Annotated in this window: 47 protein-coding genes (2 of these 47 only partly in view); 30 read left to right on the top strand and 17 right to left on the bottom strand. The window is 54.7% G+C overall.

All coding sequences use genetic code 11. From position 1 onward, the window contains the following. The 7 genes from putA to M9H61_RS06550 all read left to right on the top strand — a co-directional run. On the top strand, positions 1-3,359 hold the 3' portion of the coding sequence (putA, locus tag M9H61_RS06580; RefSeq protein WP_250284049.1) for a bifunctional proline dehydrogenase/L-glutamate gamma-semialdehyde dehydrogenase PutA. The gene continues 445 nt to the left of window position 1, outside the view; the window shows 3,359 of its 3,804 coding nt (coding positions 446-3,804); the start codon falls outside the window, past its left edge; the stop codon is at positions 3,357-3,359. A 431-nt stretch (positions 3,360-3,790) separates the two neighbouring features. After that, the gene (locus M9H61_RS06575; protein WP_068518578.1) at positions 3,791-4,420 is read left to right on the top strand and encodes a BON domain-containing protein; all 630 of its coding nucleotides are present in this window, start codon (positions 3,791-3,793) and stop codon (positions 4,418-4,420) included. 157 nt (positions 4,421-4,577) lie between these two features. Then, positions 4,578-4,811: a bacterioferritin-associated ferredoxin gene (locus M9H61_RS06570; protein ID WP_068518577.1), complete on the top strand. Its 234-nt coding sequence runs from the start codon at positions 4,578-4,580 to the stop codon at positions 4,809-4,811. Between the two features lie 235 nt (positions 4,812-5,046). Continuing rightward, entirely contained in the window at positions 5,047-5,607 is a 561-nt protein-coding gene (locus M9H61_RS06565) for an RNA polymerase sigma factor (RefSeq protein WP_250284047.1), read from the top strand. Further along, positions 5,604-6,566, top strand: coding sequence for a FecR domain-containing protein (locus tag M9H61_RS06560; RefSeq protein WP_250284046.1), 963 nt, complete (start codon positions 5,604-5,606; stop codon positions 6,564-6,566). Before M9H61_RS06565 ends, M9H61_RS06560 begins: the two co-directional genes overlap by 4 nt. A 116-nt stretch (positions 6,567-6,682) precedes the next feature. After that, complete coding sequence (locus M9H61_RS06555) at positions 6,683-9,100, top strand: TonB-dependent siderophore receptor (protein WP_250284043.1); 2,418 nt, start codon at positions 6,683-6,685, stop codon at positions 9,098-9,100. 59 nt (positions 9,101-9,159) lie between these two features. Then, on the top strand, positions 9,160-10,731 hold the full coding sequence (locus tag M9H61_RS06550) for an alpha/beta hydrolase-fold protein (protein ID WP_250284041.1): 1,572 nt from the start codon (positions 9,160-9,162) through the stop codon (positions 10,729-10,731). A 78-nt stretch (positions 10,732-10,809) separates the two neighbouring features. Here M9H61_RS06550 and M9H61_RS06545 read toward each other — a convergent pair whose 3' ends face one another. Beyond that, positions 10,810-11,868 carry a Glu/Leu/Phe/Val dehydrogenase dimerization domain-containing protein gene (locus M9H61_RS06545; protein ID WP_250284039.1) on the bottom strand — a complete coding sequence of 353 codons (1,059 nt, stop codon included), beginning with the start codon at positions 11,866-11,868 and terminating at the stop codon, positions 10,810-10,812. A gap of 586 nt (positions 11,869-12,454) precedes the next feature. On the opposite strand from M9H61_RS06545, the gene M9H61_RS06540 reads away from it, so the two are divergent. After that, entirely contained in the window at positions 12,455-12,688 is a 234-nt protein-coding gene (locus M9H61_RS06540) for a hypothetical protein (RefSeq protein ID WP_068518736.1), read from the top strand. 113 nt (positions 12,689-12,801) lie between these two features. Here M9H61_RS06540 and M9H61_RS06535 read toward each other — a convergent pair whose 3' ends face one another. The 4 genes from M9H61_RS06535 to M9H61_RS06520 all read right to left on the bottom strand — a co-directional run bounded on the left by M9H61_RS06535 (position 12,802) and on the right by M9H61_RS06520 (position 16,956). Continuing rightward, on the bottom strand, positions 12,802-13,392 hold the full coding sequence (locus M9H61_RS06535) for a 2-hydroxychromene-2-carboxylate isomerase (protein ID WP_250284037.1): 591 nt from the start codon (positions 13,390-13,392) through the stop codon (positions 12,802-12,804). A gap of 146 nt (positions 13,393-13,538) precedes the next feature. Next, on the bottom strand, positions 13,539-14,633 hold the full coding sequence (locus M9H61_RS06530; protein ID WP_250284035.1) for a hypothetical protein: 1,095 nt from the start codon (positions 14,631-14,633) through the stop codon (positions 13,539-13,541). 113 nt (positions 14,634-14,746) lie between these two features. Then, positions 14,747-15,883: an NAD(P)/FAD-dependent oxidoreductase gene (locus M9H61_RS06525; RefSeq protein ID WP_250284033.1), complete on the bottom strand. Its 1,137-nt coding sequence runs from the start codon at positions 15,881-15,883 to the stop codon at positions 14,747-14,749. A 47-nt stretch (positions 15,884-15,930) separates the two neighbouring features. Next, the gene (locus M9H61_RS06520) at positions 15,931-16,956 is read right to left on the bottom strand and encodes a hypothetical protein (RefSeq protein WP_250284031.1); all 1,026 of its coding nucleotides are present in this window, start codon (positions 16,954-16,956) and stop codon (positions 15,931-15,933) included. 194 nt (positions 16,957-17,150) lie between these two features. Here M9H61_RS06520 and M9H61_RS06515 point away from each other — a divergent pair, with 194 nt between their 5' ends. The 6 genes from M9H61_RS06515 to pgmG all read left to right on the top strand — a co-directional run bounded on the left by M9H61_RS06515 (position 17,151) and on the right by pgmG (position 23,497). After that, positions 17,151-18,050: a division plane positioning ATPase MipZ gene (locus M9H61_RS06515; protein WP_068518573.1), complete on the top strand. Its 900-nt coding sequence runs from the start codon at positions 17,151-17,153 to the stop codon at positions 18,048-18,050. Positions 18,051-18,117: 67 nt separating this feature from the next. Beyond that, entirely contained in the window at positions 18,118-18,840 is a 723-nt protein-coding gene (locus tag M9H61_RS06510; protein WP_250284030.1) for a VWA domain-containing protein, read from the top strand. Continuing rightward, positions 18,840-19,676, top strand: a complete 837-nt coding sequence (locus tag M9H61_RS06505; protein ID WP_250284027.1) for a molecular chaperone DnaJ — start codon at positions 18,840-18,842, stop codon at positions 19,674-19,676. Before M9H61_RS06510 ends, M9H61_RS06505 begins: the two co-directional genes overlap by 1 nt. A 112-nt stretch (positions 19,677-19,788) precedes the next feature. Then, positions 19,789-20,676, top strand: coding sequence for a UTP--glucose-1-phosphate uridylyltransferase GalU (galU, locus tag M9H61_RS06500; protein ID WP_068518570.1), 888 nt, complete (start codon positions 19,789-19,791; stop codon positions 20,674-20,676). An 80-nt stretch (positions 20,677-20,756) separates the two neighbouring features. Continuing rightward, positions 20,757-22,073 (top strand): UDP-glucose/GDP-mannose dehydrogenase family protein, encoded by a 1,317-nt coding sequence (locus M9H61_RS06495; protein WP_101247680.1) that lies wholly within the window; start codon positions 20,757-20,759, stop codon positions 22,071-22,073. Positions 22,074-22,081: 8 nt separating this feature from the next. Next, positions 22,082-23,497: a phosphoglucomutase/phosphomannomutase PgmG gene (gene pgmG / locus M9H61_RS06490; RefSeq protein ID WP_228196563.1), complete on the top strand. Its 1,416-nt coding sequence runs from the start codon at positions 22,082-22,084 to the stop codon at positions 23,495-23,497. A 123-nt stretch (positions 23,498-23,620) separates the two neighbouring features. On the opposite strand, the gene M9H61_RS06485 is transcribed toward pgmG, so the two are convergent. Beyond that, positions 23,621-24,811 carry a D-alanyl-D-alanine carboxypeptidase family protein gene (locus tag M9H61_RS06485; protein WP_228196562.1) on the bottom strand — a complete coding sequence of 397 codons (1,191 nt, stop codon included), beginning with the start codon at positions 24,809-24,811 and terminating at the stop codon, positions 23,621-23,623. Between the two features lie 331 nt (positions 24,812-25,142). Here M9H61_RS06485 and M9H61_RS06480 point away from each other — a divergent pair, with 331 nt between their 5' ends. After that, the gene (locus tag M9H61_RS06480) at positions 25,143-25,856 is read left to right on the top strand and encodes a hypothetical protein (RefSeq protein WP_250284025.1); all 714 of its coding nucleotides are present in this window, start codon (positions 25,143-25,145) and stop codon (positions 25,854-25,856) included. Between the two features lie 249 nt (positions 25,857-26,105). Here the strand turns inward: M9H61_RS06480 and M9H61_RS06475 are convergent, their stop codons facing one another. After that, entirely contained in the window at positions 26,106-27,038 is a 933-nt protein-coding gene (locus tag M9H61_RS06475) for a hypothetical protein (RefSeq protein ID WP_250284023.1), read from the bottom strand. A 13-nt stretch (positions 27,039-27,051) separates the two neighbouring features. On the opposite strand from M9H61_RS06475, the gene M9H61_RS06470 reads away from it, so the two are divergent. The 6 genes from M9H61_RS06470 (at position 27,052) to M9H61_RS06445 (ending at position 33,977) form a co-directional block, all read left to right on the top strand. Continuing rightward, positions 27,052-27,549, top strand: a complete 498-nt coding sequence (locus M9H61_RS06470; protein ID WP_181848964.1) for a phasin family protein — start codon at positions 27,052-27,054, stop codon at positions 27,547-27,549. A 293-nt stretch (positions 27,550-27,842) separates the two neighbouring features. Then, a complete protein-coding gene (gene clpS / locus M9H61_RS06465; RefSeq protein ID WP_008890601.1) occupies positions 27,843-28,169 on the top strand; it encodes an ATP-dependent Clp protease adapter ClpS in 327 nt (108 codons plus the stop codon). A gap of 3 nt (positions 28,170-28,172) precedes the next feature. Then, the gene (gene clpA, locus M9H61_RS06460; protein ID WP_068518563.1) at positions 28,173-30,494 is read left to right on the top strand and encodes an ATP-dependent Clp protease ATP-binding subunit ClpA; all 2,322 of its coding nucleotides are present in this window, start codon (positions 28,173-28,175) and stop codon (positions 30,492-30,494) included. Positions 30,495-30,595: 101 nt separating this feature from the next. Then, positions 30,596-31,135 carry a hypothetical protein gene (locus tag M9H61_RS06455; protein WP_068518562.1) on the top strand — a complete coding sequence of 180 codons (540 nt, stop codon included), beginning with the start codon at positions 30,596-30,598 and terminating at the stop codon, positions 31,133-31,135. A gap of 530 nt (positions 31,136-31,665) precedes the next feature. Next, positions 31,666-32,283, top strand: a complete 618-nt coding sequence (locus M9H61_RS06450) for a hypothetical protein (protein ID WP_068518560.1) — start codon at positions 31,666-31,668, stop codon at positions 32,281-32,283. An 11-nt stretch (positions 32,284-32,294) separates the two neighbouring features. Beyond that, a complete protein-coding gene (locus tag M9H61_RS06445) occupies positions 32,295-33,977 on the top strand; it encodes a methyl-accepting chemotaxis protein (RefSeq protein WP_068518559.1) in 1,683 nt (560 codons plus the stop codon). Between the two features lie 168 nt (positions 33,978-34,145). On the opposite strand, the gene M9H61_RS06440 is transcribed toward M9H61_RS06445, so the two are convergent. Beyond that, complete coding sequence (locus tag M9H61_RS06440; RefSeq protein ID WP_250284021.1) at positions 34,146-35,306, bottom strand: GNAT family N-acetyltransferase; 1,161 nt, start codon at positions 35,304-35,306, stop codon at positions 34,146-34,148. Positions 35,307-35,478: 172 nt separating this feature from the next. Between M9H61_RS06440 and serA the strand changes: the two genes are divergently transcribed. Beyond that, the gene (gene serA / locus M9H61_RS06435) at positions 35,479-36,789 is read left to right on the top strand and encodes a phosphoglycerate dehydrogenase (RefSeq protein WP_371922214.1); all 1,311 of its coding nucleotides are present in this window, start codon (positions 35,479-35,481) and stop codon (positions 36,787-36,789) included. A gap of 120 nt (positions 36,790-36,909) precedes the next feature. Here the strand turns inward: serA and M9H61_RS06430 are convergent, their stop codons facing one another. From M9H61_RS06430 to M9H61_RS06410, 5 genes are all read right to left on the bottom strand, one after another. Then, positions 36,910-37,392: a GNAT family N-acetyltransferase gene (locus tag M9H61_RS06430; protein WP_250284019.1), complete on the bottom strand. Its 483-nt coding sequence runs from the start codon at positions 37,390-37,392 to the stop codon at positions 36,910-36,912. Positions 37,393-37,451: 59 nt separating this feature from the next. Then, entirely contained in the window at positions 37,452-38,099 is a 648-nt protein-coding gene (gene aat / locus M9H61_RS06425) for a leucyl/phenylalanyl-tRNA--protein transferase (protein ID WP_250284016.1), read from the bottom strand. A 215-nt stretch (positions 38,100-38,314) separates the two neighbouring features. Beyond that, a complete protein-coding gene (gene accC, locus M9H61_RS06420; RefSeq protein ID WP_068518554.1) occupies positions 38,315-39,664 on the bottom strand; it encodes an acetyl-CoA carboxylase biotin carboxylase subunit in 1,350 nt (449 codons plus the stop codon). Positions 39,665-39,681: 17 nt separating this feature from the next. After that, on the bottom strand, positions 39,682-40,131 hold the full coding sequence (gene accB / locus M9H61_RS06415) for an acetyl-CoA carboxylase biotin carboxyl carrier protein (RefSeq protein ID WP_101247672.1): 450 nt from the start codon (positions 40,129-40,131) through the stop codon (positions 39,682-39,684). An 11-nt stretch (positions 40,132-40,142) separates the two neighbouring features. After that, positions 40,143-40,529 carry a type II 3-dehydroquinate dehydratase gene (locus M9H61_RS06410; RefSeq protein WP_101247671.1) on the bottom strand — a complete coding sequence of 129 codons (387 nt, stop codon included), beginning with the start codon at positions 40,527-40,529 and terminating at the stop codon, positions 40,143-40,145. A gap of 312 nt (positions 40,530-40,841) precedes the next feature. On the opposite strand from M9H61_RS06410, the gene thiS reads away from it, so the two are divergent. Further along, positions 40,842-41,837: a sulfur carrier protein ThiS gene (gene thiS / locus M9H61_RS06400; RefSeq protein WP_068518550.1), complete on the top strand. Its 996-nt coding sequence runs from the start codon at positions 40,842-40,844 to the stop codon at positions 41,835-41,837. A 122-nt stretch (positions 41,838-41,959) separates the two neighbouring features. Here thiS and M9H61_RS06395 read toward each other — a convergent pair whose 3' ends face one another. The 3 genes from M9H61_RS06395 to M9H61_RS06385 form a co-directional block, all read right to left on the bottom strand. Continuing rightward, on the bottom strand, positions 41,960-42,721 hold the full coding sequence (locus tag M9H61_RS06395) for a DsbA family protein (RefSeq protein ID WP_068518549.1): 762 nt from the start codon (positions 42,719-42,721) through the stop codon (positions 41,960-41,962). Between the two features lie 75 nt (positions 42,722-42,796). Further along, entirely contained in the window at positions 42,797-43,498 is a 702-nt protein-coding gene (locus M9H61_RS06390; RefSeq protein ID WP_250284014.1) for a hypothetical protein, read from the bottom strand. Between the two features lie 26 nt (positions 43,499-43,524). Further along, positions 43,525-44,880 carry a M48 family metalloprotease gene (locus M9H61_RS06385; RefSeq protein WP_068518548.1) on the bottom strand — a complete coding sequence of 452 codons (1,356 nt, stop codon included), beginning with the start codon at positions 44,878-44,880 and terminating at the stop codon, positions 43,525-43,527. 148 nt (positions 44,881-45,028) lie between these two features. Between M9H61_RS06385 and M9H61_RS06380 the strand changes: the two genes are divergently transcribed. Together M9H61_RS06380 and M9H61_RS06375 are read left to right on the top strand one after the other, a co-directional pair. Continuing rightward, complete coding sequence (locus M9H61_RS06380) at positions 45,029-46,255, top strand: gamma-glutamyltransferase (protein ID WP_250284012.1); 1,227 nt, start codon at positions 45,029-45,031, stop codon at positions 46,253-46,255. A gap of 69 nt (positions 46,256-46,324) precedes the next feature. Beyond that, on the top strand, positions 46,325-47,476 hold the full coding sequence (locus M9H61_RS06375; protein ID WP_206928455.1) for a pyridoxal phosphate-dependent aminotransferase: 1,152 nt from the start codon (positions 46,325-46,327) through the stop codon (positions 47,474-47,476). Positions 47,477-47,546: 70 nt separating this feature from the next. Here the strand turns inward: M9H61_RS06375 and M9H61_RS06370 are convergent, their stop codons facing one another. Then, entirely contained in the window at positions 47,547-50,555 is a 3,009-nt protein-coding gene (locus tag M9H61_RS06370; protein WP_250284010.1) for a ribonuclease E/G, read from the bottom strand. A 742-nt stretch (positions 50,556-51,297) separates the two neighbouring features. Here M9H61_RS06370 and M9H61_RS06365 point away from each other — a divergent pair. From M9H61_RS06365 to M9H61_RS06345, 5 genes are all read left to right on the top strand, one after another. Beyond that, positions 51,298-52,485, top strand: coding sequence for an N-acetylmuramoyl-L-alanine amidase (locus M9H61_RS06365; protein WP_228196551.1), 1,188 nt, complete (start codon positions 51,298-51,300; stop codon positions 52,483-52,485). A 290-nt stretch (positions 52,486-52,775) separates the two neighbouring features. Next, positions 52,776-55,199 (top strand): penicillin-binding protein 1A, encoded by a 2,424-nt coding sequence (locus M9H61_RS06360; RefSeq protein ID WP_101247663.1) that lies wholly within the window; start codon positions 52,776-52,778, stop codon positions 55,197-55,199. Between the two features lie 196 nt (positions 55,200-55,395). Continuing rightward, positions 55,396-56,524 (top strand): peptide chain release factor 2 gene (gene prfB, locus M9H61_RS06355; RefSeq protein ID WP_114113619.1). Its coding sequence is split into 2 segments (ribosomal slippage): positions 55,396-55,464 and positions 55,466-56,524, totalling 1,128 coding nucleotides; the frame shifts between segments, so codons are not numbered across the junction. A 277-nt stretch (positions 56,525-56,801) separates the two neighbouring features. Then, positions 56,802-57,056: a hypothetical protein gene (locus tag M9H61_RS06350; RefSeq protein WP_101247661.1), complete on the top strand. Its 255-nt coding sequence runs from the start codon at positions 56,802-56,804 to the stop codon at positions 57,054-57,056. 117 nt (positions 57,057-57,173) lie between these two features. Further along, a protein-coding gene (locus tag M9H61_RS06345; protein ID WP_250284008.1) for a nucleoside deaminase crosses the window boundary here: on the top strand, positions 57,174-57,671 show its 5' portion. It continues 108 nt past the right edge of the window; the window shows 498 of its 606 coding nt (coding positions 1-498); the start codon lies at positions 57,174-57,176; its stop codon lies beyond the right edge, outside the window.

Raw genomic sequence — 57,671 nt, 5'->3', positions numbered from 1 at the left:
GCCGGTTGCTTAAGCGCATGATCGCACGATCGGGCGAGCCGGTCATACGCAAGGCCTTCAATCAGGCCATGCGCATCATGGGCCGCCAGTTCGTGATGGGCCGCACCATTGATGAGGCCGCCGAACGTGCCAAGGCGAACGAGGAAAAGGGCTATCGCTATTCCTATGACATGCTGGGTGAAGCGGCCCGCACCATGGAAGACGCCGATCGCTATTACAAGGCATATGAAGACGCGATCAATGATATCGGTCGGGTTGCCAATGGGCGCGGCCCGATCGACAGCCCGGGAATTTCGGTAAAGCTTTCGGCGATCCACCCGCGCTATGATTTTGCCAATTATGACCGCGTCATGAATGAATTGACGCCGCGTCTGAAACAACTGGCGTTGCTGGCCAAGAAATATGACATCGGCTTTACCGTCGATGCCGAAGAAGCCAACCGTCTTGACCTGTCACTTGATGTGATCGGGGCGGTGTTTGCCGATCCGGAACTTGATGGCTGGGAAGGATATGGTCTTGCCGTGCAGGCCTATCAGAAACGGGCCTATTACGTTCTGGAATGGCTTGCTGATCTGTCGGTCAAGGTGGGCCGCAAAATGATGGTGCGCCTGGTGAAGGGCGCCTATTGGGATACCGAAGTCAAATTCAGTCAGGAAAACGGGTTTGAAGGCTATCCGTGCTTCACGCGCAAGGCATCAACCGACGTTTCCTATCTGGCCTGTGCAAAGCTGATGCTGTCGCGTCGTGATGCATTCTATTGCCAGTTCGCAAGCCACAATGCCCATACCGTTGCCTCGATCCTGGAAATGGCGGGCAATGACCGCACCTTTGAATTCCAGCGCCTGCATGGCATGGGCGAAGCCCTTTATGAGCAGATCGTCGACAAGGACGGCGAAAACGTCCCGTGCCGCGTTTATGCCCCGGTTGGTACACACGAAGACCTTCTGGCCTATCTGGTGCGTCGTCTGCTTGAAAACGGTGCAAATACAAGCTTCGTCAACCGTATCCAGGACGAGCAGCTTCCGATCGAGGAAATGATCGCCGATCCGATCGAAAAGATGGCGGCACTTCCGCGCAAAACCCATCCGAAGATCCCGGCACCGGTTGATCTTTATGGGGCGGGCCGCGTCAATTCGCGCGGTATTGATCTGACCGATACCAACAAGCTGCTTCCGCTCAATGCCAAGCTTGCAGAATTCCAGCGCAAGACCTGGTCGGCTGCGCCGTTGATTGATGGCAAGCTGGTCGCGGGAACGCCGATTGATGTCGTCAATCCGGCAAAACTTGGCGAAAAGGTCGGTGATCTTGTTCAGGCCACCGAAGCCGATGTTGATGCCGCTGTTGCGGTGGCGGTCAAGGGCTATGAAATCTGGAACAAGACACCGGCATCTGAGCGGGCGAATGCGCTGCGTCGTCTGGGGGATCTGCTTGAAGACAATATGGGCGAGTTCATCGCCCTGTGTCAGCGAGAAGCAGGCAAGCTTTATTCCGATGGCGTTGCCGAAGTGCGCGAAGCGGTTGATTTCTGCCGCTATTACGCAAACCGGGCCGAGGAAACCTTCCGCGAGGGAACGGTTCTTGAAGGACGCGGCGTATTCGTCTGTATCAGCCCGTGGAACTTCCCGCTTGCGATCTTCCTTGGGCAGGTGACTGCGGCCCTTGCCGCGGGGAATGCGGTTATTGCCAAGCCGGCCGAACAGACATCACTGGTTGCGGCCCGTGCCGCCGAGTTGATCCTTGAGGCCGGAATTCCCGGTGCTGCGTTCAATCTGCTTCCCGGGCCGGGACGCGTTATTGGTAACCAGCTGATCAATGATCCGCGGGTCGCCGGTGTGGCCTTTACTGGGTCGACCGAAACCGCACAGGTGATCAACCAGGCGCTTGCCAAACGTCCGGGTGTTCCATTGCCGCTGATTGCAGAAACCGGTGGTCAGAATGCCATGATCGTTGACTCGACCGCCCTGCCCGAACAGGTGGTGCAGGACGCGATCATTTCCGGTTTCCAGTCGGCAGGGCAGCGTTGCTCGGCCCTGCGTGTCCTGTTTGTTCAGGAAGATATCGCAGACAAGCTGTGCCACATGCTGGTTGGCGCGATGAAGGAATTGCGGGTCGGCGATCCGAAATTCCTTGATATCGATGTCGGTCCGGTGATTGACGAAAAATCGCGCAAGACCCTTGATGCGCATGCCGAACGCATGAAAAAGGAAGCCAAGTTGCTTCATGCCTGTGATGTTCTGCCGGAATGCAAGGAGGGCACGTTCTTTGCCCCGCATTGCTTTGAAATTCCGTCGCTTGATGTTCTTGAACGCGAAGTCTTTGGTCCGGTCGTGCATGTGATCCGATACAAGGCGCGTGATCTTGACAAGGTTCTCGATCAGATCAATGCATCGGGTTATGGCCTGACCATGGGTATTCATTCCCGTATTGACGGCACCGTGCGTCAGATTTCGCAGAAATTGCGGGTTGGCAACTGCTATGTGAACCGCAACATGATCGGTGCGGTTGTCGGTGTTCAGCCGTTCGGCGGGCAGGGCAAATCCGGAACCGGGCCCAAGGCCGGTGGTCCGCACTATGTCGAACGCTTTGCCAAGCCGATTGCCGTCACCGGGAATGCCGATCAGGAAGCCGGTTTTGATGACCGTTCACCGATTATCGTCAAAGATGTCATTCCGTCTGACGAATATGCCGCCATGCTGGGTGCGCAGGAAAGCTGGCAGGCTGTTGATGGCAACGAACGGGTACGCATTCTTGAGAAGCTTGCGGCAAAGCTGACGGCTTCGGGCAAGGCCGAACTTGTCGCCGGTGCGCATCACATCGCCAATTTCGCAGCGGTTTCCGAAAACGGTTTCGTCGCTCCCAAACGGATGCCCGGCCCGACCGGTGAAACCAACGACCTTTATTGCCTTGGTCGCGGTGTCTATCTGGTACAGGTCGACAAGGACGCTGAACCCGCCCGTGTGATCCGCCATCTTGGTGCCGCACTCGCCGCTGGTAACGCGGTTATTCTGGCCGGTGATCAGAAGTGGCTTGGCGAAATTCCGGCTCTGGTGATCGATGCCGGATTGCCCGACAAGCTGGTCAAGTCGGTTGGTACCAATACCGGCCTTGGCGCGATGTATGACGGGGCGATTGCCGGTGTGTCCTGTGTCGCGCCGCTGGATCGGGTTACGGCCTTCAAACAGCTTCTGGCAAAGCGCGATGGCGCGATTCTGTCGCTGATTTCCGATAGCGGTGCCGAAGATGACGGTGCGCTTCCTGATGAAGCCTTCCTGCATCGTTTTGCCACGGAAAAGACCATCACCATCAATACCACGGCGGCCGGCGGCAATGCGTCGCTGATGTCGATGGATGAAAACTGATCCACCTGCGATGGTGGCAGCTGCATGGACCGGGATGAAAATTCCGGTCCATTTTTCTTTCATTCATTTTATTTTATGTACTATGCGGCCCTGCGCATTTGCGGCGGGCTTTTTTTTGTCAAAATTCACTGCAATAGATGAAAGAGCCAACAGCATGTTGCGTTAATTCTGATCCACTTTGCACGATATCGGCCCCTGTTCGAAATCAAGCGAAGGCCAACAGGGACAAGGCCGGACCGGTGGTGTGAACCACTGGACAACCGGCCGACTGAAGCCGGACAAGGTGAACCAGATTTGATGCAGCAGGCTTTTAAAACAGGAACAGATCAGGATTTGTCGCGTTTGTTCAGAATGGATGACGGATCGCGACACATTCGGATCGCCCGATATTTTTGAACCCATGCCGGGCAGGCATGAAAAGGAGAACATTGATGATCAAGGTTAACCGAGGCTGGCGCAGTGTGATGAAGACGCTTTCGGTCTGTGCAGTTTTGGCAGCGCCGCTTGCTGCTTGTGGACCGCTTCAAATGCCGCTTGAAGACCGCACGGGTAACGACCAGTGGCTTGATACCCAGATCAAGTCAGGCATCCTTGGCGAGTTTTCCAAAGTGGATCACACCTATCTGATGGATGTGAATATCGACATCTGGAAACAGAATGTCATGGTCACCGGCATGGTTGATTCAAAGGGCAAATATTACGATGTGATGTCGCTGGTCAAACAGGATAACCGCATCAAGACGGTTTATGATCATTTGGTGATTGCCGATCAGGAAACCATCGATGCCTATCACCGCGCCGAAGACCAGTATGGCAAAAATGCCGTGCCGGCGGATTCGGCCACCCAGTCCGTTTCCGACGTCTGGATCGAAGGCCAGATTAAGGCATTGTTATTGGCCGAAAAAGGTGTGAGTTCCGTCAACTATCGTTGGCAGGCCGTGCAGAATGTCGTCTATATCATGGGCGAAGCGCAGACCGATGAGGAGCTCAATAAGGTGCTTTCGATCGTGCGCCGGATCAAAGGTGTATCGCGCGTGGTCAGCCATGTAAGCGTTGCCTGATCTTACTGTAAATAAACAGTTTTTCGAAAATTCCCCGCAGAGATTAAACCCTGCGGGGAATTTTTTTGTCGTTGAAACTTGCGAAAGTGTTTGAAAACTATTCGCAGTTACCTTAGATGTGAGTGCACGTAATTAATAACTGATTGCAATCGCACTTATGTATGTCTGCATCTGCAACGCGCTAAGGGAAAAAGACGTCCGCCGTGCCGCCGAAGAAGGCGGTGCTTCGCGTCCGGCAGAAGTTTTCCGTTTTCATGGCTGTGCCCCACAATGCGGCAAATGCGCCTGTCATATGCGCGCCGAATTGTTGCAGGCAAAAACATGCGGCAATTGTGATTGCGATGATGCAGCAGCCGTAACCGCGAACGTCGCACCGATCGCGGCGGAGTAATCCGGTACGGTTAAGCCGCAACATCAATGATGGCTGACAAGGCGATACCATTGGGCATCGCCTTTTTTCATGCCTGCTTTCCGGGGGTTGAGCGATGCCATGATCAAGCCGCGAGGTGCGGGGACGGGATGATTTCCATTTTGATATTGCAATTCATTATCAATATCGATATTGCTGTGTGAAAGCGCAAGGCTGAAGCCAAACAGCCTTTGGGGTAGTGCGGTTCGGGGCAGCAATGAGGCAGGTTCTTTTTGAAGAGTTGCATCGTCAGGAAGAGGGGCGCTTGAAGCGCTTCTTCACAAGACGTCTGCGCAATCAGGATGACGCGCTGGATGCAACCCAGGAAACCTTTGCCCGCTGGCTTGGTCTTTCACCCAAGACCAGAATTGAAAATCCGCAGGCATATCTTTTCAAAATTGCCAATTCTGTTGCTTGCCGGAATGGTGCGCGTCTTCAGGCAGACCGGCAGATGATGACAACCGAGCACGAACTTGACCAGTTCGCCGAAGATGCGCCTTGTCAGGAACGCATTGTCGCTGCACGGGAATATCTGATGATCATGGCCCGGGCAATCGAAAGCCTGCCGGCAAGATGTCAGGAAGTTTTCATCTTCAGCCGTTTGCATGGCCTTGCCAATGGTGACATTGCGCAACGCCTGGGGATCAGCCGCAATATGGTTGAAAAGCACATCATGCGCGCGCTTATCACCTGTCGTGCGGTGCGTGCGAAACTGGCTGTCGAAGAACCGGATACCGCATTGCTGTCAGGCCTGGTCGATGGGCGGGCCGCACGATGACGTTGGGCGCCCAATCAGGCTTGCAGCAGCTTCCGGAAAGCATGATCAGGGAAGCCGCCCGCTGGGCTGCGCGCATGCAGTCGGCCGATGCCACCATAGATGACCAAAAACGGTTCGAAGGATGGCTTGAACGGGATTCCAGACATCCGGTTGCCTATGCAGAGTTTGATCAATTGTGGTCCGATTTGCGCGATGTGCCGCTGGGCGATGATACGCTTCGGCAGATTGCCCGAAAACGGACGATCCGGCGTGTATCGATTGTGATTGTCGGGTTGCTTGGGCTGGGCCTGACCGGTGCGCAGAAGCTTGGCGCAATCGACCGGATACAGGCAGATTATTATACCCCGACTGGCAAGACTGCGCAGATCACGCTGTCTGACGGATCGGTTGTGGCCCTTAACAGTGATACGGCAATCAGGGTTTCCTATCGGGATGATGCCCGTGAAATCGAACTTTTGCGCGGCGAAGCATTTTTTGAAGTCACACCTGATACCGGTCGCCCATTTATCGTTAAGGATGACGGGTTAAGTGCGCGTGCGCTTGGCACGCGTTATGGCGTGCACGCCGATCCGGATTCCCATCAACCCGATGTCCAGGTCGAAGAAGGCACCGTCGAGGTGCGCAATGGCAATGATATTGCGACACTTCAGGCCGGGGAGGCCGCCAAGGTAACGGCACAGGGCACCCTTGCAATTCACAAGGTTGATGCAGGCCGGGAGACCGCCTGGCGTGACGGCAAACTTGTTTTTTCAAATCAGCCATTGCGGCAGGTTCTTGAAACACTCGACCAATATCAGGTCGGCAGCATTGTTTTGATCAGCCAGCGGGCTGGCGAACAAAAGGTAAGCGGCATCTTTGATCTGAATGATCCGGATAAGGCGCTGCGATCGCTTGAGGCCAGATTGCCGATCAAAATTACCCGCGCAACCGGCCTTCTGACCATTATTGATGAAAATTAATTGAAAAATATTCTCATTCGCACGTCAGGAGGTTGTCGATTTCCCGCTCTTACAGGGCAGGCGCATCCAAAACGAGATGCGCTCTGAACAGAAACAATCCTGAAGTGGGGAATAGAATGCATCGTTCTAAGGTGGGAACTGCCGCGCGGTCGGGGCTGGCGGCATTGATGATTACAGGCGTCTCGATGACAGCCTTGATGGTGGCGGCGCCAATTGGCTATGCAGCTGCGCAAACACAAGACGCGGAAAAAGTGACGTTTGCGGTGCCCGGGGGGGCGCTGGAAAACGCATTGCTGACATTTGGCAGACAGGCCAATCTTGAAATTGTTTACCCCAGTGCGCTGACTGCGGGCAAAACCGTAAGCGGCCTTAACGGGACGTATCTGATTGATGATGCGCTGACCCGGTTGCTGGCGGGTACCGGCCTTGCCCATCAGCGCGGCGCAGATGGTAGTGTCACGATCTATGATCAGGCAACCGGGGCCAGTGACGGTACGCAGACAGCACCGGTGGTTATTGAATCCCGTATCGAAAGCGCGACCGGTCCGGTCGAAGGATATGTCGCCAAACGCTCGATAAGTGGAACCAAAACCAACACGGCGCTTAAGGAAATTCCACAATCGATCAGTGTGGTCACAGCCGACCAGATTGAAGATCAGGCTGCCGGGTCCGTTGCCGAAGCAATGCGCTATACCCCGGGTGTGTTGACCGAATATCGCGGGACGTCGAACCTGCATGACGAAATGTTTGTACGCGGCTTTTCCTATGTGCCGCGCTATGTCGATGGCTTGAATTATGGCCTGACATCATTGGGGCAGATCGATCCATATTTGCTTGAACGTGTTGAACTTCTTCGCGGGCCGTCTTCTGTCCTGTTCGGGCAGGCGAACCCGGGCGGTGTCGTCAATCTGACGACCAAACGTCCCACGGGCGAGACAAAGCGTGAAGTCGAAGTTTCGGTCGGTACGGACAACCTTTATTCGGTTGGTGGCGACATCAGCGGCGTGCTTTTGGCAGATAAGGGAATTGATTACCGCGTGGTCGCCAAGGGCCTGACCAAGGATGAATTCGGCGGTGAAATGGAACAGAACCGCATCGCCATCGCACCGTCGGTCAGCTGGACACCCAACGAAGACACCATGCTTGTGGTCAATGCCAGCTATCAAAACGATCCCGATGGCGGGTTGCGGCCGTTCCTTGCCGGGCAGGGGACACTTTATCCGACGCCTTATGGCTATTTCCCGCGTGATTTCTGGGCCGGTGCATATGATTTCGACAAACACGAACGCACCCAGTTTTCATTTGGCTACAGCCTTGAACATGCGGTTAATGACGTCGTAACCCTGCGTCAGAATGCGCGCTATAACGACATCGAAAGCACGCTTGATCAGGTTATTCTGAACTCGATCAAGGCCGGCGGCACCCAGATCAACCGTCTTGCGACCCATTCCGATGACAACCTTAATCAGTATGTTGTCGATAACCAGGCCGAATTCAATTTCGACACCGGCATCGTTGAACACAAGGTGCTCGGTGGTCTGGATTACAAATATCAGCTCTATGAAGAATATTACGGAAACTACAATCTTGGTGACGAGGACTGGCGTAATCTGACGCGCTATATCGGCAATGTGGCGCTTTCTGACGGCACCAACCAGGAAACAGAATCTTCGCAAACCGGTCTTTACCTGCAAGACCAGATCAAGATTGATCGTTTGAATGTTGTTCTGGGATTACGTCACGACTGGGCTGAAAGTGCGATTTCCAAACGCAAAACCAACACCACCGAAGAACAGCGCGACCATGCCCTGACGGGGCGTGCCGGTGTCATTTACAACTTTGACAATGGCATTTCGCCATTTGTCAGTTACAGCACATCGTTTGAACCGGCGTCGGGTACGGACAGTGACGGCAATGCATTTGATCCGGTCGAGGCCGAACAATATGAAGGCGGCATCAAATATGCTCCTGATGATGGACGGATTTCGGTCACGGCAACGGTTTACCAGCTGACCCAGGAAAACATCGTGACCTATGATGATTCCAGTACCAAACGTCAGATCGGTGAAATTCGGGGTCGCGGCTTCGAATTTGAAGTCCAGGCGGAAGTCACCCCGCAACTAAGTGTGCTGGCAAGCTATTCGCGCAACAACACCAAAATCACTGACGATGCCAAGGCCGCGAATATCGGTCTTAAGGTCGCCAACATGCCCGAAGAACAGGCGACCCTGTGGTCGAAATACAGCTTCGATGGCGGAACGTTTGATGGTCTTGCCGTCGGGGGTGGTGTTCGTTACACCGGTGTCTCGACGGACTCTGTGAATGCGGTAGAAGTTCCTGACTATACCTTGTTTGATGCAATGCTGTCCTATGATCTTGGTGCCTTGTCGCACCGGTTCGACGGGATGGAATTGCAATTGAATGCCAACAACCTGCTTGATGACACCTATGTGGCTTCCTGTACGCGGGCTGCCTGGGCATGTTGGTATGGTCCGGGCCGTACGGTTACTGCAACACTGCGCTATAACTGGTAAGTCCGATGAAGAATGCTGTTCGTGTGCGGATAATTGAATTTTTGATGGGGATGGGATTGATGACCCTTGCATATTCCGGGGCGCTTCATGCCGGTCCTGACGAAAAACAACTGTCTGTGCACGGACAGCTTGCTTCTCGTGGTGAAGCTACTGACATCGCCGTCCGGATTGGTTCGGGCGGTTATGTGGCCGGGCTGGTTGACAGTGATCATGATCCGGTCACGGTCGAACTTTTGGATGCCGATGAAAAGGTTATGCGTGAACTGGCGCGTAATGCTTCTGGTCAGATACGGTTTTTCTTTGTGGCACCAACCGATCATCCCAAAGTGCGGATCACCGCCGAAAGCACCAGCGGTGCCGCATTCACAATGACGTTCGACCATCTGGTTGAACGCAAAGACCAGATCCCGCCCGCCCGTCAGTATCAAAGCCCGATGATTGCCAATGCCGCAAAGGCGGTTGCAGCAGGTGCTGGGACGGACGCCTTTTGGGCGCTGGTTTCGCAACAGGGCGCGCCACTTGTCGAGCCCCGCACGGATAGCAATGTTGTTCTGACATTTCTTGCCCGTGGCCTTGAACGTAATGGTCGTATCCTCGGTGCGCCAAGCAATGATCACGAATTCCTTGAACGTTTGGGGGATAGTGACATCTGGTTCAAAAGCTTTGTGGTGCCAGACAGTACAAGGCTTTCCTACAAGATCGCCCGCGACATTCCGGAATTTGATGCTGATGTGCGCGCACGCCGGGTCGCGATCCTTGCCACGGCACAGGCCGATCCGCTTAATCCGAATGTGTGGCCGGATGATGCGCCCGACATTTACAATCAGAAATCGGTGATCGAACTTGATCATGCGCCAGAGCAGCCCGGCATGGCCGGAAACGCATCAAACAAGGGCACCTTGTGGGATTTCGAATTTGATAGTCCGGTTTTGAGCAACAAGCGGACGATCACGCTTTACCGTCCCTACGGGTTTGATCCGGGCAATGAAAAGAATGTGCTGCTTGTGCTTTTTGATTCCCGTGAATATCGGGAAACCGTTCCGACACCGGCAATTCTTGATAATCTGATCGAACAGGGCGTTTTGCCCCCGGTTTCGGTTGCTTTCATTGCCAATCCCGACGGGGATGCGCGCGGCCGCGAATTGCCGGGAAATCCTGTTTTTGCCGATGTGCTGGCAAATGATCTGATGCCGGTGGTCTTTGAACGGTTCGGGACAAACTTTGCATCAAATCGCATCGTCATTGGCGGTTCAAGTTATGGTGGACTGGCGTCAATGACCATCGCAGTGCGCCATCCTGAATTGTTCGGAAATGTATTATCAATGTCGGGATCATTCTGGTGGTCGCCAGACGGAACACCGGCTGATCAGAACGAATATGTGTCATACCATCTTGCCCGTACCGACAAACGTCCGGTGCGTATTTTCATGATGGCGGGGCTGTTTGAAACCGGACGTGGCGATGTCGCGGGTATTCTCGAAAGCAACAGACATCTGCGCGATGTGTTGCTGGCCAAAGAATATGACGTGACCTATCGGGAATATGCCGGGGGGCATGATTATCTGGTTTGGCGGGGCGCGCTTGCCGATGGTCTGATCGCGTTGTTCGGGCAGGCACACGGGCCTTCATGACGGGCCGACGGCGACAACATATGGTTACAAAAAAGACGGGGGATATTCCCCCGCCTTTTAAATTGCTGATTCTGACGATCAGGCCGCCTTGCGGGTCAGACCAAAACGTTCTTCGGCCAGGCGGTCGGCGACAAAGCCGGTCGACAGGTTTTGCTGTTTGGCGCGTTCAAAGATTTCGCGCACGGTGATCGCGATGCCTTCGATATGTTTGTTGGTTTCGGTCACCGGCTTGCCTTCGCGGCAATAGTGGACTTCTACCACGCCACCGGCATTGATGACGTAATCAGGGGCATAAAGAATGCCGGCTTCACGCAACATGTCGCCATGGCGGTCATGTTCGAGCTGATTGTTCGCGGCACCGGCAATGATACCGACCCGCAATTTTTCGATGGTCTTGTCATTGATCACCCCGCCCAGCGCACAGGGCGCAAGAATATCGGCCTCGGTGGCAAGGATATCGTCGACCGAAACCGCGGTGGCGCCAAAGGCATTAACCGCGGCGGTGACGCTGTTATTGTTCAGGTCTGCGACAATCAGCTTGGCCCCCGCATCATGGAGCATCTGACAAAGGTGATAGCCGACATGGCCAAGACCCTGGACGGCAACCCGCAATCCGGTCAGATCATCGCTGCCGAATTTGAAGCGTGCGGCTTCTTTAAGGCCGATGAACACGCCATAGGCCGTGAACGGTGATGGATCACCGGTGCGCGCCGGGTCGGAACCGTCATTGATGCCGCCGACATGTTTGGTCTGGCTTGCGATCTGTTCCATGTCTTCGGGGCTGGTGCCGACATCTTCGGCGACGATATAACGCCCGCCCACCTGTTCAACAGCGCGGCCCATGGCGCGGAACAGTTCCGGTGTCTTCTGGCTGCGCGGGTCGCCAATGATCACGGATTTGCCGCCGCCAAGCGGAAGGTTGGCAAGGGCTGACTTGTACGTCATGCCGCGCGACAGGCGAAGCACATCATGAATGGCTTCCTGTTCGCTGGCATACGGCCACATGCGGCAACCGCCAAGCGACGGACCAAGATTGGTATTGTGGACGGCAATGATGGTTTTCAGGCCAGTGGTTTCGTCACTGGCAAACACGACCTGTTCATGGTCATCAAATGCGGTATCGGAAAAGACGTTCATCCTATTGCAGCCTCCTGGCAGCATCATTGTTCTGGTGCAGGCTGATGCCTGCTTATTCTTTTATGTTTGATGCATTGCCGATCCGATCAATTTCAAATTCATCGAACAGCAAAAAAAGAACGTTTCGGTTGGGGCGTGATGATGGCGTGGAATTTTATGATCATTGCGCATTTGCTTTGAAATATTATTTCGCGACCTGTGCGCTGCAGCATGTTGTCGGCGCGCGGAAGTGATCCATTTGGGAACGGGATATGATTCTTTTTGATCGGAAATCGCGCATAAAAAACGCGATCCGGTCGGTATTGTGGCTTCATTTGTGACAATCAATTTTCCAGTCGCGATTTTTTGCGTGCTATGCGCGCTGATCACCGCTGACCGGGCGTTTGACGGAGATGCAGCTATGACAAAATCGCACTTGAAACCGGAGTAATTAACCGTGAAATACGAATTAACCGGACAATTTACGGCTCGTTAAGGCACGAAACGTAAGCTGATGGTTGGGTATCTTGTAGTTGAGATTCCCGGTTCAGGACACGACGGCGTCTGGGCGGCGCCGCCGGACAAAAAAGTAAGGAGATCGGCGGAAATGTCTGCATTCACAGACCATCGCCAGACCGTTTTCGAAGTTGAATTGCACAACCAGGCCGTTCGCGAATGCGTCAAGGAAAACCGTTCCCACGATATCTTTGATGACCGTTGGGCGGATGTGCAAACCCGTGAAGTTGCAGCCTGCGACGAGATGAAGGCCCTTGCCATGATCGAAAACACCTATCCGTCGTCAGACGGATTTGTTGTCGATCACGTCAAACGCCTTGTCTGAGGGGACAAGAAATCTGGTTGCTGATCTGATCAAAAACCAAACGAACGGGGCGGGAAAATTTCCCGCCCCGTTCGTTTGTGGATGATGTTTTCGCAGGCGATCAAGCCCGGGACTTAGCCAAGGGCGCGGTCAACGAAATCAAGCCGGTCCTGTCCCCAGAACATTTCATGGCCAACGAAATAGGTCGGAACACCAAAGATGTTGCGATCGCGCGCGGTCTGGCAATTGTCATCGTAAATCCGGGCAATTTCCGGAAGGTCTGCATTTTCAAGATATTCCAGTGACAGCCCGCTTGCCGAAAGCGCATCGCGAATAACAGCCGGATCGGTGATGTCGCGTTCACGAAGCCAGATGTCGCCCATAAGGGTTTCGGTCAGGTCTGTGACATCCTTGCCGTCTTCCTGGACTGCAATGATGGTCCGCGCGGCCAAGGTTTCGTCGACCGGGAAGAATTTGGGGTGCAGATTGATCGGAAGATCAAGAAATTCCGACCAGCGTTTAAGTTCTACCAGGCGGTATTCCTGACGCGGTTTCGGTCGTTTTGCCAGGGGCACGCCGCCACCATGTTCCCAGACATCTGCCGCACGGCAGGGCTTGTGAATGATGTCGACGCCATGTTTTTTGGCAATGTCGACGGCGCGGCGAAAACCGAAAAACGACCAGGGCGACTGGACGAAAAAGTAATGGATGATCGGTTCGGACAAGTTGGCCTCCTGTTTCTGCAAGGCAGATTATATTTTATCAATGCCCTACAGTGCCCAAGCCCGCCAAGGACGTCAAATGCCAGTCGTCGCGAAGGCACGACGATACGATCATTTATGCGTGAATGTCGTTTTTCGGTAGAACGGGATCAGTAATCAAGCCACCAGGCATATTCATCAAGACCCCCAAGCAGGGCGCCGTCAAAGCCCAGCTTCATGATGCCGCCAAGATAACTGTTCTCGCTGCCATAAATCAGGCTTTGCCATTCACGTTTCCAGTAATAGACGTGATGTTCCTGACCCCAGCGGGCCAGAAGGTTGCCTTCGCCGACAAAGTCCGGAGAACCGGCGCGCCAGTTGCTTTGCCAGTAATAGCGATATGTTTCCGCCGTCGCGACATTGATATAGGCCATGATGGTGCGCGGTGTGCCGGTCTTTTTGTAGCGCAGGCGCTTCATGTCATCATAGGTCAGCGGGATGGTGCCCCGGTGGAACGGATCAATGATCAGCGTATCGTAGTTGGTTTGGGCCAGCGCATTGATATAGGCGTCTTTGGTGCCATATGGCGAACTGTCCAGAACCATGGCAAAGTTTTTGGCCTGACGCAGATTGTCGACCACATGCGGGTTGGAATTGATCGGAGTGCTTGGGACCTTCGCAAGACTTGAAAGCTGCATGCCCGGTGGCGGGGCAGCATAATAAAGGGCGTCCAGCCCCGAAAGCCGTTGGCGTGCGGTCTGCATATCACCGAGTTTGTCGGTATAATCAACGACCAGATATTTCAGGCCTTCATATTTCAGCCGTTCAAGGTAGCCGAGGATATATTTGCTTTCCTCGTCCTCGGTCGGTTCGCCGTAATTGTCATAACCGAAAAACGGTGCTTCGGTCATGATACCGTCAAGGGCGCGCAAATAATCGCGTGCGGGTTCTGCGGTGCCGCGGGCGGCAAACAGGGTGGTTTCCAGATATTCGGTCAGCTCAAGCCCGTTCATCGCGACAATCGAAAAGTCGCTGCGATAGCTTTTTGCCCAACGACTGATGGCAATCACATAGTCACGCATCTCGTCGGTGAATTCGACTTTCGGCTTTCCGGTATCAATCCCGGATCCGCGGCCGGAACTCAGACTGTTCGGCGCAATGGTAAATGGTTCAAGTTGCTGGGCATGAAGGGCAAGCGGGCTTGACGCCATCAAGGCGCTGCCAAGTCCCAACATGCTTTTTGCAAGAAAACGGCGTCGCGACATGGTGGATGAAGGATGCCGACCATCTGGCAGCAATGCCCTGTCCTGTGTCCGAACCGAATTTTTCTGGCGTGCTTTTCCCATTCTTTACCCGTCGCTGGTTGCCCAAAATGGCTTCACGATGCCGCTTGGAGGTCGCCTTTTTGTGTCATCAGGTCGGTTACCCGGGCGCCGATCGCAAGTGACGCAGTCAGTCCGGGTGATTCAATACCATAGAGCATTACAAGTCCATTAAGACCATGGACCTTTTCATCGGCGATCATGAAGTCGCGGGCGGCTTCGCCGGGGGCCTGAATTTTGGGGCGAACCCCGGCATAACCGGTCTGAAGGGCATCTTCATTGAGGTCAGGGTAATATTTGCGGATGGCCTCGGCAAAGGCAGACCGGCGTTCCTCGGGAACATCGTAATTTGGCTGATCAACCCATGTGACATCCGGACCAAACCGCGCCTGTCCACCCAGATCAAGTGTCAGATGAATACCAAGACCGGCCTGTTCTGGTGCCGGATAAATCAGGGTGGAAAAGGGGGCCTTGCCCGACAGGGTAAAGTAGCATCCACGCGCATAATGTTGCGGCGGAACGGTGTCGGATGGCAAACCGGCAAAGTTGCGACCAACCGTCTGGCTGTGCAATCCGCCCGCCACCACCAGTTCGGCGCAGGTCAGGCTCATTTCTTCGCCATCGGCATCACGGGTCGTCACCGTGTAAAGCCCGTTTGCGTGATCAACTGATGTGACCTTTGTATTGAGGGCTAGCGTGGCACCGTTATTTTCCGCTTCGCCCAGCAACGTCACCATTAACTGATGCGAATCAACGATGCCGGTGGACGGGCTGTGAAGGGCACCGACGCAATTCAGGGCGGGTTCACGTTCAAGGGCTTCTTCCTGACTAAGCCAGACAAGGTCCATCACGCCATTTTCACGGGCCTTTTTTTCAATTCCGCCAAGCGCATCAAGCTGGTCCTTGGCGGTGGCAACGATCAGTTTTCCAGTGCGTTTGTGATCAATGCCATTTTCCGCGCAGTAGCGATACAGCATTTCCTTGCCGGAAATGCACAGTTTGGCTTTCAGGCTGCCCTTCGGGTAATAGATCCCGGCATGGATGACTTCGCTGTTGCGCGCACTTGTTTCCGTGCCGATTGCATCATGCTGTTCAATGATCAGAACTTCACGGCCGGTATTGGCAAGAGAACGGGCACAAGCCAGTCCGACGACACCTGCGCCAATGACGATTGTTTGGATATCTGCGGTCATATTCTGTCGTTTCGTTGGGGCGGAAATTTAAATGATGGTGTGTCTGGTCAGTTTGCCTGACGGAAATAGACAGCCTGTCCCTGGTTGTCCTGTCCGTCACCGGTAACGGTTGCCGCACTTTCACTGGTGTAATGTCCGCGGGCAAAGCTGCTGTCATTGCAGTAAACATACCAGCTGCCGAACGGCAAAGTTCCGGTCTGATATGCACCGCCTTCGTGGCGCCAGATACCTTCGCAATGGCGCTGGTCGTCATCAAGGATCATGGTGCCTTCGCCGGAAGGCTGATCAAAACGCAGCATGCCTGTGCCGCGAACGCCTTGCCAGTTGGTTGTGATCCGGATGCCATCTGTTGGTGGCGGTGTCGTGGTTCCGGCGGGTTGATCGGTATCGACGGACGGGGCCACTTCGGCAGTGGCGGGCGAATTTTCCGGAAGTTCGATCATCAGCCTGCCAAAGAACGCGGCGGCGAATTGCTGGGCGTCGATCATCGGCAGTGCATTCTGCGGTGAAACCACGCCTGCCTGGGCCTGGACAAGGCCGGGGGTGCAGTAATAGCCAAGAATACGGCTGCCGCGCTGTGTCTGGGTTTGCGGATCCCACTGACCGACAAAGGCCACGCATTGTGACCCCTGACGGACAAACGGCGTCAGGGCAACCGGACCATAGCGCGTATCCTGGACAAAGCCCTTGCCATTGATGGCGGTGCGGTCCTTTAGTGCGTCAAACATGTCAAGCAGACGGTCCGGTGCCATGGCGGTGCTGAACCGGAAACCGGGTGCCGATGTCGTGTAAACGGTTTCGAGATAAAGGTCGCTTGCCGCTGTTTGCGGCTCCTTCGGGGTGCGCGGTGCGAACCATCGACCCACAAAAACCGTGCTGTTGTCGCGATACTGGCGCAGGAAGGCTGTCTGCCCATCCAGCTGTGTTGTGAAGTTAACGGGGCTTTGATCGGCGGGAATCTGTTCAAATGCACCGGCCTGTTGGGCTGATGCCATATGCGGCACAGAAATCGCCAAGCTGGCAAATATGGCGCCAAACACCGCCGCCCGATACCTCACATCGCGTCCTTTCATTTTGTTTTCAGGCGCATTTTTGCGCTGTGCTACCCTTATCTTTACCTTTGTGCATAAGGATTGGCTAGTGGTCAGTCGTTCGACATTGTCGAGATGAGTTTCTTTTACCTTGATTTTTACGGATAAAGTGGCTCATTGGGGTGATTGGTCATTGGGGACACAACCAATAAGCCTGAATAACGGAGCAGACATTCATGACGGTGCAAGAGACCAGCGCCAACGGGGACAGCGCAGGCCAACAGACTGCGACGGACAAACAACCGCAGTCCAACCGCGCCCATGTGATCGTGATCGGGAACGAAAAAGGGGGATCAGGCAAGTCGACCACGGCGATGCATCTGATTGTTTCCCTGATGAAGATGGGGTTCAAGGTCGGATCGCTTGATATCGATGCCCGTCAGGGAACCCTGACGCGTTATGTCGAAAACCGCACGGCATTCAACGAGAAAAAGCGTCTGAAGCTTCCGGTGCCCGATCATCGACCGATATATCGCAGCGAACTTCCTGATGCCAACGAGGCCAAGCTTGACGAACGCGAACGCTTTACAACCGCGTTGGGCGAAATGGTTCTGAGCTGCAATTTCGTGGTCATGGATTGCCCGGGCAGTGACAATTATCTGTCGCGTCTTGCCCATGCCTGTGCCGACACATTGATTACACCGATCAATGACAGCTTCATCGATCTGGACATGCTTGCGCGGATTGATCCCGACAGTCTGGCGATCAAGGGGCCCAGCATCTATGCCGAAATGGTGTGGGATGCGCGCAAACGCCGGGCGGCGATTGATGGCGGGACCATTGACTGGATCGTCATGCGCAACCGTTTGTCCCATCTTGATGCCCGTAACAAGCGCGATATCGCCGAAATTGTCGAAAAGCTTGCCGACCGCATCCGGTTCCGTCAGGCGCCGGGCTTCGGGGAACGTGTCATTTACCGCGAGCTGTTTCTCAAGGGGCTGACATTGCTGGACCTGCGGGAAAAAGGTGTCGGTATCCCGATGAGCATGTCCCATATGGCTGCCCGTCAGGAAGTGCGATCGTTGCTCGAAGTGATCGGCTTCAAACCGGCAGAGGGCGAAGAGTTGCCGATCTGACCGCCTGCGGCCTATATCTTGATGGACCCGACACAGTCCAAACGACATATAAAGCAGGCAGGTCACCGTGAGCCGCAAAGATATTATCCCTGACACGTCAAGCAGCAGGGAAGTCGATGACTTCCTTAAGAATGCGCGTGATCTTGCTGTGCATGCACCGGCATCGGGTCCGTCGCAGGGGCGACTGATCTTTGCCATGGATGCAACTGCCAGCCGCCAGCCAAGCTGGGACCGGGCGGCGGAAATTCAGGCCGAAATGTTTGACGCGGTGGATGGCATCGGCGCACTTGATATTCAGCTTGTGTTCTTTCGCGGTCTGTCTGAATGCAAGGCAAGCGGGTGGTGTCGCAATGCCGGCACGCTGCGCAACTACATTTCAAAGGTCAGCTGCCATGCCGGTCATACCCAGATCGAACGTGTACTTGCCCATGTCGAACGTGAAGCCGACACCCACAATATAAATGCCCTGATTTATGTCGGTGACTGCATCGAAGAAAACCCGGACCATTTGGCGCCGATGGCCGGGCGTCTGGCGTTAAAGGGGGTAAAGGCCTTCATGTTCCAGGAAGGAAATGACCGCGATGCCAGTTTCGCCTTTGGTGAAATTGCCCGTATTACGGGTGGCGCCTTCATGCAGTTTGATGCGCATTCTGCTGCAAAGCTTCGCAAATTGCTTGGCGCGGTGGCGAGCTATGCGGTCGGTGGGCACGACGGTTTGTCTTTGTATCAGAAGAAAACCGGGTCTGATGATGTCCTGATGCTTGGCCATCAATTGCGGAAACGTTCCTGATGCAGTGGGTTTTAATCGGTATTGCGGTCTTTGTTGCTGTCGGGTTTCTGATCCGCTGGCTGGCTGAGGTCGAGCCGAAAGATGTCCGCAAAATTGGTCTGTTCCTGATTGTAGGGCTTCTGGTCTTGCTTGCAATCTGGCTACTTTTGACCGGTAAAATTGCCGCAATGTCAGCAGCTTTGGCCGTAACAATGCCATTTTTGGTGCGGATGATGAAACTCGGTTTTTTATGGCCATTGTTTCGTCGGGTCTTTGCCCATTACCGGCGCCGGGCGCGTCCGGGACAGATGGGCAGAGGATCTGCCAGCACCGGTGGTGTTGGTGGAATATCTGAAATTCGCACGGAAATTTTGCATATGCTGCTTGATCTTGAAACCGGACAAATGAAGGGAACGGTGTTGACCGGATCCTTTGCCGGAAAAGATTTAGACAGCTTGGGGGTTGACGACCTGCAGTTGCTTTTTGTTGACTGTTGTCGTGCAACGGACCAAAGCCGGACGGTTCTGGAAGCCTATTTTGATCGTCGGCCCGATTGTTCGGGTTGGCGGGAATGGCCACAGAGAGATCATGGCGATCACGATGCGCATTTCAGGGGAAACGACCGCAACAATGGCAAAAGAAGCCAGGGCAATAACGAAAGTGCCAGCACGGCGGACATGACTGCAGATGAAGCTCGACGAATCCTTGGTGTGGGGGCCAATGCCACCCGCGCGGAAATTAATCGGGCTTACAAGATCCAGATCAAGGCGGTCCACCCCGATCATGGGGGATCAGACTATCTGGCTGCACAAATCAACACCGCGCGAAGCCTTTTGTTACGGCTATGTAAAGATTAGCGTGAATTATTGGTGCGCTCGCTTGATAGATGTTCTTGAAATGTGGCAGAAGCATATTTGCCTGCACTTTCTGAACGAAGGGGCGTGCAGCGGTTGAAAAGGGAAGTTGTGAATGTCGAGAAAGATCAAGAAGGCTGTTTTCCCGGTTGCAGGTATGGGAACCCGCTTTTTGCCAGCAACCAAGGCCATGCCCAAGGAAATGCTGCCGGTTGTTGATAAGCCCCTTATCCAATACGCTGTTGAAGAGGCCATCGCCGCAGGCATTGAAGAATTCATCTTTGTGACCGGTCGCGGCAAAACGGCAATTGAAGACCATTTTGACCGATCCGCCGAACTTGAAGCCATCCTGACCGAACGCGGCAAAACCGACGCGCTGGAAACAGCACTTGCCATGATCCCGGAAAACGGTCGTGTGACCTATACCCGTCAGGGTAATCCGCTTGGTCTTGGTCATGCGGTTCTGTGTGCCAAGTCTCTGGTCGGGGACGAGCCGTTTGTGGTTCTTCTGGCAGATGACCTTATCCAGGCGAAAACGCCATGCATGAAGCAGATGGTCGAAAGTTATGGCCGGACCGGTGGCAACATGGTTGCCGTAATGGACGTGCCGCGCGAAGAAACCCAGCGCTATGGCGTTCTGGAAGTCGAAGGCACCAATGGCCGTCTGGTCAGTGCATGCGGCATGGTTGAAAAACCGAAACCCGAAGATGCGCCGTCAACCTTGTCGGCAATTGGGCGCTATATCCTTGATCCGGGTATTTTCGAAGTTCTCGAAAACATCCCGCGCGGGGCTGGCAATGAAATCCAGCTTACCGACGCACTGGCAGCCATGATCGGTCACGTTCCGTTCTATGGATACCGTTTTGAAGGCCGTCGCTTTGATTGCGGCAACAAGATCGGCTTTCTTAAGGCGACCATGTCATTTGCGCTTGCGCGCGATGATATGCGCGACGATGTTCGCGAGCTCATTCATGAATTCGCCGAAGGCGAAGCAGCAGAATAATTATTGAATTTCAACAAGAACTGACCGGAACGGGCAACAACTGTTTCGGTCAGTTCGTTCTAAATTGGGAATAAACATCCATGCGCGTAGCAATGATCGGGACCGGATATGTTGGACTTGTTTCCGGTGCCTGTTTCTCCGAGTTCGGTACAGACGTGGTTTGTGTCGACAAGGATGTGGAAAAAATCGCCCGTCTTGAAGACGGTATCATGCCAATCTACGAGCCCGGTCTGGATGTTCTGGTCGAAAATAACGTAAAAGCAGGGCGCCTGACTTTTACCACCGATCTTAAAGAAGGTGTGAAGGATGCTGATGCGGTGTTCATCGCCGTCGGGACTCCGACCCGTCGTGGTGATGGCCATGCCGATCTGAGCTATGTTTATGCTGCGGCCGAAGAAATCGCCGAGGCAATGGACGGCTTTACCGTGATCGTTACCAAATCGACGGTTCCGGTCGGGACCGGACGTGAAGTGGAACGTATTATCCGTGAAAAGCGCCCGGATGCCGATTTTGCCGTGGTTTCCAATCCGGAATTCCTGCGAGAAGGCTCGGCGATTGGCGATTTCATGCGCCCGGACCGCGTGGTCATCGGTACAAGTGACGAGCGGGCCCGCGAAGTCATGTCCGATCTTTATCGTCCACTGTATCTGATTGAAACGCCGATTGTTTTCACCACGCGTGAAACATCGGAAATGATCAAATACGCAGCCAACACCTTCCTGGCAGCCAAGATCACCTTCATTAACGAGATCGCCGATCTGTGTGAAAAAGTTGGTGCAGATGTGCATGACGTTGCGCGCGGCATCGGTCTGGATGGCCGTATCGGCAAGAAGTTCCTGCATCCTGGTCCAGGCTATGGCGGGTCCTGCTTCCCGAAAGATACGCTGGCGCTGGTGCGTACCGCCCAGGAACATGGCAGCCCGCTGCGCATTATTGAAACTGTGGTCGATGTGAATGCGAAACGCAAGAAATCGATGGCAGATCGTGTGATTGCAGCATGTGGCGGTTCGGTTGAGGGCAAAACGATTGGCATCCTTGGTCTGGCGTTCAAGCCCAATACCGATGACATGCGTGACGCGCCGAGCCTTGATATCATCCCGGCGCTGACGGCTGCTGGTGCCAGGATCAAGGCATTCGATCCCGAAGCAATGGAAGAAGCGCAGAAGCTTCTGGACGGGATCGAATATTGCGATGGTGCGTATGACGCGATCGACGGCGCAGACGCGATGGTTGTCCTGACCGAGTGGAACGAATTCCGCGGTATGGACCTTGATCGTATCAAGGATGCGCTTGCGCACCCGATCGTTGTCGATCTTCGAAATGTTTATGATCCGACCGAAATGGCAGAAAACGGTTTCAGCTATTCCTGTGTCGGACGTGCAACTGTTGGAGGCTAATCCAAGCTATGACGAATTCCGCCGGATACAAGTTTGACAGTTCCGTTTTGCGTGAATACGACGTGCGTGGTGTGGTCGGACAGACCCTTCATGCTGCCGATGCACATGCATTGGGCAAGGCCTTTGGAACCATGGTGTGCCGTTCCGGTGGCAAGCGCGTCGCCCTGGGACGGGATGGACGGTTGAGTTCCCCCGAACTTGCCGAGGCTCTGACAGAAGGGCTGCTTTCGACCGGATGCGATGTTGTGCGTATCGGTCGCGGTCCGACCCCGATGCTGTATTTTACGGTTTATGATGAAAAAACCGATGCAGGCATCATGGTGACCGGGTCTCACAACCCGTCAAACTATAACGGGTTCAAGATGCTCAATGCCGGGAAGTCGGTTTTTGGTGACGCGATCCAGGAGCTGGGCAAAATTGCCGCGGCCGGTGATTTCGAAGCCGGGCAGGGCACGGTAAGTGACATCGACGTCGAAGACCGTTTTGTTACGCGTCTTTTGGCGGAACTTGATTGTGATGTGCCCAACCCGATGACGATCGTCTGGGATTGCGGCAATGGTGCTGCTGGTGATGTTGTGCGCAAATTGACCGCACAATTGCCGGGAACTCATCATCTGCTGTTTGACGAGGTCGATGGTACTTTCCCCAATCATCATCCGGACCCGACAGTCGAAGCCAATCTGGTTGATCTGAAGGCCGCCGTTGCCAAGCATAACGCGGACTGGGGTGTCGCCTTTGATGGTGACGGTGACCGGATCGGCGTGATTGATGGCAAGGGCAATGTTCTATGGGGTGATCAGCTGTTGCAGATCTATGCGGCTGATGTGCTGGAACGTAAACCCGGTGCGGCGATCATTGCCGATGTCAAAGCCAGCCAGACCCTGTTTGACGAGGTCAACCGCCTTGGTGGTAATGCCATCATGTGGAAAACCGGTCATTCATTGATCAAGACAAAGATGATCGAGGCAAAAGCACCGATCGCCGGTGAAATGAGCGGGCATATCTTCTTTGCCGAACGCTATTACGGCTATGATGATGCAACTTATGCCGCCGTGCGTCTGTATCGCATTCTGGTCCAAAGCGGTAAAAGCCTGGCGGAATGGCGTGAAGCAATGCCGGTTGCGGTCAATACGCCCGAAACACGTATTGAATGCCCCGATGATCGCAAATTTGCCCTGATCGAAGAAGTACGTGCACGCCTGGCCGAAACCGGTGCCGAAGTCAGTGGTATCGACGGTGTTCGTGTCAGCACCGACGACGGCTGGTGGTTGCTGCGGGCGTCCAACACCCAGCCGGCAATTGTTGCGCGCTGTGAAGCGGGTGATGATGCCGGTCTTGCGCGGCTTAAGGCCCAGGTCACCGACCAGCTGGTAAAAAGCGGACTGAAATCGGATGATTTCTTTGCGCCGGGTGCCGGGCACTAGGTTTCTGATTCAACCAAATATGCGATCAAGCCCTGATCTGAATGTTCGGGACTGTGATCCAAAAGAAAAAGGCTGTCAGGTAAATCTGACAGCCTTTTTTCGTATCTGGGATTTGGTCGGAGCTTAGCCCGCGTCACCGGAATTGACCGGGATACAGGCAAGGTTTTCACGACGCAGGGCCGCACAGGCTGCCCGTGCTTCATTCTCGCCATCAAAACCGAGAAGACGCGCACGATAGACAACGCCGGTGCCACTGGCCTGTTGCTCAACCGCAGCGCGGGTCAGGCGCAGGACATCTGGCGCGGTACGGGCGGCTGCAAGAACGGCTTCCTGGGCACGGCGCTGATCACTGAAGGCACCAACCTGGATTGCCCAGCCGCTATTGGTTTCCGGTTTCAGACGGGTCACAACGGTTTGGGTATCAATCCGGCCCGGTTCTTCGACTTCGCGCAATGTTTCACGCTTTGCCATCAGCAACTGTGCATCGGCAGGCAGAATTTTGTCTTCCGGGCTGATGCGGGGCCGGGGAACGCGAATTTCGCCTTCCTTGGTCAGTTCGACATAGGCGCGATCCAGAAGTTTTTTCATCTGGTCATCGCGGGTGCGGGCCGTGCGGCCGCCAAACACCACGCCAATCAACCGTTTTCCGTTCCGGTTGACCGAAGCCACAAGGTTAAAGCCCGATGCGTTGATGTAGCCGGTCTTGATCCCGTCTGTCCCGTAATAGGACGCCAGAAGGTTGTTGTGGTTTCCATAGGTACGGTTGCCAAAACGGAACTTCTGGGTCGAGAAATAATGATAATAGCTGCCGAAATTCTTACGAAGCGCAACGGCAAGCGTGATCATGTCGCGTGCTGTTGTCATCTGCCCGCGATTGGGAAGGCCCGATGCATTGCGAAATGTCGTGCGCTTCATGCCAAGGCGGCGGGCCTCGGCGGTCATCATCTGGGCAAATTTGATTTCGGTACCGCCAAGATGTTCTGCCACAACCACGGCAACGTCATTGGCCGATTTTGTTACCAGTGCGAGGATCGCGTCCTTGACCGTAATGGTCTCGCCAGGTTGAAGGCCAAGTTTCGACGGGGCCTGGCCCCAGGCGCGTTTAGACACTTTCATCGGGGTTGAAAGCGATACCTTGCCATTATCAAGTGCGTCAAAAAGCATATAAAGCGTCATGATCTTGGTCAGTGACGCAGGGTACACTTTATGGTCTGCACGATATTCATGAAGCACATCACCAGTGTCACCATCGATGACCATGGCGGTATAGGTTCGTGCGATGGCCTTGTTCGGGACAAGGGTCGCGGAAAGCATGATTGCTGTCAGACACAAAAACGCAGCCAAACAGGCACGCAAGAAACTGTTGCGTGTCACAAGCGGTGTCTTGGCCAACGCATTTGGCCCGGAAGGGGTCGTTAAACGCATTATTCGGGCTCGGCTTTCGGTAGTCCCCAAGAACTAAATAAGACCAGTTTCGCATCCCAGCCTTAAACAAATGTTTAAGAGCGTCAATTTTTCGGCTTTTCTAAACGCGGCCATTCTGTGACCATCTTTCTGCGCGAACGTCACTTTTATATCTCCTGATCGGCAAAAAATCGAGGATCGAATGGTTAAATTAATCGCCCCATTTCTCAATAAGATAGGTATGCGTCGCGCCGGTTTGAACAGTTTGGCTGTTTTGTCGGTTGCTGCAATCGGGCTTGCGGGTTGCTCCTATACGCAAAACAGCGACATCAGCAATCCGCTGGTCAGAAAGTCAGCCTGGTTTTCCTATCTGAACGCCGATGACCTGCGCACAGCATGTTCTGCTGGCGATGCAGAAGGACGGATTCGCATCATCTATAATGCGGATTATTACGACGAAGTACGCGTCTTCGAGCTTGATCCGCATGCCGGCAATCAGCAATTTGACCTGACAACCCGCGTTTTCGGCCCGGCACAGGTCAAGGAAATCAATGTCGAAATCAACGCGCCCCTTGGTGCGTTCGGCGGGGAACACGCAACCGATGTGATCGGGCGTGATGATTACATCGCGATCACCGATGCCTTGCAACAGGACGGATTCGGCACCCAGACAGATCGCGACGGTATCCGGCTTTATTCTGATGACTATTACTGGGTCGCGCTTGGATGTTCATCGGGATATGTGACGCTTGCGACCTGGATGTCGGGTGTTGACGATCTGCGTGCACTCCAGTTCCCGGAAGTTTTGACCGAGCTTTCAAGCATCGACCGCAAATTGCCGGAACCGCCGGCAAATGAAAATGCGCGGTCTCAATCCGCTGCACAGGTTCAAACCATTCAAAATAACGAGTCCGGGACATTTTATCGGACGGTGCGCGGAAACATGCTGCGCTAAACCATAAAATTCAGAATGCGATCACGATGACGGGGATGTTTGGGAAAACGTCCCCGTTATTTTTTAGTGCGCCCGGTGTGGCCAAACGCGCGCAGTACAAGCTGTTAGATGCTTGTTTGGTTTGTGCTTTTGATCGACTGCAATTCGACGGGCGGGTGTGATGTGCTGATTTTATCAGGGTGGCTGTGTTTTGCGTCGCGGTTTTGTCACCAAACTGTTCTTGACCTTTGTGGGTAATTCCATCTAGGGTTATGTTGCAATGCAACATGAATTTGGGGCATCTGCCCCGGCAAGAACGAGGTTAGAAGCAATGGCTGTTTCAAAACAAAAGACCTCTGCGAGATCTGGCAAAAAGGTCTCGGCTGCTGCCAAGGTGGCACCTGCTGCGTCGGGCAGCGCCAAAAAATCCACATCTGTTTCAAAGCCAGCGGTGGCGTCTGAGGGCGCAGTAAAGCGTGTCGTGATGACGTCATCTGAAATCGAAGCGGCCGCAAAGCAGGCTGACGCAAAGCCTGCTGTTTCAAAATCAGACGTGATTGCAAGCACAGCATCGGCTTCCTCGTCTGCGTCCCCCGTAGCGATCCCGGAAAAGCCGGCGGCAGAGGCATCAAAAACGCCATCCGAAGCCGAAATATCCGGTTCGGAAAAAGCCGCAGAACCTGCAAAAGCGCCGGTGGCGAAAAATACGGCGGCACAACCGGCGACTCCATCCTCAAAACAGAGTGAGGCCCCCAAACCGACCAAGCCGGTGGCATCCCCGGCGTCGAAAAAGTCGGCGTCGGCTGCTGTGAAGAAGCCGAAAAAGTCTGCTTCATCCGCTGCGCCATCCCCATCCGCGTCAACAAAACCCGGGGCAGAGGCAAAACCGCGATCGGTTGCCAAGACCCCCGAACAGTCAAGCGCGCCAGTTACCTCTTCTGATACTGAAAGGGCGAGTACCGTGAGTACGACAAGCAAGTCTGCGCCAGCAGCCAAAAAAGCCACTTCCTCAGCAGCCCCGAAAAAAGCAGTAGCCCCGAAAAAGGCCGCTGCCGCAGTCGCGGCAAAGCCTGCCAGCAAGCCTGTTGCAAAACCATCAGCCCCCAAAATCGTGGCAGCATCGACCGATACTGCCAAAGCCGCAGCAACGCCTGCGCCATCAGCGAAAAATGATGATGTGTTCGGTTTTGGTGCGATGTTCATGGATCAGGATGCCATGGAAAGTTATCTCGCACTGTGGAAGGCGCCTGAAATGGATGCGATCATGACCGCGGGAAGCGATGCGATCGAGGAAAGCATTTCTGTCGCCAACGAAGCATTCAGCAAGCTTTTCGATACCATGACCGGTCAGTCGGACGTGTTTTCCGGTGCGGGCTCGCGCATGGCGGCCCAGTGCGAAGAAATCATCGAAGCACAGCAGAAAAACATTGGCGAGGCATTGCAGGCTTCCATGACCCTGTTTGAAAAGACCGGGGGGATCGGAACGGAACTTGCCGGATGGATGCAACGTGAAATCGAAGCATCGCAAGCCGATATCGACGCCCTGGCCAAGGCCGAAAGCCTGTCTGATATTCAGGATTTGCAGGCCAAAATCCTCAAGCGTTATGTCGATAGCAGTGTTGCCGAAACCGAAAAGGTTCAGGAAATCATGTTTGCGGCCATGACCGACAGCATCACCGCAATGTCAAAAGCAGCAAATGCCGTGATGAAATGATCTCAAAACGTTCGGGTTTCCGTATTCTGCAATGAAGATCAAGGCGGGCATGACATCGCGTCATGCCCGTTTTCTTTTGGGCTTGCGTGATTTGTCGCCGTTTTCGGGCCGTGCCGACAGCCGGGTTTGCATGAAGTTTATCGGGTGATCTTGCAGCGTGTCATTCTCAGCCTAAATGAATTGAAGATAGACGATAATTTAGTGACACGATTTTAAGCTGCGGCCTTTGAAAGAGCCTGGCAATGACCTATCATGAAGTTCATGCAGGAAATAAGGGTTCCGGTAAGTAGACGATGACTGAACAGGATAATGACGGCACTGATCTGCCAAACACGGGGATCGTAACAAAGACACGGCCCAAGACGAAAAAGCCGTCCATGTACAAGGTGCTGTTGCTGAACGACGATTACACTCCGATGGAGTTCGTTGTGCACGTATTGGAACGGTTTTTCGAGAAAGGCCGGGAAGAGGCCACCGAAATCATGCTTCAGGTTCACCGCAAGGGCGTTGGAGTATGTGGTGTGTTTACGTACGAAATTGCGGAGACCAAGGTTAACCAGGTCATGGATCTGGCCCGCCAGAATCAGCATCCGCTGCAGTGTACCTTAGAGAAGGAGTGACATATGCTATCGCGCAATCTTGAAGAAAGCCTGCATCGTGCGCTCGCATATGCGTCGGAGCGCCGCCACGAATATGCCACTCTAGAACATCTTCTTCTGTCTCTGACCGAAGATCAGGATGCGCTCGCCGTGCTCAAGGCATGCCGGGTCGATATTGATCGCTTGCGCTCAGACCTTCTGGAATTCGCAGACAGCGAACTTTCCGGCCTGATCAGCGCCCGGTTGATCGACCCGAAACCGACTGCCGGGTTCCAGCGCGTTATCCAGCGGGCAGCCATCCATGTCCAGTCATCCGGGCGCGAGGAAGTAACCGGTGCAAACGTGCTGGTCGCCTTGTTCTCGGAACGGGAATCGCACGCGGTTTATTACCTGCAGCTTCAGGATATGACCCGTCTTGATGCGGTGAATTACATTTCCCACGGCATTGCCAAGGCGTCCGAGCTTAATGAACGTCGCATCCCGCGCGGTGCGGATGAAGAGCCGGTTGCCGGTATGCCGCCAGAAGGTGACGACAGCAGCCCGGCCGAGGGTGAGGCTCTTAAGGCGTATTGCGTCAACCTGAATGTCAAAGCCCAGAAGGGCAAGATTGACCCGTTGATCGGTCGCCAAAGCGAGATCGAGCGCACTATCCAGGTACTGTGTCGTCGTACCAAAAACAACCCGCTTTATGTGGGCGACCCGGGTGTTGGCAAAACCGCCATCGCCGAAGGGCTGGCGCGTCGTATCAATGATGGTGACGTGCCCGAAGTTCTGGCGGATGCCACGATCTTTGCCCTTGATATGGGCGCGTTGCTGGCCGGGACCCGCTATCGCGGGGACTTTGAGGAACGCCTGAAAGCGGTCGTCAAGGAACTCGAAGAATACGAAGGTGCGGTCCTGTTCATCGACGAAATCCACACCGTGATCGGTGCCGGGGCAACATCGGGCGGGGCAATGGATGCGTCCAACTTGCTCAAGCCTGCCTTGGCCAGCGGTTCGCTGCGCTGCATCGGGTCGACGACCTACAAGGAATTCCGTGGTCATTTTGAAAAGGACCGCGCCCTTGTTCGTCGTTTCCAGAAAATCGATGTCGAAGAACCGTCCGAAGAAGATACCGTCAAGATCCTCAAGGGGCTGAAGCCCTATTACGAGGATCATCACAAGGTCAAATACACTAACGAAGCCCTGCGTTCGGCGGTGGAACTGGCGTCGCGCTATATCAATGACCGCAAGCGTCCTGATAGTGCGATTGACGTGATTGACGAAGTCGGTGCATCGCGGATGTTGATGGCACCAAGCAAGCGCAAGCGCACGGTGGGCAAGCGCGACGTCGAAGAAATCGTCGCGAAAATTGCCCGCATCCCGCCAAAATCGGTTTCGACCGATGACCGCAAGGCATTGGCAAATCTTGAACGTGATCTGAAAACCGTTGTCTTTGGCCAGGATAAGGCGATCGAGGCGGTGGCAAGTGCGATCAAGCTTGCGCGTGCGGGCTTGCGCGAACCTGAAAAACCGATTGGCAGCTATCTGTTCTCGGGGCCGACCGGGGTTGGCAAGACCGAGGTCACCAAACAGCTGGCAACCGTCATGGGGATTGAATTCATCCGCTTTGACATGTCGGAATATATGGAACGACACAGCGTGTCGCGCCTGATCGGTGCGCCGCCGGGCTATGTCGGGTTTGATCAGGGCGGTCTTCTGACCGATGCTGTTGATCAGCACCCGCATGCGGTGGTTCTGCTTGATGAAATTGAAAAGGCCCATCCGGACCTGTTCAACATCCTGCTTCAGGTCATGGATCACGGCAAGCTGACGGACAATAACGGCAAAACCGTTGATTTCCGCAACGTCGTTCTGGTCATGACCACTAATGCCGGTGCATCGGACATGGCCAAGCCGCCCATCGGCTTCAAGCGCGAAATGCGGATCGGCGAAGATGAAGAGGCGATCAAGCGCACCTTCTCGCCGGAATTCCGTAACCGTCTGGATGCGGTTATTCCGTTCGCCAATCTGCAGCCCGAAGTGGTCAAGATGGTTGTCGACAAGTTCATCTTGCAGCTTGAAGTTCAGCTTGCTGATCGGAATGTGTCGATCGAACTAACCGAAGCCGCAAGAAGCTGGCTGGCGGAACGTGGGTATGACGTTGCCTTTGGTGCGCGTCCGTTGGGCCGTGTGATTCAGGAGCATGTCAAAAAGCCGCTGGCCGAGGAACTTCTGTTTGGTAAGCTGTCCAAAGGCGGGGCAGTGCTTGTCGACATTGAAGACGATGCGGTCATCTTCCGCTATCCGGAAGATGGCGATGACAAGAAACACGTCAAAAAGAACCCGGAAATGGTTGAAGGGTAAAACGACACCCGGACTTGGTGTGTTGTTAATCATTGGCGGTTAAATTGTGCCCGGGATGTTGTTTCCCGGGCACAATTTTAAAATAAGAACGCCAGAACACGATGAGCCAGGCTGCACAAAGAAAATATCGAACAGAGGTCGAGGAATTCCTTTCCCGGCTGGAATTGCGTGCGCGCAAGCTGATTGCGTTGGCCGACAATCTGGAAAAAACCACCGACAAGATGGATGTTACCGGGTATCGACCCTTCCGCGAGGAGGTCGATAACTTCAAGGCTTTGTCGCTGGTGATCAAAGAGCGGATGAACAAGCTTGAGTCGCATCCGAAAAAAGAAGAACTGGAAGGCCAGTTTCATAAGCTTCAGGTCCTGATGCTGCGTTTGGTGATCAAGACCAGTTTGAAGTTCTTCTTTGTCATGAGTGCCAAGGAAAACCTGCCGCTTGGTGCGCGCGAAATGTTTCAGAGCGAGCTGCGCACTTTATACGAGGCAGAGCGCATGATCTCTGATCCGCGCTATATCAGTCAGCTTGATGAATCCGCGCGCGATGATCTGGAAACGGCCAAATCCATTCTTGAAGAAATCATCGAAAAAGCACCAGCCTTGCTGAATTTCGGGGCGCAGAAGAAAAAGCGCCGCCGCTGATTGCCCGGTGAAAGTCAGACCTGTTGCATGTTTCGGAATTGCAATTTGCAAAATGCAAAGATTGATTGTTGCATTTTGCAATCTTTGCATTTTGAAATGCAAAGATCATTTGAACCTGTTCAGATGGTCAGGTTCGGTTTCGATGAAAAATCCCTAAAAATTGCGATTTTTCACGGATTTAAAAAGTTGGCACGCTTCCTGCTTATGTCATGTCGGACAGTTGTTCTTTGCAGGGGCGCGTTTCGCGCCTGGAACAACGTAATCTTCTGCAGTTTGCTCGTGTCCCAACCAAACTCAGCGGCGGTTTTTCCGCCGCTTTTTTCTTTCCCGGATTTCAAAAGCTTGTAACTGGTACTCTTGTCGATGTGCCCGCAATCCACATATTGAATCGTGTGGAAGTCTACCCGTGCGCTTCCGCTAATGCCTTGTTTCTAACAAAAAGTTGTATGGATGCTTTTCCTTTGGTATAAATACCTATACTTTTAGTTAGTGCTTTCTTGGCTGCAAACAAAGCTGTGGGAGGGAAACCGATGAAGTCTACGAGAAGTATGGTCCTGACAGGGATACTTGCGGCAGCGATATTTGCTGTGCCGCAGGCTGCCATGGCCAAGGCAGAGCTGCCAGGCAATCCGAATGATCTGATTACAGATGCGCTTATCAAGGATATCCGGGGATGGTTGGCCAACCCGGTCGTGGCTTTGTCGATCAATTCCCAGAACCGTCTGCGAAAAGACATGACGCAGGATCAGATTGACGCCGCGGACAAACAATGGCGCGCCGAACGCGAAGCCGATGATCAGCCCCTTGTGGCGGCCATTCTTACCAATCCGCTTTCCAGTTATCTGACCCAGGTGCAGGCCCGTTCCGGCGGTCTTTATGCCGAAATTTTCGTCATGGATGCGGTGGGCTTGAATGTCGGACAGAGTTCGATCACGTCGGACTTCTGGCAGGGCGACGAGGGCAAGTTCCAGAATACTTTCCCCAAGGGGCCCAACGCCGTCTTTATCGACGAAGCAGAATATAACGAAGAGTCTGATTCCTGGCGTTCCCAGCTCAACATGACCATGAGCGACGAAAACCAGCAGGCGATTGGCGCTGTGACCATTGAGGTCAATTTGAATGAACTCGTGCGGCGCGGCAGTCAGTAGGGAGAAACGCCATGAATTTCTTTAAGGATCTCTCCATCCCCGCCAAACTGACAACCTGTTTTGCGATCATGATTGCCGTGATCCTGATGGTTGCCGCCGCGGGCATGTTTGCGACCATGCAGGTCAAAAACGCCAATGAACAGCGCGATTATCTTTCAACCTTTGAACGCGATTATCGCAACCTTGACCGCGCCTATCTGATGGCCCGCCAGGAACTGATCTATTTCCTGACCACTGGCGACCGCGAAGGGTTGCTCAGCTATCAGAAGTCGCTTGAGGAAATCGACACCCGCACCGACGTGCTTAAGGGTTATAGCTCGATCAACGCCGATATCGCGACCTTGATCGAGGAAATGGATGGCGCAATTGATCGCTGGGAAGAGATTGCCGGCGAACAGGCGAAGCTGATGCGTCACTATCTGACGGTGAACCATGCTCGCGCGATCGAAGCATCGGGTGAACCGCGTGAACTGTCCGATCGCGTCAGCATGATTGCCGGTGATCTGGCCAAGGCGATTGACCAGCTTGTGCTTGATGTCGAAAGCAAGGTCGATCAGGCCATGCAGATTTTCCAGGTTACACTGGGTGTCGGTGTGGTGCTGCTGATTGCGATGGCCGCCTTGTTCGGTGGGACGCTGTCGCGGATGATTGCAACGCCGATCCGCAAAATGACCGAAGCCATGGGCAGTCTGGCATCGGGCAACCTCGATATCGAAACGCTTGATATGAAGCGCAATGACGAGGTCGGTGCAATGGCCAAGTCGCTTGAAGTCTTCAAGGAAAATGCCCGCGAACGTGCCCGCATGGCCGAGCAGGAAAAAGTCGAAGCCGAACGCCAGGTTGCCCGCACCAAGAAAATGGGTGTCCTGACCAAAGGATTTGACGAAAAAATCCAGGATGTCCTGAGTTCGGTGAATGCGGCCCTTGATGAAGTCCGTTCTGCATCCGAAATCCTGACGTCACATGCGGTTCGGGCCAATCAGGATGCCCAGAACGTGGCCGAACAGGCCGAGGAATCATCCACCAATATCGAAACGGTGGCATCGGCAACCGCACAGCTTTCGGCGTCTATTTCGGAAATCTCGTCGCAGATTGCCCGGGTTACCGAAATCACCCAGATTGCGGTCGGTGAAACCGAACGGACCAATGAACGGGTGGAAAAACTCAACGAAGCCGCCCAAAGTGTTGGCGAAGTCGTCAATCTGATCAGTGACATCGCCGATCAGACCAACCTTCTGGCCCTGAACGCAACGATTGAATCGGCGCGCGCGGGCGAGGCGGGCAAAGGCTTTGCCGTTGTGGCAGGCGAAGTCAAAAACCTGGCATCCCAGACCGTCAAGGCGACCGAGCAAATCACGGCAAAGATCGTTGAAATGCAAAGTGAATCCGGTGCCGCGGCCGAAGCTGTGCGCGGATTTGCCGACACGATCCAGAAGATCGACGAACTGATGTCGGTTGTCGCCAGTGCCGTCGAAGAGCAGGGGGCCGCGACCGAGGAAATCTCGCGCAGTGTCGAAGGTGCTGCAAACGGCAATATCGCCATTTCCAACGCGGTTAAAAGCGTTGCAGTGGCGACCACGGAAAGCGGTGATTTGTCGAACGGACAGCTCGACAGTGTTGGCAAACTTGCCGCTGCCAACGATGAGTTGCGCACACATGTCAACGGCTTCCTGGACGATGTCCGGACTGTCTAGGCCTGCTTGAAAATGATCTTTCAAAAGGCGCAAGGGCAACCTTGCGCCTTTTTGTTTTGGCGATGCTGTTTTGGACGGCATGCTTCTGCCCGCGGGGATTGGGCCGCGTGATTTGGGAAGTACGATTTAATCCGCGCGAATTAGTCGGCGTAAATTAGCCGGCGTAAATTAGTCGGGGGCCTGAACCTTGCGATAGGGGCTGTGTTCGGCAAGGATATAGTCCCGGTCCTGCGCGATATGGGTTTGTTCCTGTCTCAGGAATTGCTCGACAGCGCGCCGAAGCCCCGGATCGGCAATCAGATGTGCCGAGTGGGTAATGACCGGCTCGTAGCCGCGCTGGATTTTATGTTCACCCTGTGCGCCGGCCTCCACCGTTTTAAGGCTATGGGCAATGGCGATATCGATTGCCTGATAATAGCAGGTTTCGAAATGCAGAAGCGGCGTGCGGTCGATCGTACCCCAGTTGCGGCCATAAAGCGTATCGTTGCCAATCAGGTTAAGCGCACCGGCAACCATTTCATCATCGCGAAAAGCCGCCACCAGAACCGTGCGGTCGCGCAATCTTTCATGCAGAAGATCAAAAAACGTTCGGGTCAGATAGGCCTGTCCCCATTTGCGATCGGATGTATCGCGATAGAAATGGTAAAACCGGTCCCAGTGATGGGGTTTAAGGTCATCACCGCGAAGTGATTCAAACCGGTATCCGGCTTCAAGAACCTGTTTGCGTTCCTTGCGCAGGTTCTTGCGTTTGCGCGAATTCAGTGCGGCAAGAAAGTCATCAAAATTCTGATAGTCGCGATTATGCCAGTGATACTGGATGCCGCTGCGTCGCAGGAACCCTGCATCTTCCATCAGACGGCTTTCATCATCGTGACAAAACGTTACATGCAGGGTCGCCATGCCAAGCTTTTCGGGCAGCATTGCCAACCCGTCAATCAGGATGCGCCGTACGGAATCCGGATCGGGATGGTCATTGGCTACCAGCAATCTGGGCCCCGGAACCGGGGAAAACGGCACGGCTGATTGCAGTTTGGGATAATATTTCCCGCCCGCCCGCTCATAGGCCTCGGCCCAACTCCAGTCGAAAACATATTCGCCGTAAGAATGGGCTTTGACATAAAGCGGCACAATGCCGATTGCCTGGCCTGCTTCATCATTCAATACCAGATGAAACGGCTGCCAGCCGGTTTGCGCATTTGTGGATGCGCTGTCTTCCATCGCCGACAAGAAGGCAAAGCTGACAAACGGATTGTCCGTGCCGGCACATTTATCCCACTGGGCTTGGCCGATGGTGTGGATATCGGTGACGGTTTTGATTTCGGCAGGCAATTCTTTATCCCCTGATCAGGCTGTCATGCGGTTGGTGACCCGTGCGGGTCTTTGTTTTTGTACGCATTAGCCGGTATATGCGTTCAGAAGATAGGGGCAATGCACATTTACGCAAGGGAAAGCCTTTGACGGACGCGCTTCAAGGCCCTATTTCATTGGTCCACGGGCCGTTATGGAATGGCCTGATAAACGGCTCGGGGATTATCCCGTGTCGCCCTCGCGAAGAAAAGGATGGTGCGCCGTGAACAGCAAACTTTCGTTGGAGAAGGACAAGATCAAGATCGTCCTGCTCGAAGGTATCCATGAAAACGCTGTAAAGATGTTCAAAGAGGCCGGCTACTCTAATGTCGACCATTACCCTGCTGCGCTCGACGCGGACGAACTGAAGTCCGTCGTCTCCGATGCGCACTTCCTGGGCATCCGTTCCCGCACCAAACTGACCGAAGAAATCATCGATTCCGCCTCCAAGCTGACCTCGATCGGCTGTTTCTGTATCGGCACCAACCAGGTTGACCTGACCGCTGCTGCGATGCGCGGTATTCCGGTTTTCAATGCGCCGTATTCGAACACTCGTTCGGTGGCAGAACTCGTTCTGGGCCAGATTATCATGCTGCTGCGCGGCATCCCGCAGCGCAATGCGGCGGCTCATAACGGTGGCTGGCTTAAAAACGCCAAGGGGTCGTTCGAAGCCCGCGGCAAGACGCTTGGTATTATCGGCTATGGCCATATCGGGTCGCAGCTGTCGGTTCTGGCCGAATCACTTGGCATGAATGTCATTTATTTTGACGTGATCAACAAACTTGCCATGGGCAATGCGACCGCCTGTGCATCGATGGACGAACTGCTGGCGAAATCCGATGTGGTGTCGCTTCATGTTCCGGCCAATGAGCAGACCAAAAACATGATCACGGCGACTGAGATCGCCAAAATGAAAAAGGGCGCGCACCTGATCAATGCGGCACGTGGCAACGTGATCGTGATCGAAGATCTGGCGGCTGCTCTTGAAAGCGGTCATCTGGCGGGGGCGGCACTGGACGTGTTCCCGGTTGAACCGGCTGGCAAGGACGAAGAATTCGAAAGCCCGCTGCGTGGTATGGATAACGTCATCCTGACCCCGCATATCGGTGGTTCCACCCAGGAAGCACAGGAAAATATCGGGATCGAAGTGGCCGACAAGCTGATCACGTATTCCGATAACGGTTCGACCCTTGGCGCGGTCAACTTCCCGGAAGTATCGCTTCCGGTCAAGGATCGCTCCCACACCCGTTTCCTGCATATTCACCGCAACGTTCCGGGCGTGCTGCTGAAAATCAACGATGTCTTTGCATCGCGTGGCATCAATATCAGCGGCCAGTATCTGCGTTCTGAAGGCGGCGTTGGCTATGTCGTCGTCGAAGTTGACGAGGAAATCAAACCGGGTGCCGGTGTGCGCAAGGAACTTGCTGCCATCGATGGTACGCTGCGTGTGCGTTTCCTGTTCTGATCAGGTTCTGATCGGGCATCGATCAGATTTCAAACAAAAAGGGCGGGTGCCATATGGTGCCCGCCCTTTTTCTGTCTTGGGAAAACTCCCGGAGCAATTTCAATCTGAACAGAACCTGCTCTAGAGTTTGCGATACATCACCAATGCATCGGTTTCGCCAAGGGTCGGGTGCATGAAGGCACCGGGCAGACGGCCGACAATTTCAAAGCCGAGTTTCGGCCATAAATGAACAGCCGCCGCATTGCTGGCGATGACGAAATTGAATTGCATGGCGCGATAGCCAAGCTCCTTGGCGCGGACAAGCGAATCCTCGCACATGCGGCGCGCAATGCCACGGCCGCTGGCCTTCGGGGATGTCATGTAGCCGCAATTACAGACATGCGATCCGCCGCCGCCCTGATTTTGCCGGATGTAATAGGTGCCAACAACATTACCGTCTTCTTCGGCGACCAGCGTCACCTTGTCCGGGGCCATCCAGTATTTGATGATGTCATCGTCGCTCAGATCACTGTCGATGGCATAGGTTTCCCCGGACCGTAATGTCGGGGCGACGATATCAAGAATGGCGGGGATGTCCTGATCGGTTGCGATGCGGATATTCATCTGATGGCTCGTTCGGTGGCGTGGTGGGCGGGTAAATCCGGAACCGCGGGGTTCTGTCCTTAACTATCGCCGCCCGAAAGCGTTTGTTCAAGAAATTCCGGTTCGACCTCGAACGGAAGATTTGCGCGTCCGGCCAATGCCTTGGCCAGTTCATTGCGATATCGTTCGCGCGGAATTTCCAGAACGCCAAACTGTTTGAGATGATCATTCACAAACTGCGTATCCAGAAGGCTGAAGCCCCCTTGGCGCATCAGGGCAACCAGATGAACCAGCGCGACCTTTGATGCATTGGTGGCACGCGAAAACATGCTTTCGCCAAAGAATGCCTTGCCAAGGCTGACGCCATAAAGCCCGCCGACCAGTTCGCCATCTTTCCATGCCTCGATCGAATGGGCACAGCCCATCTTGTGAAGCGCGCAATAGGCTTCAAGGATATTGTCATTGATCCAGGTATCGTCGCGGGTATCGGTCTGTTCGGCGCATGCCCGGATAACGTCGGGAAAGGCACGGTCGACATGGATTTTATAGATGCCTTTGCGCACGGCCTTTTTCAGGCTGCGCGGGACGTGGAAGCCCTCAAGCGGCAATACACCCCGCCATTCCGGGTTGATCCAGTAAAGGGTTGGATCATCATGACTTTCAGCCATGGGAAACAGACCGACGGAATAGGCGCGGATCAACAGATCAGGGGTCAGCTGGTTCGACATGATCGCAGTGATAATTGTTTTTGTCCTGTCTATCTGACGTCAAAATACATATGAGAACGCCGTCATGTCAGACAAGGTGTGATATCAAACATCACGGGATCCATGGTCAAGTCTAGCGGCGCAAGATTAATTATTTAATGCCGGGCAACCTGAAATCACGCCATAAAAAAAACGGGAACCCGAAGGTTCCCGTTTGATGCTTGTATCCGGATCGATCACAGAGTTTTCTTCATGCCCATGAACTTTTCCAGCCAGTGGATGTCATAATCCCCTTTCTGGATGTCCGGGTTCGCCAGAAGCGTCTGGTGCAGCGGAATGGTGGTTTTGATACCGCCAATCGCATATTCGGCCAGCGCACGGCGCAGGCGCATCATGCATTCTTCACGATCACGGCCATGTACGATCAGCTTGGCAATCATGCTGTCGTAATAGGGCGGGATCGAATAGCCGGTATAGATACCGCTATCGACGCGCACGCCAAGGCCACCCGGTGCATGATATTCCTTGATCTTGCCCGGCGACGGGACAAAGGTCTTGGGATCTTCTGCGTTGATACGGCATTCAATGGCATGACCATGAATTTCAAGGTCTTCCTGCTTGAATGACAGTTCAAGACCTGCTGCAACGCGGATCTGTTCACGCACAAGGTCAACACCGGAAATCATTTCCGTGACCGGGTGTTCCACCTGAAGACGGGTGTTCATTTCGATGAAATAGAACTCGCCATTTTCATACAGGAACTCGATCGTGCCGGCATTGCGATAGCCCATGCCGATCATGGCATTGGCAACGGTCGAACCGATGCGTTCGCGTTCTTCCGGTGTCAGGGTCGGAGACGGTGCTTCTTCAAGAACTTTCTGGTGACGACGCTGCAAGGAGCAATCACGTTCAAACAGGTGAACGGCATTGCCATGGCTGTCACCGATGACCTGCAATTCGATGTGGCGCGGCTTGCCCAAATATTTTTCCATATAGACCGCAGCATTGCCGAAGTTCTGCAATGCTTCCTTACGGGTCATGGAAAATGCTTCGGCAAGGTCTTCTTCGCGTTCAACGACTTTCATGCCGCGACCGCCGCCGCCACCCGATGCCTTGATCAGGACCGGATAACCGATTTCCTTGGCGCATTTGCGGGCTTCGTCAACGGTGGCGATTTCGCCATCGGAACCCGGAACGCACGGAATGCCAAGTTTTTCGGCCGTTTGCTTTGCGGTGATCTTATCGCCCATCATGCGGATATGTTCCGCGGTCGGGCCGATAAAGACAAAGCCGTGTTCTTCGACCATGGCTGCGAAATCGGCATTTTCCGACAGGAAGCCATACCCCGGATGGATGGCTTCGGCGCCGGTGATTTCAGCTGCCGACAGGATGGCCGGAATATTCAGATAGCTGTCTTTGGATGCTGCCGGGCCGATGCAGACCGATTCGTCGGCCAGACGCACATGCATGGCGTCCGCATCGGCGGTGGAATGCACCGCGACAGTTTTGATGCCCATTTCACGGCAGGCGCGCTGAATACGAAGCGCGATTTCGCCGCGGTTGGCAATCAGGATTTTGTCGAACATGCGGTTCTTACCCCGGCTTATTCAATAATGATCAGCGGTTCGTCATATTCGACCGGATGACCGTCGGTCGCAAGAATCTGGGTCACTTTGCCCGATTTCGGCGCACGGATCGGGTTGAAGGTCTTCATTGCTTCGATCAGCATCAGGGTCTGACCTTCGGCAACGGTCGACCCGACCGAGATGAACGGAGCCGCACCCGGTTCCGGTGCAAAGTAAACAACACCGACCATCGGTGATTTCACTGCGCCCGGATGGGATGCCGCATCAGACGGCGCCGCAGCAGCGGCAGCAACCGGTGCCGGAGCCGCCGCAACCGGTGCAGCAGGGGCTGCTGCAACCATGGTGCCCTGGCGGGCAACACGAATGCGGTTGTCACCAGCGGCAACTTCAATTTCGGTCAGATTGGTGTCGTCCAGCAGCTCTGCGAGCTGGCGAATGGCGTCATTGTCGATGTTGAACTTGCTCATTTCGATATCTTTTATGATGGTGTGTGGATCAATCCGCGCATGGCATCCAGGGCGTGGTTATAACTCTGGTCGCCAAAGCCATAGATCATACCGTTTGCAGCGTTTGAGACGTTTGACAAAAGTCTTATGGCGTCCCGCTTTTGAATATTGGACAGATGGACCTCGATCATCGGCAAATCTGATGCCCCAATCGCATCGAGGATCGCAACCGATGTGTGCGTATATGCCCCAGCATCGCAAAGAATGCCAGAATCTTCTTGTCGGGTTTCCTGAAACCAGTCAACCAGTTCACCTTTGTTGTTGTCTTCATGGCAGATGGCCCGAAGGCAAACAGCCGTGTCATTGACTTCACATCGATCCTTGATCACGTGCAATGTCATCTTACCCCAGACATCCATTCAGGCGTTTCAAGGGCCGTTTTCCGACCATACGCCCAACTTTTGGTGCTGCGTTTATAACACGACCAAAGTCTGACGCAACGTTGCAATAAGCATCGGCAATGCAGCATTGCATCGCTGCTTTGCCATTATCGAACGCTGTTGCGATGACTTCCGGGGCTTCGGATGTCTGCATGGACAAAGCCGGGCTTTGTCCATAACTGGTCATAACCGGCTCTGCTCATCACAAGACAGCTTGCCTCGGGCAGGGCAGCTGCGCATACTGCGCGGCAATCATGAAGATTTTGATACCACAGGGATTGAACGAAAAAGATGCTTCTGACGATCAACGGTGAAGACCGGACTATCGAGAATGCCGCAAATGTAGAAGAACTGCTGGGCCAGCTGGGCATTGCCGCAACCAAGGTCGCGGTTGAGCGAAATCTCGAAATCGTGCCCAAGACAGCCTATGGGCAAACGGCACTTGCCGATGGTGACAAGCTTGAGATCGTCCATTTCATCGGTGGCGGTTCGGGTGAAGCCGATCTGGCGGCCGCAGATGATGACGGTTTTGTCGTTGCCGGTAAAAAATTCTCGTCGCGTTTGCTGGTCGGGACCGGCAAATACAAGGATTTCGAGGAAACCAAAATCGCGATCGAGGCATCCGGGGCCGAAATCGTCACTGTTGCTGTGCGTCGCGTCAATCTGACCGATCCCAACCAGCCGATGCTGGTCGATTATGTCGATCCGAAAAAATACACCTACCTGCCAAACACCGCGGGGTGCTTTACCGCCGATGATGCGGTGCGGACCCTGCGCCTTGCCCGCGAAGCCGGGGGCTGGAACCTGGTGAAACTTGAAGTATTGGGGGATCAGGCGACGCTTTATCCCAATATGCCCGAAACGCTCAAGGCGGCCGAAGCCCTGATCAAGGACGGCTTTGACGTCATGGTCTATTGCAGCGACGATCCCATTCAGGCCAAGATGCTCGAAGATATGGGATGCTGTGCCATCATGCCGCTGGGATCGCTGATCGGGTCGGGCATGGGGATCCTTAACCCCGTCAATATCGCCCTGATCAAGGAAAATGCCAATGTGCCGGTCCTGGTTGATGCTGGCGTCGGGACGGCATCGGATGCGGCCGTTGCCATGGAGCTTGGCTGTGACGGGGTTCTGATGAATACCGCAATTGCCGGGGCAAAGGACCCGATCCGCATGGCGCGCGCGATGAAGCATGCCATCATTGCCGGACGCGAATCCTTCCTGGCTGGTCGCATGCCCAAAAAGAAATATGCCGATCCGTCATCCCCGCTGGCCGGGATCATCTGATCAGCATGCCATTTGCGTAAAACAAAGGCCCGTTTCGATTTCGAAACGGGCCTTTGTCGTTTTGTTCGGACTGCGCAACGGTGTGACTGCAAATGTTGTCACAATGGCGCAGGGGCGAAAAATCAGGATGCTTCTTCAAGCCCGGTTTTCACCAGCGCATTGACGCGATCCATATCCGCGCCCGATACCATGGTGCCATTGATGATAAAGGCAGGCGTTCCGCTGATGCCGACGGTGCGCGCCATTGCCGCATATTGGGCGATCATGCCGCCGATTTCGGGCGACTGCATGTCTTCGCGCATTTTGGCAACATCGACACCGGCAGACGCGGCAAGCTCGTCAATGCGCGTGTCGTCAAGAAGGCCGCGGTTGGCCATGAAAGCTTCGTGGATTTCCATATATTTGCCCTGCTTGTCGGCGGCCAGTGCGGCGCGTGCGGCCGTGGCACTTTCTTCGCGCAGGATCGGGAATTCAACAAAGATGGTCCGGACTTTGCCGTCATGTTCCTTGGCGATATCCATCACGCCATCAAAGGCACGCTTGCAATAGCCGCAATGATAGTCAAAAAACTCGATCACAGTGACCGGGGCATCAACCGGGCCCAAAGACGGAACCGAGCTGTCAGCCACCAGGGCATCCCAGACCGGGGTGATGGCTTCTGCCTGCTGACGGGCCTTTTCGGTGGCCTGCCAGACCTGAACATTCTGGATGGCGCGCAACAGCACATCCGGGTTTTTCAACAGATAGTCTTCAATCAGGCTTTCGACGGCGGCTTTTTGTCCATCGCTCAGCGTTTCATCGGCCTGCGCAAGCGAAGCACCAAACAGCATGGTCGTGGCAATCGCGCTGCAGCCAAGGAAGCGTTTTACAATCTTGGAATTCATCGGGTGTCCTTCTGTGACTGTGGCCGCTTATGGCCTGACGGTTAAGAGTTGGTTCTGTGATACGGGATCAGGCCGCTAACGGGAAAGTAAAATATGCGTTAGATAGGTGATCCCACTCACAGAAGGTTTATGGTCGCGACCCGGAACAATCCCGATCCAGACAAGGCGAACCTCGTCGCTTCTGGCGTCTGGCCAGTACCGGCGATAAAGGGTCGAAAGATCAAAATATTCGCGCTGCCATTCACCATATTGAACCGATGGCTGTCCGACGGGAATGCGGACAAGCTGGTCAATTGCCGGTTTGCCCGATCCAAGATCGCTTTCCCGCCAGCTTCCCTGACGTTGTCGGCGAAATCCGAGTTCCAATTCAATGTCGCCAATCTGGGCCGTGCTGTTGAATTGCCAGTCAAATGACAGATATGGCGAGGCCAGAACGATAACATTGGTCCGGCGTCCGAATTCAAATGATCCAAGCCCCGGACGGGCAGCCAGCGCAATGCGGCCATCCTTGTCAGACCATTGTAATGGCAGATCCGACGCTGACGCCGATGCAGATATTCGGCTCAAATCCGGGCTTGCGTAGGGTTTCTGATCAACGGTCCAGTAGCGCGGCGGATGATCAAGCGAAAAGGGCGCGTATAGAAGTTTCAGATCACCACCAACATCAACCCCGGCCCCCGGAAGGGCACAGGCCGTGATCTGGCTTGTTGCCATCACCAGTACCCAAACGCCCAAAAAGCGTTTGAGAACCGGAAATGTTTTGAAGATTGCGGACATTGGCGCGAAATGCGGCCAAGGCCCGATCACTTCGGTGCGTCCTTACCGGGTTTTCCGTCCGGATTGGTGGCCTGCAAGATATCCTGTGCACGCAACCAGGCGGCCGATCCCTTGTCGAGTTTACGGTCGGCCTGAACGGCGTGGTAGCTTGCTGCCTGACGGTCGCCGGTCAGAAGGCTGTATTCAGCCTGCGACAGCGATGCTTCACCTTCATTGCCCAGACGGTTTTCGACAATGGCGCGGAAACGCCATGCTGATGCATTGCCGCGTTCACGTGACAACACGCCCATCAGGTTGGTTTTGGCAGCTTCGAGATAGCTGTTATCGCCGGTTTCAATCATCGCATGCGCCAGCAACAGACGGATCAAAGGCGCACCGTTTGACAGTTCTGTTGATTTTTCAAGCGGGGCAATGGCTTCCTGCGCCTTGCCAAATTCCAGCAGAACCTGACCTTTAAGTTCTTCGAAATACGGGTTGTTCGGTTCAACCGCGATCAGGTTTTCGATGATCTCAAGGGCAGGGGCCAGTTCGGAATTCTGGTAATAGGCAATGGCACGCGCATATTGCCCGGCGACGCTGGTGTCGCTTTCGGGATAGGTGCGCAACGTATTTTGCTTTTGATTGGTAAAGGCATAAAGTTTGGCGCGCATCCGTGCATGACGTTCATACAGATCGTCACTGACCTTGGCGTCTTTCAGCGTTGAATTCGCAACATAGTTTTCGAGAAACTCGACACGTTCCGTGGTCAGCGGGTGGCTTCGCATATAGGGGTCCTGGCTTGCCGTACTCAGCAATTCCTGACCTTCAAGCGTTTCCATGAATTCCATCATGCCGCGCGCGGAAATGCCCGCCGCCGTCAGATATTTGACACCGGCCTGATCAGCACTGCTTTCCTGGGTTCGCGAATATGCCAAAAAGTTTCGGGTGGCGATATTCTGCCCACCCAGAATCGCTGCGGTACCGACATCAGACCGGCCTGCGGCCACACCGGCAGCAACGCCCGCAATGGTCGAAAGGATTGAAATTGCCGATGCGTTGCGCAACTGATCATGTACGCGCGAAAGGTGCCCGCCGGTTATGTGACCGGTTTCGTGGGCCATCACCCCGATAACCTGTTCGGGAGTCTCTGCTTTTAACAACAGCCCAGTATTGATAAAAAGCTTTTGGCCACCGGCAACAAATGCGTTCAAGCTGTTGTCAGAAACGATATAAATGGACACACCATTCGGATCGAGCCCCGCCGCTTTGAAGATTGGCGTAGCATAGAGACGAAGGGTTTCCTCGATCTCGGTATCGCGGATAAAAGAACGACCCTGCGCCAAAACCGTGCTAGGCAGGGCAACAAGGAAAATGGCAGTGAGAGTAATAATGCGTCTGAGCAAAATGTGCGTTCCATATTTTCGTTCGACTGATGTCGGTTCAATGCCGACGCGCAAGCCATCATGGCGGATCGCGTTCGCAATCGCAATGACTGCCGGTCTTGCTGCCTGCAGTAGTACTAATACAGAAAATCTTGGTCAAATAGGGGCAGTGACCGGATATTTCGGTGGTGTGGTCGCAGATGAGCCACGCGCCGTCCGGGTTGCACGGGATGTTCTGTCGGCTGGCGGGACGGCGGCGGATGCCTCTGTTGCGCTTTACGCGACCATGACCGTGACCAAACCGTCAGTCGCCGGGATCGGCGGTGGTGGGGTGTGCGTTGTGCATGAACGCGAAGCCAAAAAAGTCGAAGTTCTTGATTTCTGGCCCCGTCCGGGCACGCGCACCAGCGCAGGCCAGACCGCAACGACCATCCCGGCCGTGCCGCGCGGTCTTTATGCGCTTAGTGCGCGTTTCGGGCGTTTGCAATGGGCGTCGCTTTTGAGTGCGGCGGAACAATATGCCCGCCTTGGCGTGCCGGTTTCACGGTCGCTGGTCAATGACATCGAAGCCAATCGCGACCGCATCGAAGCAAGCCCGGCCTTGCGCGAAACCTTTATGCCGAATGGTAAATTGCTCGAAGTTGGTGATCGCATCCGGTCTGTGAACCTTGCGGCCCTGCTGACGTCGCTTCGGGTCAAGGGGCCGGGGGATTTCTATAACGGGGCGCTTGGTGCCGATATTGCCGCCGCGGTCCAGAATGCTGGTGGTACGCTGACGGCTGATGATTTGCGCAACTATCGCCCGGAATGGAAATCGGCGACCGAGGTCAAACACGGTAACGAAATCCTGTATCTGGCCTATCCGCCACGTGCGACGACGGCACCGGCGGTGATTTCAGGTGGCAGTGATGTGGCCGATATCCTTAATCGTTATCTTGCCGATATTGATGCCCGAAACATGGCCGGACAGCCGATGTCGGGTCGCAGCGGCTTTGTCGTTGTTGACCGCGCGGCCAATGCCGTGGCCTGCATGACCACCATGAACACGCCGTTTGGCGCCGGACTTGGTGCCGATGCGTTTGGCTTGAACCTTGCTGCCGGTGATGCGGCACAGGCGGCAACGCCGCTGATGGGGCCGGCTTTGATGGTGAACCCCTTTGTCTGGGAATATTATTACGGCATTGCCGGAACCGGGACGCCTGCCGGTGCAACCAAACAGATTGCCACCATGGCAGAAGACCTGATCGGTGCCGGTGCTGCATCGGGTGTTGCGCTGAATTCCAGTGGCACATCGTCGGTCAATGTCATTCGTTGTCTTGAAGGTGTGCCACCCCATCCCGAAAGCTGCCAGTTTGTTGCCGACCCTGCCGGCGGCGGCATGGCGGGCGTGCGATAACCACACCATTTCCACAGGGCAGGGTCATCCTGCCCTGTTGCTTTTGATCAATATCCAGGACCCCACATAATGGCTTTGAAACAATCACAGCGCGGGGCAATTTCGCCCTTTATTGTTATGGATGTGATGCGTGCCGCCAATGCGCGCGAAACCGAAGGAAAAGCTGTTTACCACCTTGAAGTCGGCCAGCCCGGGACACCCGCACCACGCAAGGTACGCGAAGCAGCCGCCAGGGCACTTGATGCCGATCTGATCGGTTACACCAATGCGATGGGCATTGACCCCCTGCGCGAAGCCATCGCCGGGCATTACAAAACCAAATTCGGCGTGTCGGTTGATCCATCGCGTGTATGCGTTGCCAGCGGATCGTCATCAATCTTTGTTCTGGCCTTCCTTGCGGCGTTTGATGCCGGGGATCGGGTGGCGATGGCTGCACCGGGCTATCCGGCCTATCACAACATCCTGAGCGCGCTTGGCATTGAAACAGTCAATCTGCCGGCAGGCCCCGAAACCCATTATCAGCCGACCGTGCAGATGCTGCGTGATCTCGACGAGCCGATTGATGGTCTGATTGTTGCCAGCCCGTCCAACCCGGCAGGCAGCATGATTGATGTTGAAACCTATCGCGAACTGGCGGCCTATTGCCGCGAAAACGGCATTCGCCTGATCAGTGACGAAATCTATCAGGGCATTTCATTTGGCGATGTCGCCGAATGTACCGCCCTTGAATTCGGGGATGAGGCGATCATCATCAACAGCTTCTCGAAATATTTTTCCATGACCGGCTGGCGTCTTGGCTGGGCGATTGTCCCGCCTGATCTGATGCGGGCAGTCGAATGCTTGCAGCAGAACCTGTTTATTTCAGCCCCGGCTCTGTCACAGATCGCGGCTGTCGCGGCCTTTGATTGCGAAGACGAACTTCAGGCCAATATCGCGGCCTATGCGCGCAACCGTGAAATCCTGCTTGATGGTCTGCCCAAGGCCGGTTTCACCAAATTCGCCCCGGCGGATGGTGCGTTCTATCTTTATGCCGATGTGCGCGAACTGACCAAAGACAGCGAAGCATTCTGTCGCCAGATGCTCGAAGAAACCGGCGTCGCCACCACACCGGGCACCGATTTCGACCGGATGCGTGGCAAGGGTTATGTCCGCTTCTCGTTCGCGCACAGCGAAGCAACCATGATTGGTGCGGTCAAGGCGTTGCAGAACTGGAAACGTTAACCGCGTAACGCCTGTAACGAAAAAGGGCTGCCCGACGGGCAGCCCTTTTTATTTGTCTGTAGCTAGGGTCTTAGCGACCAAGGCTCCACCAGCCGCGTTTTTTCGGCTTCGGCTTTTCGTCCTTGGCCGGTTCAGCGGCCGGGGCAGCTTCCGGGGCCGGGGTGGGCGCAGGAGCCGGTGCCTCGGCTTTGGCCGGTTCGACCGGCTTCGGAGCTGTCGGCTTTTCAGCTGGGGCTTCAACCTTTGGTGCCTCGGCTTTCGGGGCCGGTGCCGTTACTTCTGCCGGTGCGCTGGCCGGGGCCGCTGCGGCGTCCGGTTTGCTCTCGGCAACCGCTTCGGGTGCCGGGCCGGTCTGGATCGGGATGTTTTTGACATCGCCGCGCTCGTTGCTACCTTCGCCACGTTCCGGACGGCTGTTGCGATCACGGCGATTACGACGGTTGTCGTTACGATCGCGACGCGGACGGGCCGGGGCCGGGGCGGTGGTGTTGCGGGTACGACCGGCGCGGACACCTTCCTGATCAAAGCTGTCAGCATCCTGACCTTCGCTTTCGGCGTCGATCACGGTGTTTTCTTCGGAACCGTCCGGTGCTTCGTGATCACGGTTGCGGCGTGCTGCCGTCAGGGCCGGATCATCATTGGGCGACCGGGTACGGTTACCGTCAAAGTCCTGACGACGCGACCGGCGACGACCCCCTCGCTTGCCGCGACGACGGCGTTTGCGGTTGCTGTCTTCGTCATCATCATCAGATCCGTTGCGATCCGAACCATCAGCATCTTCGGCGTCGCTATCTGTGGCGTCCTGCTGGTTTTCGGTACGATCATCACGATCATCGTTACGACCACGACGGCGGCGGCGACGGCGGCGGCGTTTGCCACCCTGATCGTCATCATCACCGCGGACGGTTTCTTCTTCTTCGTCGTCGGCTTCAACCGGGCTTTCAATCGCCGTCAGGGAAACACTGTCGGTATTGAGAACCGGTGCAGCTTCTTCCTGCTCGTCACCTTTTTTCGCACGGGTGCGTTCAATGCGGTGATCGGGCGAAATCAGGCTGTCATCGCCAAAGATCATGACGGTAAAGCCGTAACGCTGTTCGATTTCGGCCAGCGAATCACGTTTGCGGTTCAGGATATAAAGCGCAACTTCGCTTGCGACATGAACGGTAAGCGCCCCGGACCGGCGACGCATGCCTTCTTCCTCGATCACGCGCAGCAGATGCAGGGCTGCACTTTCGATCGAACGGACAAGGCCGACACCACGACAGTGCGAGCAAACCTCGAACGCGCTTTCAACAAGCGACGGACGCAGGCGCTGACGCGACATTTCAAGCAGACCAAACGGGCTGATGCGGCCAATCTGAAGACGCGCACGGTCATTGCGCATGGCTTCTTTCAGCTTGCGCTCGACCGATGCCTGGTTGCGGTGGTCTTCCATGTCGATAAAGTCGACAACAATCAGACCGGCAAGGTCACGCAGGCGCAACTGGCGTGCCAGTTCTTCGGCCGCTTCAAGGTTGGTCTTGTAAGCGGTTTCTTCGATATTGCGTTCGCGGGTCGAACGGCCGGAGTTCACGTCAATCGCGACCAGTGCCTCGGTCGGGTTGATGACGATATAGCCACCGGATTTAAGCTGTACGACCGGATTGAGCATCGCATCAAGCTGGCTTTCCACCTGGAAACGGTGGAACAGCGGCACGCCCTGATCCTTATAGGGCTGCACACGCTTGGCATGCGACGGCATCAGCATCTTCATGAAGTCTTTGGCAACCCGGTAACCGTCGTCGCCTTCGACCAGAACTTCATCCACATCACGCGCATAAAGGTCGCGGATCGAACGTTTGATCAGATCGGCTTCTTCGTAGATCAGGCAAGGCGCCTGGCTCTGAAGGGTGGTTTCGCGAATACGATCCCACAGACGCATCAGATAATCGAAGTCGCGCTTGATCTCGGCCTTGGTCCGTTCGGCACCGGCGGTGCGAACGATCACGGCCATGCCGTCCGGAATCTCCAGCTCGGCCAGAATGGATTTCAGACGCTTGCGGTCCTTGGCATTGGTGATCTTGCGCGAAATGCCGCCTCCACGCGGGGTGTTGGGCATCAGAACGCAATAACGGCCAGCCAGCGACAGGAAGGTCGACAGGGCAGCGCCCTTGTTGCCGCGCTCTTCCTTGACGACCTGAACCAGAATGATCTGGCGGCGTTTGATGACTTCCTGAATTTTGTAGCGTTTCTGAAGCTGACGGCTATGCGACTCAACGAATTCGTCGGTGTCGTCGCCGCCAAGATCTTCGATCTCTTCTTCTTCGGTGCCGGCATCGGCAGACGGTGCGTCTTCTTCGCTGTCGTCACCGTCGGCGTCGACATCAACGCTCAGTTCTGCGACGTCCGCCGACATGGCAGCATTGCCGCCCGACGGGTAATTGTCGTCATCAGAACCGCCATCGGTGTCTGCATTGGCATCACCCGATGCTGCTTCGTCAGAAGACGCATCGCTTGCCGCTGCGTCGGCATCGTCGGATTTTTTGCGACGGTTGCGCGTGCGACGGCGGCGCGGCTTGGTTTCTTCTTCATCAGAAGAACCCGCACCATCAGATGCGCCATCCGTCGGATTGGCTGCATCGGCATCAACCACGGTTTCCCCATCAGTCGCATCTGATTCTGATGCGTCCTCGGTTTCGTCCTTGTCCTTTGCGCGCGGTTTGCGGCGCGAACGCGAACGGGTCGATTTCTTTTCTTTTTTCGGGCTGTCGTCGGTTTCGCCAATATTGTCTTCGACAATTTCGGCGTCCTTGACCTGTGCGCCACCCTGGCTCAGGGCTTCGCGGTCGGCAACCGGGATCTGGTAATAGTCGGAATGGATTTCACTGAAGGCAAGAAAACCGTGGCGGTTTCCGCCATAGTCAACAAAGGCCGCCTGCAACGACGGTTCTACTCGCGTCACTTTGGCGAGATAGATGTTACCCTTGATCTGTTTTTTGGTCGATGTCTCGACGTCGTATTCTTCTAGGCGATTTCCATTAATAACAACGACGCGGCTTTCTTCCGCGTGCGTTGCATCGATAAGCATGCGTTTAACCATTCGGAACCTGTTCCTGGAGGTCCCGCCAGTTCAATGCTACGCGCATTGCTGCGCTGATATGCAAACAAACCGGCGTGACCGGAGGCGCCGTCCAATAGGGTCGCGATATGTCCTGTATGTCTCTGGTTCATCGCGTGTCGGCTGCTCTTCCGGTTCGGACCTGGTTTTGATGTTGAAACAAAAATAGGTTGCGTATTTTCGAGCGCGCCAAGGCAGCCTTTTTCAGGAGGGCTCTATCGGGAGCGGGAATTGCCGCGTCACCGAGACACCGACCGTAAGAACTGGTCTAGTCGCGTCCTCAGCCTGGTGGCGTTTAAGTTTCATACCACAAAGCATAGGAATCTCGGGTGCAACATATCCGGTTTATTCGCCTGCGACAAACAGTTTTGTTGCATCATATGACGACTTTCTGACAGTGATCCGTCAAAAGGCGAAGAATTCCGCGCAGTTTCGCCTTTGGCGATTAAATGCGGGCAAATCCATGAAAATGCGATGTTTTTGCCCGGTTGGCGATTTAACGGGATGGGCCAATGGCCGCAAAACGCGTCTTTGGAACTTCTTGCTTTGGTCAATTGCCCGTTAACCAACGCATTGCTATAAGCGACTATCTCACCTTTGGCAGGGTAACCAGGCACAAGCACGACAGATGAATTCACCGCATGCAAACACATATTCCCATGTGCGATCTGCTTCGTTGTCTTCGGGTTTTCAAAAACTCGCAAGACTTGCGATCGCATTGTTTTTGCTGCTGTTTTCAGTCCAGCTTGTAACATCGACTGCCAATGCACAGGCGGCAAAGGTTCTGGGGGCGCGTCTGGGCGTCTATCCTGATTATACCCGCTTTGTCATCGATCTTGATCGCGATGTCGAATTTACCTATTTCCTGCTGCCTGATCCCTATCGCATCATCATTGATATGCCCGAAATCGATTGGAGCGCCCCGCCCGGCAAGGTGACATCGGGCGGCGGGCTTATTTCGGGATTGCGCTATGGCCTGTTCAAACCCGGTACGTTCCGTGTCGTTCTTGATGTTGCCGAACCGTCACTGGTATCCAAAATTTTCGCATTGCCGTCATCAGGCGGCAAACCCAACCGTTTGGTCGTCGATCTGAAACCGGCAAAACGCGACGCCTTCCTGACGGCGTCACGCGAAAGCATGGAAGCCTATTCCGCACGCAGCCGCAATGACACCAGCGCCACAGAACAAAGTGTGGATGTGGCGGTCAAATCCGGTCGTGGCGGCGATGAAAAGCCGCTTATTGCGATTGATGCCGGTCATGGCGGTGTTGATCCGGGCGCCATCGGGGTTGGCAATGTCTATGAAAAGGACCTGACGCTGGCCGCGGCCCGGCAGCTTGCCGATACGCTGACGGCATCGGGGCGCTATCGCGTGCTGTTGACACGTGACAAGGATGTCTTCCTGAAACTGCGCCAGCGCGTTGAAATTGCCCGTAAAAACGGTGCCGATCTGTTCATATCACTGCATGCGGATTCAATTGCCAATCCCAAACATCGCGGTGGATCGGTTTATACCCTGTCTGAAAACGCATCGGACAAAGAAGCCGCCGCCCTGGCGTCAAAGGAAAACAAGGCCGACGTGATTGCCGGTATTGATCTTTCCGATGAAAATTCGCTGGTGCAAAGCATCCTGATCGATCTGGCCCAGCGCGAAACCATGAACCTGTCGGCAACGCTTGCCGCCAACATGGTCAGTCAACTGTCCAAAAGCATCGAACTGCAACGCAGAACTCATCGCTTTGCCGGATTTGCCGTTTTGAAGGCGCCTGATATTCCGTCGGCCCTGTTTGAAATGGGCTATCTGTCCAATGCGACCGATGCCAAACTGCTGCAAAGCCCGGCCCATCGCAAAAAGATTGCCGAGGCCGTCTTGCGGGCAATTGATATCTATTTCGAAAAGCACAAATTCTAGCAGCGGTGTTCACGGGAACTGCATTCCCTGAACGCTTCCGGTCTGCTCCGTTTGCCGGCATCGACATTTTTTTAAGCGGGCAGATGGTCAGTCATATGCAGGTTTTGCTAAACTAAAAGTTCCCTTAAGTGAGAGCTGTCACAACCTCGTCACTTTTTTGCCGCTATAATAGTGGTTAGTGCGGGGATCGCCCTGCGGGAAACGGTTATCCGTTGGGACATTGCATTTCTGATGATTGTGCATGAATATGCGCAACCTCAGGCCAACAAAACGAAAAAAGACCTGCTTATATGCGCATTTTACTTAGTATTTTCGGCTTTCTGTTTCTGATGGGGATCGCAGGCGGCGCCGGCGTTCTGGCGATTTTCTGGCATTTTGGTCAGGACCTGCCCGATTACACCCAGCTTGAAGATTACGAGCCGGAGGTCATGACACGTGTTCATGCATCTGACGGTGCGCTGATTGCAGAATATGCACGCGAAAAACGTGTCTTTGTGCCGATCACCGCCATCCCGCACAAGGTGATTGATGCCTTTGTTGCGGCTGAGGACAAAAACTTCTTCTCCCATCCCGGGATTGATTTCGCGTCTGTTTTGCGTGCGGCGGTTACCAACGTTGTCAATATCGGTACCGGTCGCCGTCCGGTTGGCGCATCGACCATCACCCAGCAGGTCGCCAAGAACTTTCTTCTGACCAACGAAGTGTCCTATGAACGCAAGATCAAGGAAGCAATCCTGTCTTTCCGTATCGAACGGGCATTTTCCAAGGAGCATATCCTTGAGCTGTATCTGAACGAGATTTATCTGGGCAGCGGGGCGTATGGTGTTGCGGCGGCGTCGTTGCGCTATTTCGACAAGTCGCTTGATGAGCTTAATATCGAAGAAGCAGCCTATCTTGCCGCCTTGCCAAAGGCGCCTTCGAATTACCATCCGGTCCGCAACCATGACGAGGCAAAGGCACGTCGCAACTGGGTCATCGGCCGGATGCTTGAAGAAAAATACATCACCGAGGCCGAAGCACAGGCCGCATGGTCTGCGCCGCTTGAAGGCAAATCCCGTGAATCGGTGGATACCTATCAGGCTGATTTCTTTGCCGAGGAAGTCCGTCGCCAGCTTGTTGATCGTTACGGCGAAGGTATGCTCTATGACGGTGGTCTTTCGGTGCGATCGACCGTTGATCCGCGCTTGCAAAGTGTTGCCGACAAGGCCCTGTTTGACGGGCTTGTTGCCTATGACCGTCGTCATGGCTGGCGCGGGCCGATCACCCAGATCGATCTGAATGACAATTGGCAGCAGAAACTGCGCGAAGTCGAAACCCCGGGCGATATTCCCTGGGATATTGCGGTTGTGCTTGGCACTGATGCCAATGAGGCGACCCTTGGCCTTAAATCGGGCGAGCAGGGCCGCATTCCGTTGCGCTTCCTGACATGGGCACGGCCTTGGCAAAAAGGTCAAACCTTGGGGCCTGTGGTCAATCGTCCGTCTGATGTTCTCAAACCCGGTGATGTGGTTTACGTCAAACATTTCGCCGAACTTGATGGCGAAAAACTGCCGCCAAATACCTATGGCCTGCGCCAGATCCCCAATGCCAACGGGGGCCTGGTGGCGATGGACCCGCATACCGGTCGCGTTCTTGCGATGTCGGGCGGCTTTTCGCACGATCTGTCGAAATTCAACCGCGCAACCCAGGCCCGTCGTCAGCCGGGCTCGGCCTTCAAGCCGTTTGTCTATCTTGCGGCCCTTGATCAGGGCTTTACCCCTTCGACCCTGGTGCTTGATGCGCCTTTCGTGATCGATCAGGGGCCGGGACTTGGCAAATGGAAACCGGGCAACTATAGCGGCAATTTCTATGGTCCTTCGACCATGCGTCTGGGGATTGAAAAGTCGCGTAACCTGATGACGGTGCGTCTTGCCCAGACCATCGGGATGCCGATTGTTGCCGATTATGCCGAACGGTTCGGTATTGTCGATGATCTGCCCGAAGTTCTGTCCATGTCGCTTGGTGCGGCGGAAACGACTGTCATGCGCCTGACCGCGGCCTATGCCGAACTGGTCAATGGCGGCAAGAAAATCACACCGACCCTGATTGACCGTATTCAGGACCGTCGGGGCAATGTGATCTATCGTCGGGACGAACGTGATTGCGCCCAGTGCCAGGACGTTGCCTTCCGCAATCAGATGCCGCCTGATCTTCCCGATACCCGTGAACAGCTGACCGACCCGGCAAGCGCGTTCCAGATGGTCCATATCATGGAAGGCGTGGTGTCGCGCGGCACGGGCCGCACGATTGCCGAACTCGGTTATCCGCTGGCTGGTAAGACCGGCACGACCAACGATTCACGTGATGCGTGGTTCGTCGGGTTCTCGCCTGACCTTGCGGTCGGTGTTTATGTCGGCTTTGATGACAACCGTTCCCTTGGTGACAAGGAACAAGGTGCCAGTGCCGCAGCCCCGATCTGGAAGGAATTCATGCGCGGTGCCCTTGAAGGCACCAAAGCCATTCCGTTCCGCACCCCGCCGGGCATTCGCATGGTCCGCGTCGAAGCGCGTACCGGCATTCCGGCCCGTCCGGGTGATCAGGATGTGATTTGGGAAGCTTTCAAACCCGGAACCATTCCGGCATCGAATGACAATGTCATTGATGGCGGCTACAGCGGTGTCGGCGGTTCTGACAGTGGCAATGGCGCGGTTTCAGGACCCGGCGGCATTTACTGACGGATTTGCTGACCGGCTGATCTGGCCTGAATGAAGACATCCAAAACCCGGCAGGGAAATCTTGCCGGGTTTTTGCATGGTTGCAGGGGTTTCAACCGCGGCAAAAACTGCTATAAGCTGCGCCGAGTTTGCCGCAGCCGGTTTGTCCAAACCGGTCTGGGGCCCAACAAATTTCTGATGAATAACGGAGACATCAATGCGCGCCGAAGCACAGGCATTGGTCGATGAAATCAAGCAGTCAATGGCACTGCTGAGGAGGCATCTTTGACTGGGATAACGCTCTTAGACGCCTCGACGAACTGAACGCACTGGCCGAAGACCCGACCCTTTGGGACAACGCCGCCAATGCGCAGAAAGTCATGCGTGAACGTACCCAGCTTGATGATGCCATCAATGGCTATAAAAAGCTCGCCCAGGAGCTCGAAGACAATATCGAACTGATCGAGCTTGGCGAAGCAGAAGGCGATGCAGAAACGGTTGCCGAGGCCGAGGAAGGCCTGCGTGCCATTCGTGAAATCGCATCCCAGCGTGAACTCGAAAGCCTGCTTTCGGGTGAGGCTGACGCCAATGACGCCTATCTTGAAATCCATGCCGGTGCCGGTGGTACCGAGGCACAGGATTGGGCATCGATGATGGCGCGCATGTATTACCGTTGGGCAGAGTCCAAGGGCTACAAGCTTGAGATGCTCGAAGAAAGCGCGGGCGAGGAAGCCGGCATCAAATCGGTGACGTACAAGATCACCGGTCACAATGCCTATGGCTGGCTCAAGAACGAAGTGGGTGTGCATCGTCTGGTGCGTATTTCGCCCTATGACAGTTCGGCACGCCGCCACACCAGCTTCTCGTCGGTCTGGGTCTATCCGGTGATTGATGACGATATCAATATCGAAATCCTCGATAAGGATCTTCGTGTTGATACCTATCGCGCATCGGGTGCCGGTGGTCAGCACGTTAACCGTACCGATTCTGCGGTTCGTATTACCCATATTCCGACCGGTATTGTCGCACAGTGCCAGAACGACCGTTCACAGCACAAAAACCGCGACACCGCGATGAAGATGCTCAAAGCCCGTCTTTATGAGGCAGAGCTGCAAAAACGCGAAGCCGAAGCACAGGCCGTCGAAGACAGCAAAACCGATATCGGTTGGGGCCATCAGATCCGCTCCTATGTTCTACAGCCCTATCAGATGATCAAGGACCTGCGCACAGGCACCGAAACATCCGATACGCAGGGTGTCCTGAACGGCGATCTTGATGCCTTTATGGCAGCCGCCCTTGCCGCCAAGGTTACCGGCTCGGCTGGCGAGATCGAAGATATCGATTGATCGGTTACCCTTAACCGGTTGAAATTACAAAACACCCCGCCGATTTCCCGGCGGGGTGTTTTGATTCTGACCCCAAACCGTTGTAATCGGGCAGGGTACCAGGCGGCGGAAAAAGGCGGTTTGCCCCCAAAAATCCAATTTCTGTCACAGAATTGCCGAATAGCTTTGCCATGGTGTGGCCAAGCGAGACCTGCCGCCTATAAACAAAATTCCAGACATCGACTGGTCACTGGCAGGCTTGCTCAGAGCAAACATCTATTGTCAGGTGAAGTCCCAAATGGCCCAACAGTCCCTTGGTCCGGTCGCAGTCGGCGACCAGTTCAAACTTGCTACCCCCAACGGTCCGGTTTTCGAGGTTGTCAAAATTCGTGAAATGAAACCGGTGGATCATGCCCTGATCACCAAGGTACGTGACACGAAATCCCCGACATTGATCGCGGTCACAACCCTTTTGAATCGTGATTTTTATGTTCCTGTTCCCCCTGAACGTCGCCAGGCCCCCGATAATGACGGGATCTTGCGCGGCATCTGATTGTCATGTGGGGCGCATCACTGTTTTGCGCCCGGAGTGCTTAAAAACAGTTGGCATGGCGGTCCTGAGCCGGTGAAATGGTTGAAACAACACGCCAGTTCATCAGGGACCGCCAACATGTCAGACATCACCCCGGATCAGCACATTCTCGACAAGCTGTTTTCTGTTCTGGAAAACGATATTCTGCCCAAAACCCGGATGGGCGTTGCTGATGGCAACAAGCTTTTCGGGGCGGCGATCCTGCGCAAGGCCGATTTGGCACTGGTGATTGCCGAAACCAACAATGAAACAGAAAACCCGCTATGGCATGGCGAGGTTCATTGTCTTAAGCGGTTCTATGAAATCCCCGCAGATCAGCGCCCGGCGACTTCGGATCTGATTTTCCTGTCGACCCACGAACCCTGTTCAATGTGTTTGTCCGCCATCACCTGGGCGGGCTTTGACAATTTTTATTATTTCTTTTCTTACGAAGATTCCCGCGATGCCTTTGCCATTCCCCATGATCTGAAAATCATGCAGGAAGTCTTCACCCTGAAGGACGGCGAATACAACAAATCGAATGCCTTTTGGGAAAGCCATTCGATCATGGGTATGGTTGCCGATCTTCCTGAAAAT

The organism is Thalassospira sp. GO-4 (genome assembly GCF_023588965.1).
GTDB lineage: Bacteria > Pseudomonadota > Alphaproteobacteria > Rhodospirillales > Thalassospiraceae > Thalassospira > Thalassospira povalilytica.
This window is presented reverse-complemented; position numbering and strand designations above follow the sequence as displayed.

Bases quoted from the DNA above. Each gene is read 5' to 3' on its own strand.
- M9H61_RS06575 (WP_068518578.1), top strand. From the start codon at position 3,791: ATGATCAAGGTTAACCGAGGCTGGCGCAGTGTGATGAAGACGCTTTCG.
- M9H61_RS06570 (WP_068518577.1), top strand. From the start codon at position 4,578: ATGTATGTCTGCATCTGCAACGCGCTAAGGGAAAAAGACGTCCGCCGT.
- M9H61_RS06565 (WP_250284047.1), top strand. From the start codon at position 5,047: ATGAGGCAGGTTCTTTTTGAAGAGTTGCATCGTCAGGAAGAGGGGCGC.
- M9H61_RS06560 (WP_250284046.1), top strand. From the start codon at position 5,604: ATGACGTTGGGCGCCCAATCAGGCTTGCAGCAGCTTCCGGAAAGCATG.
- M9H61_RS06555 (WP_250284043.1), top strand. From the start codon at position 6,683: ATGCATCGTTCTAAGGTGGGAACTGCCGCGCGGTCGGGGCTGGCGGCA.
- M9H61_RS06550 (WP_250284041.1), top strand. From the start codon at position 9,160: ATGACCCTTGCATATTCCGGGGCGCTTCATGCCGGTCCTGACGAAAAA.
- M9H61_RS06545 (WP_250284039.1), bottom strand. From the start codon at position 11,868: ATGAACGTCTTTTCCGATACCGCATTTGATGACCATGAACAGGTCGTG.
- M9H61_RS06540 (WP_068518736.1), top strand. From the start codon at position 12,455: ATGTCTGCATTCACAGACCATCGCCAGACCGTTTTCGAAGTTGAATTG.
- M9H61_RS06530 (WP_250284035.1), bottom strand. From the start codon at position 14,633: ATGTCGCGACGCCGTTTTCTTGCAAAAAGCATGTTGGGACTTGGCAGC.
- M9H61_RS06525 (WP_250284033.1), bottom strand. From the start codon at position 15,883: ATGACCGCAGATATCCAAACAATCGTCATTGGCGCAGGTGTCGTCGGA.
- M9H61_RS06520 (WP_250284031.1), bottom strand. From the start codon at position 16,956: ATGAAAGGACGCGATGTGAGGTATCGGGCGGCGGTGTTTGGCGCCATA.
- M9H61_RS06515 (WP_068518573.1), top strand. From the start codon at position 17,151: ATGACGGTGCAAGAGACCAGCGCCAACGGGGACAGCGCAGGCCAACAG.
- M9H61_RS06505 (WP_250284027.1), top strand. From the start codon at position 18,840: ATGCAGTGGGTTTTAATCGGTATTGCGGTCTTTGTTGCTGTCGGGTTT.
- galU (WP_068518570.1), top strand. From the start codon at position 19,789: ATGTCGAGAAAGATCAAGAAGGCTGTTTTCCCGGTTGCAGGTATGGGA.
- M9H61_RS06495 (WP_101247680.1), top strand. From the start codon at position 20,757: ATGCGCGTAGCAATGATCGGGACCGGATATGTTGGACTTGTTTCCGGT.
- pgmG (WP_228196563.1), top strand. From the start codon at position 22,082: ATGACGAATTCCGCCGGATACAAGTTTGACAGTTCCGTTTTGCGTGAA.
- M9H61_RS06485 (WP_228196562.1), bottom strand. From the start codon at position 24,811: ATGCTTTCCGCGACCCTTGTCCCGAACAAGGCCATCGCACGAACCTAT.
- M9H61_RS06480 (WP_250284025.1), top strand. From the start codon at position 25,143: ATGCGTCGCGCCGGTTTGAACAGTTTGGCTGTTTTGTCGGTTGCTGCA.
- M9H61_RS06475 (WP_250284023.1), bottom strand. From the start codon at position 27,038: ATGAACATCGCACCAAAACCGAACACATCATCATTTTTCGCTGATGGC.
- M9H61_RS06470 (WP_181848964.1), top strand. From the start codon at position 27,052: ATGGAAAGTTATCTCGCACTGTGGAAGGCGCCTGAAATGGATGCGATC.
- clpS (WP_008890601.1), top strand. From the start codon at position 27,843: ATGACTGAACAGGATAATGACGGCACTGATCTGCCAAACACGGGGATC.
- clpA (WP_068518563.1), top strand. From the start codon at position 28,173: ATGCTATCGCGCAATCTTGAAGAAAGCCTGCATCGTGCGCTCGCATAT.
- M9H61_RS06455 (WP_068518562.1), top strand. From the start codon at position 30,596: ATGAGCCAGGCTGCACAAAGAAAATATCGAACAGAGGTCGAGGAATTC.
- M9H61_RS06450 (WP_068518560.1), top strand. From the start codon at position 31,666: ATGAAGTCTACGAGAAGTATGGTCCTGACAGGGATACTTGCGGCAGCG.
- M9H61_RS06445 (WP_068518559.1), top strand. From the start codon at position 32,295: ATGAATTTCTTTAAGGATCTCTCCATCCCCGCCAAACTGACAACCTGT.
- serA (WP_371922214.1), top strand. From the start codon at position 35,479: ATGGAATGGCCTGATAAACGGCTCGGGGATTATCCCGTGTCGCCCTCG.
- M9H61_RS06430 (WP_250284019.1), bottom strand. From the start codon at position 37,392: ATGAATATCCGCATCGCAACCGATCAGGACATCCCCGCCATTCTTGAT.
- aat (WP_250284016.1), bottom strand. From the start codon at position 38,099: ATGTCGAACCAGCTGACCCCTGATCTGTTGATCCGCGCCTATTCCGTC.
- accC (WP_068518554.1), bottom strand. From the start codon at position 39,664: ATGTTCGACAAAATCCTGATTGCCAACCGCGGCGAAATCGCGCTTCGT.
- accB (WP_101247672.1), bottom strand. From the start codon at position 40,131: ATGAGCAAGTTCAACATCGACAATGACGCCATTCGCCAGCTCGCAGAG.
- M9H61_RS06410 (WP_101247671.1), bottom strand. From the start codon at position 40,529: ATGGATGTCTGGGGTAAGATGACATTGCACGTGATCAAGGATCGATGT.
- thiS (WP_068518550.1), top strand. From the start codon at position 40,842: ATGCTTCTGACGATCAACGGTGAAGACCGGACTATCGAGAATGCCGCA.
- M9H61_RS06395 (WP_068518549.1), bottom strand. From the start codon at position 42,721: ATGAATTCCAAGATTGTAAAACGCTTCCTTGGCTGCAGCGCGATTGCC.
- M9H61_RS06390 (WP_250284014.1), bottom strand. From the start codon at position 43,498: ATGTCCGCAATCTTCAAAACATTTCCGGTTCTCAAACGCTTTTTGGGC.
- M9H61_RS06375 (WP_206928455.1), top strand. From the start codon at position 46,325: ATGGCTTTGAAACAATCACAGCGCGGGGCAATTTCGCCCTTTATTGTT.
- M9H61_RS06370 (WP_250284010.1), bottom strand. From the start codon at position 50,555: ATGGTTAAACGCATGCTTATCGATGCAACGCACGCGGAAGAAAGCCGC.
- M9H61_RS06360 (WP_101247663.1), top strand. From the start codon at position 52,776: ATGCGCATTTTACTTAGTATTTTCGGCTTTCTGTTTCTGATGGGGATC.
- M9H61_RS06350 (WP_101247661.1), top strand. From the start codon at position 56,802: ATGGCCCAACAGTCCCTTGGTCCGGTCGCAGTCGGCGACCAGTTCAAA.